The organism is [Clostridium] aminophilum (assembly GCF_900101295.1).
GTDB classification, from domain to species: domain Bacteria; phylum Bacillota; class Clostridia; order Lachnospirales; family Lachnospiraceae; genus Clostridium_R; species Clostridium_R aminophilum_A.
In genome coordinates this window covers 1-57,671 of sequence record NZ_FOIL01000014.1, presented here as the reverse complement: position 1 = coordinate 57,671, position 57,671 = coordinate 1, and the positions used below count along the sequence as shown (strand labels likewise).

The window sequence follows — 57,671 nt, the reverse complement described above, 5'->3', positions numbered from 1 at the left end:
TCCGGAGATCTGTAGAGAGATCCTGCAGAATGCCGCCCGCATTCAATGATCTCCCGCATTCCTGACAGAAGAAGGTCCGAAAAAGTCCTGCCGGGATTCTCTTATAACGTAAGGGAATCCCGGCAGGACTTTATTTTTTCTTTCTTTCTTCTTTTATGAAAAAACCGCTTTCTTTACCGCATCCACCGGCATGTCGGTTCCGGTCCAGATCCGGAAGGAGGCAGCGCCCTGATACAACAGCATATACATTCCATTGAAGGTCTCGCATCCCGCCGCCTTGGCTCTCCGCAGTAGCTCTGTCTCTCGAGGCTCATAGATGATATCCGACACGGCCAGTCCCTCGTGGAAAAAGGAATCATCCGGAATCAGACATCCCGGCGTTCCGCTCATTCCGATCAGCGTCGTGTTGAGAAGAATATCCGCATCGGCAAGACACGCGTGAAGCGTGCGCAGATCCCGCAGATCATGAAGTTCCACCTCGCAGGATGTCTTTTCGTTCAGCTGATCCACCATTCTCTGGGCATCCGCACTTTTCGCATTGACCCTTTTAAACACATCGATATGCTTTGCTCCGTCGATCGCCGCCTGAACGAGAATCGCGCCGCCTGCGCCGCCCGCCCCCAGCTGGACAATACGGCGTCCGGTCGGATCATGTCCGGAATCCCGTGCACTCTCAACCCAGCCGGTGCCGTCAGTGGTCGTTCCGGTAAGCACGCCGTCCACATTTTTTACGGTGTTGACGGCTCCCGCAATCTCTCCCGCCATTTCCAGCCGGTCGCACAGCTCTGCCATGCGGCATTTGTGCGGCATGGTGATATTCCACCCGCGGATGCCGAGATACCGCATTCCCTGCACCGCTTCTGCCAGATGTTCGGAGCGGACCTGAAAGGCCACATAACGGGCATCGATTCCGTTCATCCGGAATGACAGGTTGTGCATGGCCGGGCTGATGCTGTGTGCCACCGGATCTCCGATCAGGCAGTAGGTATCCGTGTGTCCCGAAATCGGGAGTTTCTGCAGTTCTTCCATTTTATTTCTCCTCTTTTTCCGGTTTTTGGCTCATCTGCCGGCCGCATGTTCTGTTCCATCCGATCCGGCGCATCGATGATGTCTTCGTTTCACGTCCTGCCTGTGTCTTCCCCATACGGCAGTCTGGCTGCTCTCCGGTTTTTCTCACTCCGCCGGCGGATCACTTGATCTGGCGAACGATCAGCTCGTCATGAACCAGCCGGAGCGCCGTATTGAGTGCCGATACCGGAAGCTGCCCCGGAGCGGAAACCTCACCCAGTGCCCCGAACGTCATGGAACTTCCGAACACCTCGCCGGAAATTCTTGAGATCATGCCGTAAGGTCCCATGCTCATCGTGATGAGAGGCCGATCCGCATAATTCTCACACATGTCCGCAGTGGCACTCAGAAGTACCGCAACATCCTTCCGGCTTTTCGGCATCACGGCAATCTTCAGGATATCCGCACCGAGATCCTGCATTTTCCGCAGTTCACGGACCATGACCTCTGCCGCCGGTGTCTCCGTAAAACTGTGTCTGGATCCGATCACCGGAATCCCGCACGCGTGAATGTTCCGAAGGTTTTCTTTCACCGTCTCCTCGTCCGAGAACATCTCCACATCCACGCAGGAGGCGCCGCCCCGCTCCGCCATCGCCTGATTCAGTTTCGTATAGAGTTCTGCCGGAATCTCTTTTTCGCCTCCCTCACGGGCGGTCCGGAATGTAAAGAGAAACGGGATCTCCTTCAGGATTTCACGAAGCAGTCTTCCTGTCTCCGCTGTCTTCTCCACATCCGTGACCTCATCATAGAAATCGGCCCGCCATTCCACCATATCGACCGTGCCCGGAGCAACACTGCGGATCTCCCTCGCTTTATCCAGAATTCCCTCCCGCGTCTTTGCGACAATCGGAACAATAACCTTCGGCATCCCTTTTCCGACTTCGACTTCACCGATTCTGACTGTATTCATTCCGAAATCTCCTTTCCCGGCATTGCTTTTCTTTCGTTTTTGATTTAAAGTATAAAAGCATGAAAGTATTGTAGCACAATCTTTTAAAATGTCAAATTTTTTACGGGAGGTTTCTATGACACTCGATGAAATTAGAGAACGCATTGACCAGATTGACCCGCAGATCCGCGAATTGCTGATGAAACGGATGGACTGCGCCTACCACGTCGCAGAGGCGAAATACGCGGACCACAGCACGGAGGTATATCGCGCTGACCGTGAAAAAACAATTATCGAACAGCTCTCCGCTTCTGTTCCGGAGGACCGCAGAGCTCAGTACATTGCCATTATCCGCAAAATCATGGAAGGAAGCCGCATGTACCAGTACGGTCTTCTCTATGATTGGAACGGGGAGGAGACCGTCTTTCTGCCGCTGCTGCACAGCCTTACGATTCCGGATTCCTGCCGCCGCGTCACACTGACCGTCACCCGCGAAAACCGGCCGAACGCCATGTCCGAGGTTCTCTCCATGATCGGCGATTACGGATACAATATGGAGAAAATGGAGCTGACCGAGGAAAATGAGGAAGCCGGAACTGTCACATTTTCGCTCACGGTCCTCGGCAGCCTGAAGGACACCCGGATGAAAAAACTGATGTTTCAGCTCTCCGAGGAGTGCCGGGCCTTCCGTATCCTTAAAGTTTCCGAATAATTGTGTTGTTTCAAATTGTTCTCTTAATAAGGAAAACACAAAACATTTGTTGTAACCCGCTAAACTCCATCTTTTTCCGTCAAAACCATTGAATCACCATTACTCAGATAATGCAAATTGATAAAATAGTTTATATTATTTTATCAACCTGATGAAATATGATCATGACCATGTTATAATACTATAACTGATTAATTACACACTGATGTAATGGGTCTTTTGGGTGGAGTAAGATATGGAAAACCGACAGCAATGGATACGTGAGAATATCTCAGAAGCGCTGAAAAATCGCGAATTTGAAGCGTGGTATCAGCCGATTGTACGGACTGTCAGCGGAGCGGTAAGCAATTATGAGGCATTGGCCCGCTGGCGAAGTCCCCAGCTTGGTCTTGTGCATCCGACGGAGTTTATCCCGATCCTTGAAGAACTGAATATGAACGCGCAGCTGGACGAAATGATGCTGTGCAACGTCCTCACGGACATTCAGAAGCTCATGATCGAGGGCCGCGATGTGCCGCCGATCTCCGTCAATCTGTCACAGACAGATTTTAAGGATGAATCCGTCGTCGACCGGCTGATTGTTTTGGTAAATCTCTCTCAGGTTCCGCACGACAAAATCATCTTTGAGATCACCGAGAGCGCCTGCGTGGATTCGCCGGCGGTCCTCAAGGATGCAATCCGCAAGTTCCATAATGCGGGTTTCTCGGTATGGATGGACGACTTCGGGAGCGGGTACTCCTCTTTGAACGCCTTGTCACAGTATGACTTTGATCTGATCAAATCCGACATGTGCTTTCTGAAATCCTTTCATTCCGGTGGGAAATCCGCAACTGTTCTGGGTCACGTACTCTCTATGGCCCAGGATCTTCATATTATGACGCTTGTGGAAGGGGTGGAAAACCTCGAGCACGTCAATTTTCTGAAGAAGCTGTCCTGCGACCGCATGCAGGGATTTCTGTTTCAGAAGCCGGCGCCCATCGCATATTACAAGCATCAGGCAAAGGTCAACCCGGACTTCCCGTTTTTTTCGGGTGAAAAAAAACAGGAGGCCCAGTATTACGATTCCATACGTTTCAAGGAGCCCGGTCCGGCCACCATGCCGGAGGAGCTGGCCCGCTATATGAAAATTCCGGCGCAGGCCACGCTTGAACTGACGGACACGGACTTCCGTCTCCTCTTTTCAAACGATGAGTTTCTGGAATTCATGGCTGGTCACGGCGTCAGGAAAGACTGTTTTTCCAACTCCTCTTTCCGCAAACTCTGGGCGGCGGAAGCCGGTCCGGTCGTTCGCTCCATTGTGGAGACAAGCCGGAGAAATCACTCCTGGGAAATGTTCGTGGACGAGCTGAACGGCGTCAAAGTCATGGGCTGGCTCTACGCCATCGACGAGGATCCCTCACGGGGTGCCATCTCATTCAAGGTGGTGTTTCCGCAGCAGTTTCACTCATAATACGCTTCCCTGCGGCGGGCCGGATCTGTGTGCCGCCGCAGGATAAATATACCGTCCGCAGGCAGGCTTCGGCACACCTTCATTCCCGTGGAAAACCGCGGACGGTGCACACCGCAAAACAGGCAGTCCCCCACGGGACTGCCTGTTTTGCATCTTTTATCTGCTTTGTCTTTGGACTGCACGATGCCGCATTTAACTTTTTTTTCCGGATGCGCGCTGCCGCGTTTAACCTTTTTCCCGGATGCGCGCTGCCGCGTTTTGCCCTTTTTCACCGGATGCGCGCTGCCGCGTTTTCCGTCCTGTTTCGCTCTCTTTACTCCGTCTCTGCTTTTTTTCTCCGATGCATCAGCTCCGATACCGTCTCTTTCGGATCCGCTCCCTCTTTGATGATGGAGTTGACCGCACGGGCGATGGGCATCTCCACCTGATACCGCTCAGCCAGTTTCATGGCAGCCGGAAGCATGTTGACGCCCTCAACGACCTGACCGACTTTCGCGATCGCAGTCTCCGGCGCATATCCCTCTTTTCCGATAAAATGTCCGCAGCGGTAATTTCGGCTGAGAGTACTGGTCGCCGTCGCCACAAGATCCCCGAGACCCGCCAGTCCCGCAAACGTTGCCTCATGGCATCCCATGGCTTTTCCGAGACGGATCATCTCGGCCAGTCCCCGGGTGATGAGCGCCGCGCGGGCGTTGAAACCGAAGCCAAGACCGTCGGAGATACCGGTGGCAAGGGCGATGACATTTTTCAGTGCGCCGCAAAGCTCCACGCCTTTGACATCATCGCTGGTGTAAGCCCGCATACTGTCGCACATAACCGCATCCTGAACGATCTCCGCCGCTTCCGGATCATCACTGGCCGAGAGAATTGTCGTCGGATGGCGCATGACCACTTCCGCAGCCAGCGTCGGACCGGACAGCGCGACGATCGGAACGTTCCCGAGTTCCTCCCGCAGAATATCCGTCATGGTATACAGCGTATCGGCCTCCACGCCCTTTACCGCACTGACGATAATCTGATCCGGCCGGATAAAAGGACGAATCTGCGCTGCCACGCTTCTCACATAAACGGACGAGACCACAAACAGAACGATCTGCCGGTCTGCTGTCGCCTCTTTCAGATCCGCTGTGATCTGCAGTTTCGGCGCACCGGCCGGACGCTCCCGCTTGAGATTCTCCGCTTTCAGGGCGCTGGACGACCACAGTATCACATCATTTCCGTTTTCCGAGAGAAGGTCCGCAAGGGCAAGTCCCCATGCACCGGCTCCCAAAACTCCGATTTTTCGCATTCTGTTTCTCCATTTCACTGCAGCAATCTGCCCGGGCGCCCGGTCTCCCGTCTGCTGCCGCTGCGGGAGTTTTTGCGCTCAAGCCTGTTTATTATACCACGAAAAAGCAGGAGTCAGGAAAATGTTTGTGTTTTCTTTCGAATTCTATTATGCGCCTTCTTCCGCACCGACCACATCACGCGTCATTTTTCCAAAGACCGTGCCGGACATCGTCAGTTTCACAAGGGTCTTATTCTTCCGGCGGTTCAAAATCTGAAGCGCAATCCCCAGATAATACTCCCGATGCCGGAAGGTAAAATTCGTCTTCCCGCCGTTTTCCTCCGCCTTCCGGATCAGCTCGCGGAAGGTGTTGGTGTATTGGTTGATCCGTGCGAGAACCGAATCGATGGAGTGTTCCCCGATGTCGCGGAGCGCGATCAGATACTCATCGTTCATGGTTACATAGCGGAATTTTATGCCGTCATCTTCCATGATGGCATACGCCTCTTCGTTGTGAACCATCCGGAGTCCCGCGCCGGTCAGGTATTCGGCGTCTTCCCGGCTCTCCGGCCCGATTCCAAGTTCCCGAAGGTGTTCCATGATCTCCTCGTAGGGCATCGGCCGGCCGAAATAATACCCCTGAACCTCCTCGCAGCCGATGCGGTTCAGGAATTCAAACTGTTCCTCCGTCTCCACGCCTTCCGCTAGGGTGTGGATTCCGATGTATTTTGCCATCTGGACAATGGATTCGATGATTCTCCGGGATCTCTCATTAAACTTCGAAAGGAAGACCATATCGATCTTCAGCTGATCAAAATCATAATCTTTCAGCACATTCAGCGACGAATAACCGCTTCCGAAATCATCCATCCGCACCTGAAAACCGGCGCCGTGAAACTTTTGGATCGCCTCCCGGATGATCTCGTCGTTCGATGCGAGCAACGTCTCCGTGATCTCCACATGGAGCATCTCGTGCGGCACGCCGTATTGATCCGTTGTCTCCAGAATAAACCGGAACATATCACACATCTGAAAGTCCAGCCGTGACAGGTTGAAAGACACCGGAACCGGTGTTCCTCCTTCTCTCACAGTCGCCTGATACCGACAGCAGATCTGACGGATCACTTCACAGTCCAGCCGGTGAATCAGGTGGGAGCGCTCCAGCGCCGGAATAAACCGATAGGGCGGAAGGAATCCGAGTTCTGCGCTGTGCCATCGGGCCAGTGCCTCAAATCCGCACAGTTCACGGCTCAGGGTCCGGATCTGCGGCTGATAAAACACCTCAATCTCACCGTTTGCAATCGCATCATCGATATGATCGACAATGTATTTCCGGTCCTGAAGTGTCCGTTCAATTTCCGCATCGTAATACTGATAGGTGCGGGTGACGTCTCCGTGGATCAGATCACACGCGGTTTTTGCCTGATCCAGAATCATTGAGATATCGATCTCCTCGTCCGGAAGAATTCTCCGGACCCCGGCCTTAATCACAATCTTGACGACACGGTCCAACTGCGCCGCCATCGGGGCGGCGGACATCATTTTGTCCTCCAGTCCGTTTTCCGACGTGACGATCGCATAATGATCGTCGGAAAGTCTCGCGATCAGCGCATCTCCGTACACCTTCCGCAGAACCTCTCCAACTCTCCTTAAAAGCTCATCTCCGTCCTGAAATCCGTTCTTGGCATTATAAAGTTTCATCTCATTGATGTCGTAAAACAGACAGACCGGTATCTCACCGCTGCCACGGAGAATTGCAATCCTTTCACCGGCTTTCAGTTCAAAATACGCCTGATTGACCAAACCGGTCAGCTGGTCGATGTAGACGTTGTCCAATTCGTCTGCCCGGATGACAAAGGCTTCCTCTCCCGCCCAGACGGCTTCCCTGACATTGAGAACAATCGGACGGCCGGCAGCAATCTCGGTGGCGATCTGCGGGCCTTTTCCGCAGACCGAACGGAAATACCCCTCTTTTCCCGGGGATTTTTTTCCAAAAAAATACTCCCAGAAATTCACACCGCTGTCATATCCCTTGACCGGCGGAAGAATCTGCGTAAACGCAATATTGGCATACAGAACCTGGGACCGGTCCCGGGTCACAATACAGGTCGCCTGTGGATCCAGATTGTAAAAATCTTCCAGCGATGAGTTGAAAACCTTTTTTACGTTTTCCGTGGAAGTGATCGCCCGGGTGATATTGTTGTATCGAACTACGCCGAGAACCGTTCCCTCCGGCGTGCGGACATGGGCCCCCACCGCATGAAGAACCTGATACTCTTCCGAAAAAGAAAACTTTTCACGGTAGACCACATCGTATTCTCCGCCTTCCGTTGCAAAGCGAAGCGACGCCTGGGCAATGACATATGCGTCCTGCGGATGAACATTCGCATACATATCATTTTCCAGCCGGTCCATGAGTTCTTCTCTCGACATCCGCGTCAGCTCACAGAGCCCCCGCGTGACGAAAAGAACATGAATTTTACCATTACAGTACTGATATACGGCAAACGGAATAACCGCCTCCTCATATACCTTCCGGTCGGAGGGGCGGAACTGATACAACTCTTCCATAGTTTTTTCTCCGGGCCAAAGCAGGAGCCGGCTTGAACGGAACTCGCCGGAACTCATGTCTGGGCCACCAATGAAATCTGATCGTTTTCTGTTTCTCCCAAGCAATTCACTGCATACTATACATATTCATCGGTTCTGCGCCCCCCGATATAAGAAGATTCCCTTTTTTTCTTTCCGGCCCAATCACAATTTCAATCAAAAAGACCGAATACCATTTAAAGAATCCGGCGGCGGATCCTGCACAACGTCAAAGGGCACCCCGCGCGCCGGCGGGATGCCCTTCTGTCATTGTCCTATAAACTCCGAGAGAATCGGATAAGCGGATCCGGATGATCCGCATCATAACATTTTAAACGATATCTTATTTGATGTAGCTGCTTACGTTATCCTTGCTTACAAGAGTAACCTCTACCGGGATGGACTTCTCAACTGCCTCGCCGTTCATCAGCTTTGCAGCTGTATCAACAGCGGTAGCTCCCATGAGGTCCGGCTGCTGAGCGATGGTAGCCTTCATCTTGCCGTCCTGGATGGACTTCAGAGCGTCGTCGGTAGCATCGAAACCTACAACAGCGATATCCTTGTCGCCGATTGCCTCGATTGCGCCGAGTGCCATCTCATCGTTTGCAGCGAATACGCCCTTGATCTCAGCATCTGCCTGGAGCATGTTCTCCATAACAGTCATACCCTCAGAACGGTTGAAGTTACCGGTCTGGCTGGATACAACCTTCAGATTGGTGTCAGCAATGTTGTGGAAACCGGTTCCGCGGTCGATTGCTGCGGAAGCGCCCGGAGTACCCTGAAGCTCTGCAACCTTGGCATCTTTTCCTACAAGCTCTGTAAGAAACTTTGTAGCAGACTCTGCACCTGCAACGTTATCGGAAGCGATGGAGCAGTCTACGTCAACACCGTTGACAACACGGTCAACCGCGATAACCTTGATACCTGCTGCGATTGCATCCTTTACAGCCGGAGCAACGGCATCGGAATCAACCGGGTTTACGATCAGAACGCTTACCTTCTTGGAGATAAGGTCCTCGATATCGCTTGCCTGCTTTGCGGAATCATCGCCTGCGTCTACGGAAACCAGCTCAACGCCGAGTTCCTTAGCCTTTGCCTCTGCACCCTCTTCGAGAGTTACGAAGAACGGGTTGTTCAGAGTGGAAACGGAAAGTCCGATGGAACCGGATACTGCTGCTCCGGACTCCTTGGAAGCTTCAGAAGCTGCCTCGGACGCAGCAGCGGTTGTCTCTGCTGCTGCCTGTGTTGTGGACTTCTGGCCGTCTACGGTTGCTGCGCCGCAAGCTGCCATGGACATGGTCATCATTGCTGCCATTCCTACTGCGAAAAGTTTGTTGAGTTTCATGTTCTGTTCTCCTCCTAATTTATAATTAATTTATAGAACAATCCAATTATCCGCGCTTTCTGTCCGAAAGAACCGCGATGAGAATAACGATACCCTTTACAACCGCCTGCCAGTATGAGGAGACGCCGAGGATATTCAGACCGTTATTCAGAACGGCAATGATCAGGACACCGATGAAAGTGCCGGCGATCTTGCCGCGTCCGCCGCTCATGCTGGTTCCGCCGAGCGCGGTTGCCGCGATGGCATCCATCTCGTAACTCTGCCCGAGGGTCGGCTGCGCGGAACCAAGTCTGGACAGAAGGATCAGGCCGGAAAGTGCGGCCATGCATCCGGAAATCGCATATACCATAATCTTGGTGCGGTCAATGTTGACGCCGGCCAGTTTCGCGGACTGCGGGTTGGAACCGGTGGCGTAGATTCTGCGTCCGAAGGTGGTCTTCTGGAGCAGGAAATAGAAAATGCCGAACACGAGAATAAACAGAATAACCGGGAACGGAATGCCGAAGAGGTTGCCCTTACCGATAAACTTCAGCGCAAAGCTGTCGCCCAGGTTTGAGATCGGCTTGCCGTCCATGAAGATCATGGTCAGACCGCGGAATACCGTCATGGTAATCAGCGTTGCGATGAACGGCTGAAGTTTTCCCTTGGTAATCATGATACCGCTGATTACGCCGAAGGCCGTGCCCAGTGCCAGTGCCAGAATTACCGCGAGGCCGACTGCCATGCCGCCCTTGATAAAGAACGCCGCCAGCGCGGTGGTCAGTGCCAGAATCGAACCGACGCCCAGATCAATGCCGCCGGTCAGGATAACGCCGGTCATACCGAAGGCGATAAATCCGTTGATGGACGACTGACGCAGCAGCGACAGGAAGTTGTCTACCGTGCGGAACTGCGGGCTGATGATACTGATACCGACAATGAGAAGGATCAGCGCGATCAGCGCGCCCATATCCTGAAGCTTTATAAGTGATTTCTTGTTATCCATTAAAGGGTTCCTCCTGTTGCAAGCGTCATGACATTCATCTGATTCGCGTCAGCCTTGCCGATGAAGCCGCTGACTTTTCCTTCATGAACGACCATAATATTATCCGACATTCCGAGAATCTCCGGAAGTTCCGAAGATACCATGATAATGGCAACTCCCTTTGCCGCAAGCTCATTGATAATGCTGTAGATCTCTTTTTTCGCGCCGATGTCCACACCTCTGGTCGGCTCGTCGAGAATCAGCACCTTCGGTTCGGTAAAGATCCATTTTGCAAAGACAACCTTCTGCTGGTTGCCGCCCGACAGGTTGCTCGCTTCATGCTCACTTCCCGTGCACTTGATGTGCAGCTCCCGGATTCCCTCTGCAACCAGGTCCGCTTCTGCCTTTTTATTCATCACGCCGTTCTTCGAAAGGCGCTTCAGATTGGCGATCGTGATGTTCTCACGGATGCTCTTGTCCAGCATCAGGCCCTCGATCTTACGATCCTCCGTGATCATGCCGATGCCGTAATTCATGGCATCCCACGGACTGCGGATATCCGCTTTCTTTCCTTCGATGAAGACCTCACCGGTCACATTCGGCATGTTTCCGAAAATAGCCGTCATGATCTCCGTGCGCCCCGCGCCCATCAGACCGGATACCCCCAGAACCTCGCCGGCGCGAACCTTAAAGCTGACATCCCGGAAAGTCTTTCCGCAGGAAAGATTCTTTACCTCGATCACGGTGTCGCCGATGGTCACATCCCTCTCCGGGAAACGCTCCCCGATCTCACGTCCGATCATCATCTTGACGATGTCATTCATATCGGTATCTTTGATCATCTTCGTGCCGATATACTGACCGTCCCGCAGAACGGTGATGCGGTCGCAGAGTTCAAAGATCTCTTCCATTCGATGGGAAATGTAGACGATCGAAACGCCCTTTTCCCGAAGGTTTCTGGCGACCTCGAACAGCACTGCCGTCTCTTTCTGGCTGAGTGCTGCCGTGGGCTCATCCATGATGATGACCCTGGCATCGACCATGAGTGCCTTGGCAATCTCGATCATCTGCTGCTGTCCGACGGAAAGATCACTCATGACGGTCTGCGGATTGATATCCACGCCGAGTCCGTCCAGGATCTCCTTTGTCTTTGCCCGCATGGCCTTCTGGTCACAGAAGCCGAAAGCGTTGTGAATCTCTTTCCCGAGGAACATATTTTCCTCAACCGTCATGTCGAATACGACATTCAGCTCCTGATGGATAAAGACGATTCCGGCCGCCTCCGCTTCCTGCGGATTCTTATATACGACTTCATTTCCGTCCACTTTGACGATTCCCGCGTCTCTGGTGTAGACACCGGTCAGAATCTTCATCAGAGTGGACTTTCCCGCTCCGTTTTCCCCCATAAGGGCATGAATCTCACCGTCTGCGAGAACGAAGCCGGCATCCTTCAGTACGGCATTGCCGCCGAAGGATTTGTTAATGCCGTGCATTTCAATCTGCATCGTAATTCTTCCTTTCCTGTATCCAGTCCTGCTCTCTTTAAGCGAAAATGCAGCCGGACTGCAAAATAATATTCGAATACGGTGTTGTCTCGCCGCTGCGGATCACGGCTCTGCAGTCCAGAGTCTGCCTCTTCAGCTCGGCATGCGGTACAAATTCGATGGCATCAAAACCCTTCTCATACCGCTCAAACAGGTTCCGGATCGCTTCCAGCTGCTCCGGATTCTGATCCCTGATCTCCTCGGCGAGAACGATCTTCTCAACCTTCATGTCTTTCAGAACTTCTTCCAGAACATCGATAAACTTCGGCTCACCGAACTTCAGTGCGAGATCAATCCGCTCCACTTCCTCCGGAATCGGAAGACCGCAGTCTCCGATGCAGATGGTGTCGGTGTGTCCCATATAAGAAAGAACCCGGGAAATGTCCGCGTTCAGAATTCCGTTTCTCTTCATTTGTTCAGAACCTCCTCAACTTCCTCCGCTGTCGGCATGCCGCCCTGGGCGCCGAACTTTCCGATGGAAAGGCTTGCCGCCGCATTGGCATAAATCAGCGCTTTCTCCATATCATCACCGGCCGCGCGCCGAACCGCAAACGCACCGTTCAAGGTGTCGCCTGCGCCGGTGGTATCCACGACTTCTACTTTCCGTGCCGGAACCGTCAGAATTGTGCCGTCCGCAAGGCAGGTGGAAACGCCTCTGGATCCCTGCGTGATGATCAGCTTTTCCGGATACTTTCTCAGAAGTTCCTCGGTGGATGCTCCCTCACCGAAAATCAGAACCGCCTCATGCTCGTTCGGAGTCAGATAGGTTACCTTCTCCACGATCTCCGCCGGAACATTCGCTGCCGGAGCCGGATTCAGAACCACCGGAACCCCGTGCTCGCTCATAAGGTTCACAATGTAGGCCACGGTCTCCAACGGGATCTCATGCTGAAGAACCACCATATCCTGTGCAAGAAGAGCATCTTTTACACCGTCGATATAATTCTTGTCCACTTTTCCGTTTGCGCCGGCCACCACAATGATGGTGTTGTCGCTCTCACCGACGGTGATGACCGCCGTTCCCGTGGATTCGCCCTTCACGGTACCGATGTGATCACATTTGACCCCCTGTGCCTTCAGGTTGTCAATCATCTTCACGCCCATCGCGTCATCGCCCACAAGGCCGAACATCTCGACCTCCGCGCCGAGTTTTGCCATGGCAACCGCCTGATTTGCGCCCTTGCCGCCCGGAATGTAGTGAAGGCTGTCACCGCGAAGCGTTTCTCCCTTCTTCGGGATCCGCTCTGCCGTCACCGTCATGTCCACGTTGATGCTTCCTACAACTGCAATTTTCATCATAGGTTATTCCTGCTTTCTCTTTCTATACGGGAAATGATTCCGCCCGCAGGCTTATTTCATCTCCGACAAACATCCGGTTGTCTCTCTTCGAACAAGTTTGACCGGAAGTATGTTATCTTTTTCAAAGGGTTCCCCCGCGCTGTTTTTCACGATAATCTCCACCGCCATGCGTCCCATTGTCCGGATCGGCTGCTCGATCGTCGTCAGTTCCGGCGTGAGAAGTTCCGCCAGCGGAATGTCATCAAAGCCGATCAGCTGAACATCCTCCGGAACGCGAATGCCGCGGCGGAACAAATTTTTATAGACCGCCAATGCAACCATATCGTTCGGTGCGATAATCCCGTCCACATCCGGATAATCCCGGAGAAGATTTTCCGTCGCCCCGTCGCCGTCCTTAAAGCTGTAGCCGGCATCCACCACCTGAATCCGGATGTCATTTTCCTTCGCAGCAGTTTCATATCCGCGGTACCGGTCACGGCCGGACGTCAGTTCCAGCGGACCGCGCATACAGACGATGCTTCTGCAACCGCACTCCACCAGATGCTTCAGCGCAAGACGGCCGCCCTCATAGTGATCCGCCTGAATATAGGCCACCTCATTGCCCATGACAACGCGGCGGTCCACCACCACAACTGGAACATCCACAATGATGTTCGCGTAATCTTCGGTGGTGCTGTTTGTCATCAAAATGATGCCGTCGGCCTTCATCCGGACAAGCATCTGAATATTGATCTGCTCTTTCTGCGTGTCATCATTTGAACTGCAGAGCAGAATCCGATATCCGTGTTTATAAGATTCTTCCTCGATGGATCTCGCAATCTCGCTGAAGAAAGGATTTTCGATATTCGGAACGATGACGCCGATGATATTGGAAGATTTCCGGTACAGCATCCGGGCCAGCTCATTCGGCCGAAATCCGGTTTCCTCAATTGCCTGCTGCACTCTCTTCACTTTTTCATCGTTTACGTTTGCTGTTCCGTTCATAACTCTCGAAACGGTCGACGGCGAAACGCCGGCCAGCCGAGCTACATCCCGAATACTCGCCATGTGATTCCCCGCTTTCCCTTTGTGAAACGCTTCTCTTTCATCTGTCCGAAGACCGATCCCTGCCTCTCTGATTCGTCCGGCTCGGTTTTCGGAAGTTCACCTCCCGCCCGGGTTCGTCACATTTTGATCCACTGAAATCTCCGGACAAATCCGCGGAAGAATCATTCCGCCTTGTCAATGAAACGCGTTTCAACAATCGTATTATACCTTCTATAACCGTGAAGTCAATGGAAAAGAATGACAAAGCTGTAATTTTGTCGATTCGTTATCATTTTGTTTTCCTTCTTTTGTGCATTTTTATGGCAGATTTCTTTGAATTCTTAACAATCTTTTTCTTGCGCACAAGTTTGTGTACAAAATCCCGTACACGTTTGTTAATTTATTGACATTTCATATTTTTTCTCATACAAAGATCATCCGATGCAGCCTTCGCTGACGACTGCAATCGGAGAAATTCTCTCCGGCTGCCGGTTTTTCTTGCATTCCCCCAAAACCTGTTGTAAACTAATCACGCTTTTGGAGCACTGGTTCGAAACCCTCCCAGTATAAAAAACTATGCAATGAAACGAGTGGAATCCCGCATCATGGATTTCGCCCGTAACCGTGACAGCGTGTCTGCGCCGTGTTCCACCGGCTCTGGCCCGTCACTGGCGAATAAATCGGCAGAAACGGCTTTTTTCCCGTCCTGCTTATCTTTGCTTATGTTTTCCGGAAGGGAACATAAGCTTTTTTATTTCACAGGAAATTTCTCCGAAATTCCCTGTGAAACAAAAACGCTCCGCGAGGATGCGCACGCCGCTGTAAGGAAGCTGTCACCTAACGGTGACCAGCGGCGGCGCGCAAAGTCCGCGGGGCTCCCCTCAGGACTGAGGGGATGGGGAAGCCGAAGTCCGCTTGCGGACTTTGTTATTCCGCAGAAAGATTATGCTGATTCGGCTGAACAACATCTGAGTATTACATGGGTAAAACACGATGAAAAGAAACGTGATTATTGACTGCGATCCGGGAATTGACGACGCGCTGGCCATCATGCTGGCACTGGAAAGTCCGGAACTGGAAGTCGCCGGCATCACCATCGTTGCCGGAAACTGTCCCTGTGAGATGGGATATCAGAATGTCAGGAAAATACTTCATTTCATGAACCGGATGGACATTCCGGTCTTCCGCGGCGCGGAAAAACCGCTTCGCCGGGAGTATGTGAATGCACTGGACACCCACGGAAGCGACGGACTCGGGGAAAGTTTTCTCCCGGATGTAAACGGTTTTCCGGAAGAAACCGAAACGGCGGTCGAATTTCTGGCCCGCAGGCTCTCGGAAGGGGACTGCTCCGTCATCGCCCTCGGCCCCATGACCAATCTCGCCGAACTGATCCGGGTGGCGCCGGATGCATTTGCAAACGCCCTCGATATCATCTCTATGGGCGGCAATTTCAAAAGCCACGGAAACTGCTCCCCGGTGGCCGAGTACAACTACTGGGAAGATCCGGATGCCGCGGGAATCGTCTTTGCACAGATGGCCAAAATCGGGAAAACCATCCGCATGGTCGGTCTGGACGTCACGCGAAAGATCGTCCTGACGCCGGATCTGCTGAATTATATGGAACGGCTCGACCCGAAAACCGGGAATTTCGTCCGCCGGATCACAAAATTCTATTTTGATTTTCACTGGGAATGGGAACACATCATCGGCTGTGTGATCAATGACCCGCTGGCGGTGGCCATCTTCCTCAATCCGGAAATGGCTGAGGGAATTGCGGCATTTACGGAAGTGGTCACCGACGGCATCGCCATCGGTCAGACCGTGGTCGACGAAAAAGAGTTCTACCGGAAACCGGCCAACGCCTTCATCTACACCCAAGTGGATGTACCGGCATTCTGGACCATGTTCTTCACAAGGCTCCTTCATAAGAATGCGGAGGAACTTCCGCTGCTGAAGACATTCACAGGCGTATGACAAGAACACAGTCCGCGTGACACCGTCGGAAATCATCTATCACCGCAAACAAGGAAAACAACAGACAGGAGATTTTCAAACATGAACAAAGGTAAAATGGCGGCAGCCGAGATCTGCCTGATCGCCCTCGCAATCTGCATCAACTACGCGGGAGGACAGCTTGCGCTTCTTCTCCGCCTTCCAATCTATCTGGATTCCATGGGAACCATCCTCATCGCCTGCATTTACGGTCCGGTGACCGGACTTCTGACACCGCTCATCTCCGGAATGTTGATGGCGCTGACCGGAGACATCTACTCTCTGTATTTTGCGCCGGTGGGCATGATTCTCGGTCTGACTGCCGGCATTGTCCTCAGGAACAACAGCAGTTTCGGATGGAAGCTTGTGCTCTCCGCATTCCTCATCACCATTCCGGGAACCGTTGTCAGCTCCATCATCAACGCGGTTCTCTTCGGCGGCGTAACCTCTTCCGGCTCGACGGTTCTGGTACAGGCGCTGTCCCACACGCCCCTCGGTCTCACCGGTTCCATCTTTGCAGTTCAGATCCTGACGGATTTTCTGGACCGCGTGATCTCCCTCTACGCTGTCATGGCGGTGCTCCGCGTGCCGGTATTCAGGGCGAATTGGAATAACGGATAACACTCTTGTAACCGGTTCCGAATCCTATGACGCAATCATCAATTTTATTTTCCAAACATTTCATGCTGCATAAAACAAACACGCTCCGCGAGGATGCGCACGCCGCTGTAAGCAAATTCACTAAGCTCGAGAAAACCTCGCTAAGTGAATTTCCATGGCACGCACTAAGCTCGAAAAGACCTCGCTAAGAGCTTCGCCAAGGAAGCTGTCACCTAACGGTGACCAGCGGCGGCGCGCAAAGTCCGCGGGGCTCCCCTCAGGACTGAGGGGATGGGGGAGCCGAAGTCCGCTTGCGGACTTTGTTCAAATCGTTCAGAAAAATGATGTGTCTTGCCGAATCGGCGCGGTTACGTGATCGCCAGCTTCAATTCCTGTCCGATATAGATCCTGTTGGGATTGGAAATCCTATCCTTGTTGAGTGCAAAAATGTCCGTCCATTTTTTGGAATCCCCATATTTTTCTCTCGCTATTCTCGAGAGAGTATCCCCATTTTTTACTCTGTATGTACCGTAAGTCACTTCGGTCTCCTGCACCGTTCCCTCAGTGGCCTCGGGGACGGCGGCGGTTCCCGCCAAACATTGTTTCAGCCGGCTGATTTCTTCATCGGTAAGTCCGCTGGTTTTCAGGTATTCCGCCGCTCTTTCGCTCAAATCCGTGTCACGGAGACGATTTACACCCAAAACATGTTTCAGACTCTTTTCGAGATTATTGGCCAGAATGACATGATACCGTTCATCGTCAGCGGTAATGCCATAATAATTGTAGAACGTGGTCATATAATCGGCTGCCACTTCATCATAACTGGCTCCCATCAGACATTCCAAAACCGCTATGGTAAAACCGGCCCGGTCTTTCCCTTCTGTACAATGAACCAGATATACCCCGGGCTTTGACAGGAAGAACCGGATCCCTTCTGCCAGTTTCTCACCGAAATCCTCTGCCTCAACATCAACTCCCATGTTCAGGGTGATATAATTCTGTTTTGAATAGTATGTTGCATCGACATTTGGAAAGGACGCGACGGTTTCCGGATCATCTGCCAGGTTCATGATTGTTGTAACTTTGGCCTGCCGGATCGCCGCATCCGCATAAGTGTTTCTGTTGAAAATGGGATTGATGGGAGACGCAGACCTGTACAGTACCCCTTTTCCGATTCCCGTAGTTGTCACTTCTCTGAAATTGGCAAACTGGTCATCCGACAGATTCGGATAATCTTCCCGGTTCGCGGTGTATCTTAACTGATGCAGGAGATATTCGTCGTAGTATCCGCCTTTTGTATCCAGGGAAATAGACACCCTGATCTGATCTGTCACACCGTCAGCAGCCTGCCATGATACCGAATTGTCAGCAGCTGTATTCTTGACGGCAATGCCGTAAGTTGTTGCAAAATCCTTCATGTTAATCGCAAGAAGGGCATATTCCTGTTTCGTAAAAATTCCCGCCGCACCTGTATCAACATCGGAAAAATCGCTGCAAAGAGGGAGTTTCAGATTGTGCTCCCCAAAGCTGACATTAAGGATGTCGCCGAACTCGTAGCCGGATGAAAGGAGATCCGCGGACTTGATATCAAGCACTACATTTCCGTATTTTTGAATGTTTGCTACGCTGGCCGTTGTATTAATGCTGCCGGTCGCAGCACTGACCTTCTTCGGTGACAGGATCACCATGGAAATAATGATAAAAATTACTGTCAGCAGAGCCTTCCATCTTTTTGTACATTTTATAGCACGAACCTGTTCCATATGCACCTCCCGAACAAAAGAATATTATTCTCCTTGTCCTACACTGCGATTATCGACTGTCAAATCAATACCGATAAGTTTATGCTGCGCTGGAACACTTGTATCCCTTAAGCCGGCAAGTCTTCAAAAGAGCCGCTAAGGCCTCCAAAAACCGGTTTCTCTCAACGGATCTACCAGATAAAATTCGACTTCAGCTGCTCCCCGTTATCAATCAGAATGTCCTGACCGGTCATACTGCGGTTGACGTTGGTGAGATAATAACACAACTCCGCAATTTCCTCCGGCAGGGCCCACCGGTGAAGCAGCGTTTCGTTCAGAACCGCCTCCATCAGCTTCGGATCGTCGATGATATGCTGATTCAGTTCGGTATAAACGCCGCCGGCGGAAATGCTGTTCGCGGTTGCCCCGTACTGAGCCAGGCGTAGTGCCGTATTCTTCATATAAGTTACCACGCCGCCCTTGGAGGCCGCGTAGAGCGGAAATTCCGCACCGTTGGACGCACTGGAGGAAGCCATAAACACCACCGAACGGATGGCCTGCTGAAATGCGTACCGCTCCGTCACGGCGATCGTTCCCTGAAGATTGATCTCAATCTCCCGGCCGCCGTCCTGCACGCCGGCGTTATTGACCAGAACCTCCACATCCGGAATCTCCGGAAGCGGACCGGTGATGTCCGCGGTCAAATGCCGGTAATTCGGATGCGAAAAACCGGCTTCCCGCACATCCAGACCGATGACTTCATGCCCCGTCTCACAATATTTTTTTGCTGCCGCCAGCCCGATGCCCCGGCTGGTTCCTGTAATCACGATTTTCATAAACTTCTCCTGTGCACCCGGCATACGCCGGAATGCTCCCGCCTCGAATCAGAGCCAAATGGCGCCGGAAAGCAGATTTTCCGTCTTGACGTTCCGGTTTTAGTTTCCGGCTTCTTCTCCGGGATGCCCGGAGCGGATGTCCACTATCACATACTCGGACCGGGTTCCCGTTTTAAACAGCAGCGCCCAGTCGGCAATTCCGGATGAGACGATAAAATCCGTGTTGTTCCGGCGCTCATATCCGTACGCCCGGTCATAGGTGTTCAATAGTTTTCCCACATAGCCGAACGGAAAAAACTGCCCGCCGTGGGTATGCCCGGAGAGAACGAGATCCGCTGCCGAATCCGCCTCCGCCGCGTAATCATGGGGCTGGTGATCCAGAACAAGGATGTACTTTGATGGATCCAGACCATTCAGCAGATTCCCGATCTCTTTTCTGGACCGGTCCGACTTGTCTTTTCTCCCTGCCACATAAAACCGTCCGTCGATCAGCTCGCACGTATCCTCCATCACATGGATTCCGTTCTCCGCCATGACACTGCGAAGATCCTCTGCCGAGAAGTCGCGGTCTGCCATGTTTCCCGCGTCGTGATTGCCGAATACATACCACACGCCGTACGGGAAATTCGTCTGTCCCAGCGCTTCACACGCCCGGACAAAATCCTCCCGCTTCGACCAGTCATCCACAAAATCTCCGCCGATCAGAAGAATATCCGGCTTTTCCGCCTCGATTTTTTCAAGTTCCCTTGCAAATCCGTCACCGTCAAAGGTTGCGCCGATGTGTGAATCGGCGAAAAATGCCGCCCTCAGGCTTCCGATCTCTTTTCCGGTGGTGAGCCGGTATTCCTTTTTCATCACATGCATACAGGAATAGTATCCCCAGGCCAGCGTCAGAACCGTCGCCAAAACCGCAAGCCATCCCTGCCAGAAAATACGGGACCCGCGGCCGGTGATCTTTTTCAGAATTCTCATGATCAGGCCGAAGATCAGAAAAAAGGCCAGCGTGTGGAGAAATATAATGATGGCATTGATGACCGACGTCATGCGCGCAGCCAGACAAAAGCCCAGCAGCACCACGCAAAATCCCATGATCCTCCGCAGCCATGTCCGATCGCCGCAAAGCTGGCGGAGCAGACCGAACCTTCCAACCGCACAGCTGAGATAGACCGTTCCGCCGGTCAGCCCCAGAAACACTGCCCCCAATATCAATACCCAAACATGCATAATACTCTCCTGCTGCCAAATCTCACTTCTTGATACATGAATCATTACGGAACATCAAATTCCGAATTCCGTTGATGTTATCCGCTGTAAATTGTACCCTCACCCTTTCCGGGATCCGCTCCACCCAATCAGAATTCCAGTCTCATTCCCGCATACATTTCCTCCGCCCGTTCTCCGAGCATTTCGTGCAGAATTTCGTATGCCCGGTCGCCGGTACAGTGTCCGGTAATGATGCGCTGTACCTTCACATCCAGCAAAGTCTCTCCGAACCGGCGCACGTCCTCATCCGAAGAGCGGAACAGGTGGAACCCTCCGATATAGGCGAGGATCGGCGTCTCCGGATCATACTCCCGGACCTCCCGGATAATATTTGCCGCACCGCCGTGGGAACAGCTGTTGAAGATGACCATTCCGTCGCTCACATAGAACAGAAGTGACTGCTCATGGGAAAAATCATCCGCTTTCATGCGCTCTCCCATCCGGCGGAACATTTTTGCCTTCTCTCCGATCTTCTCCAGACCGGGAGTGGAATGCGACAGGAGAACCACGCCGTCCATTCCCAGACCGCTCACATGTTCTTTCACATAGACCAGCCGGTCACGGTATCGCCCAAGTATGCCTTTTTTCGGGCCGATATACATCATTCCGTCATCCGCATGGAGCGAATAATAGTGTTCTCCGGATTCCTGACGGAGATACAGTTTTGCCGTGGAATTCATCTCAAAGAATGTCTCCAGACCATCGGCGTGATCGTAATGCGAATGAGACAGCACAGCTGCATTCACCTTCCGAAGATCCACTCCGAGTTTCTCGGCATTTTCCGCAAACAGCGCGCTTCGGCCGGCATCCAGAAGTATGGTGTTCTCACCGTACTCCAGATACACGGACAAACCATGCTCACAGCCGCAGTTCCCCTTCTGATGATTGTCCGCCAACACCGTAACCTTCAGTTTTCTCTCCATACCGTCTTCTCCGTTTTCTTTTCCGCCCGGTCCCCCGCATCGGTACCGATGCCGATGTACCGCATTCTCCGTTTTTTCACAAATCCCTGTGCGATGCGGCATATCGTCCGATGCGTCAGTATTTCTTACTCAGGACAAAAAATGTCCCCGCATAGATCAGGAGTTCCGCGCAGACGCAGTACGAGAGAATCCGGGAAATCTCCGTACTTCCCATGATCCGCATGACAATCGTCAGAATTCCCGCGCCGATCAGGCCGATGTACCCGGTCCAGGACCATGCCTTCATGCTCAGAAAAGAGTACCGCTCATCCGATGCGGCGATGTCCACTTTCTTCTGAAATGCTTCGTCCTTTCGGTAGCGGAACACCTGAAAAAGCCTTACCGCCCCTACCGCGATCAGACCATATCCGAATCCGCTCATTCCGTTATCCGGAATGAGGCTTCGGTCCGTCAGAATCAGCAGAAATAATCCGAGAAGAATACAAATGATGCTCCATGCCATCCTTCTGTTATTATAATACCCGTTTTTCATGACTTTTCCTCCTCATCAAACATAAAAATTTCTTCGATTGACGTCTGAAACAATACCGCCAGCGCGTGAGCCAGCATCAGCGACGGATTGTATCTCCCGCTCTCCAATGATATGATCGTCTGTCTGGAAACGCCGAGAGCCTCTCCCAGTGCCTGCTGTGTGAGCCCCTTCTCTTTTCGCAATTCCTCAATCCGGTTTCTCACGATTTCCCTCCACAGTTGTTTTTTTGTAAAGTATGCTTTACATTTTGATCATAATACCTCTCACTTCATAATGTCAAGCATGCTTTACATTGTTGAACGGATTGATCCCTGTTTTCCGCCTCAGTCGTCACATGCCTTCGGCAATCCGCTCCCTTCCGGCCATGCCCGGCAAAGGTATTGTGGATGTTTTCCACGCGCCGGATATGAATCAGACCTCACAATTCTCCCGATCTATGTTAGAATATAATCACGCATTTAGGGGTTAAACAAATACTGAAAAAGGAGCATTTCACCATGTCTGAACAAAAGCGGGGTTTTACTCTTGCAGAGCTTTTGATTGTTATCGCTGTCATCGCAGTCCTTGTCGCGGTCAGTATTCCGATTTTTTCTTCTCAATTGGAAAAATCCCGCCGTGCGGTTGACTTAAGCAACATGAAAGTTATCTCCGATGGCTTATCTGTCGCATATCTGAGCAATGACCTGACTTTTCCGAAAAACTACATTTCCGTTACGGTCTTCTCGGATGAAAAAACCGAAGGAGATGCAGCAAAGTCAACGGTAGTCTTTATCGACGGTCAGGGTGTCAGCACTGCCATGGAAGAAAAACTGAATTCACAGTTTGGGCTCAAACTTGACCAGATGAAAATCCACAGCACAAAGGCAATCTGGAAAAACGGATATACGGTTGTGATTGACAAGCAGGGAAACCTCTCCTACAGTTACGTCAAATCCAATCAGGGGTATTCTGATGTATGGAGTTTCTGGGACACCCGTTATCACGGCTTCAGTCCCATCAATGACCAGAACCGGGATTATTGATCATCTTCGTACAATGAGCGAAACACATTTCGCAAAGCCCTTTCCCTTCAACGGCATGCACATCCTCGCGGAGCGTTTTCTGTCATAGGAAAAGTCGGAGAAATCTCCCAGGACGGAAAAACGGGCGGCCGCACCGACTTATGTCAGCGCAGCCGCCCCATTATTTATCCGTCTAAATTGCTGTAAAAGCTGTCGATATTCTCCTCCGGCAGTTTCACCGGATCCCATCCGTAATCCTGATATTGTGTAATGCCCAGTCCGTTGGCCGCAACATAGTTGGCGATGATCTGTGCGCGAGTTTTTTCCGCCTCCTTCTCATCCCGGCTGATATACGCATCATAGTGAGATCCAAAAATCTTCTTCGCGCTCGTGGTAAAACCGGAACCGTCTTCCACCCGGTCAAATCCGGTCACCTCATAACCGCTGTCCGTCGATTTGATATGAATGCATCCCGGAAACGAACCTCCGGATTCGGTCTTCAGTGTGTCACTGTCCAGAGAGTAATTGTAAAACTGGAAATCACCGTAAACCCGGATATCTTCTTTATTTCTCTCATCCTCATAAATTATGACCGGACAGGGGATTCCGACATCGGCAGCATCGAAATACTGTCCCAGTTCTTTCGCCATATAATCATACAAAACCGTGTAATACAGTTCCGGTCCCGGATACTCATAGGCCGGAAGTGCCGCTTTTTCATTGTTTTTTTCTTTTGAGGCTGCCTCATCCAAGACCGCATGGCCGGAATCGTTCTCTTTTGAAATTGCTTCCGACGCCTTCGTCTCCTCTGTATCTATACTTTCTTCCTTTGCTGCCGAATTGCTCTCTTCCATCCGATTCTCCGCCGTACTCACGGACGAAGCGCCATCCGAAGCCTTCTTTGCGGAACCGCATCCGTTCATCAAAACGACTGCGCCGGCCGCCATCAGCACGGCCGCTATGTATCTGTATCCTCTCATCTCATTTCCCCATGTTTCTTCCTGCGCCTGTATATCATTTCAGTTACATTTTTTTATTATACCCAAAACGAAACTAAATTTATGTCATTTTCCTGACTTATTTTATTACAAATCGTGTTACAATTACAGAAAACAACGTCCGCAGGAGGTTTTTTACTTCCGGAAATATCCCGACGTTTTCCTGCAACCAAAACCGCACAAAAACCATGTCAAAACCGGAAATATTGAGTCATTAAAGTCGTACTTTATAAGGAGGTATCACCTTGAAAATTACAACTTTCAACCCGCTCATCGTTACCAGAGACGCGCCATCGGCAATCGCTTTATTTGAGGAATTGGGCTTTCAGCGCCGTCACACCAAAGAAGGCATCAGCATGAACAATGTCACAGATGTTCGCATGAAGGATGCCAACGGTTTCCATGTGGACATCGCCGAGGGAACCGGTGAATGGACAATGATCCGGATCAATGTCGATAATCTGGAAGAGGCCATCTCTTTTCTCGAAGCCCGCGGCTTCCACAAAGCAAGACATGAGGCTGCCAACAAGACGGTGGACACCGGCTCCTCCCGATTCAATATCATGGTTTCGCCTTCCGGAACCATCTTCGCAGTTTCACAGCATACGAAAGAGAATGACTGATCTATAAGAATATAATCGTAGCGCCGCGCACCGGATGAAACCCAACCGGTGTGCGGCGCTATTGTGTTTATCTGTTTTTTTCTGCTGTCAGAATAATACTTCCAATATCTTTTGAAAAACTCACTTGATCTCCAGATATTTGTTCTGTGCGGCAATCTGCTTCGGCTCCTCCTTCGGCATGGTCAGATGCAATACACCGTCCCTAAATTCCGCATTGATATCTTCTTTCCGAACCTGGCTGCCGACATAAAAGCTCCGGGACATTGCCCCGACATAACGCTCTCTTCGGATATATTTCTTATCCTCGTCTTTTTCTTCCTTGTCCAGAGACTTATCCGTGGATATCGTCAGATAACCGTTTTCCAGAGACGCGTGAACATCCTCTTTCTTAAATCCCGGAAGATCAATCGCGATCTCGTAGTTTCCGTCTTTTTCCTGAACGTCGGTCTTCATAAGATTGCGGGCGTGCTTCCCATACAAAGTCTGATCCACATCCGGCATCTTCGGCATACGGAAATCGAACCAGTCATCAAATAAGCTGTCTTCAAAAATACTAGGCATTAACATACATCATTCCTCCATTCTGTACGGTCAAAAACATTTCCTGACTTCCTGTATTTTCGGACAAAGGAGAGATCGGATTGGTACATCCATTCTCTTCGTTTCCGGATGTCTGTTCTCTCTTTCCTTTGTTCAATTATGGTATAGCACTTTTGTTAGCACTCGTCAATAGTGAGTGCTGATATTTTTCTCTTTCGTCAACATGAACTCTGTTAAACGTATTTCTCAGGTCCGAATAGCCACATAGCTTCACTCCGGTTCGTTTACCTACAATTCCTAATCCGACGAATCCTAATAAAAATCTTTCTCCAATATTTACAACTTATTGAATGATTCACATACCCAACATGGCTCTGTTCCTGTTTTAATCCATTCAGGTTTTTCCAAAAAAACATTGCTATCTTTTTGCTTCTGTCTGTATCCATATACACGTTTATACTTCTCGTATTGTTTAATTGAATCTCTCTTGATTATATATCGCCAATCTGTTTTAACACTGCGCACTATCATCATTCGAGGCGAATACTTTTTCCATAACTCCAGAATACTTTTGGCACTCGATGGTGGCTCAACTATCTCAATAATTTTCAAATTCGAACATGAATCCATATAAACAATCTGTATAATGTCTTGATTCTCTCCTCTTTTTTCTACGCGATAAATCATTTCGTTAATATCCGAATTCAGAAAATCCCGATATCGCGCAGAACAATAAACATGAAATTTCCCCTGTCTAACACAGAATTCACATTCCCCACAATTAATATACCCTTCTCTATGATGAACAGGTCCAATCCCATCTGCATTTACCAGACATGAATTCACAGCCAAAGCACCATTCGTAAATTTTTCAATTGGAAATGCAAAACAAAATCGTCTTTTATCTATTGACTCCGCTCTCCCTCTTCTTTTTAAAGATGTCGTCAATTCAACGAATTCTCCCACAGAATACTTCTCTTTCTCGATCGTGCTCATTCTTTCGTATCCCAAACCAACAATCCGCACAATAACCCGATCGTCAATATTCGTTGGTTTACGTAATTGACCATAAAGGTGAACCGATCCGTACAGATCAAAATTCTCAAATATTCCTCTCGGCCGATTCCAATAGAACACCGTTTCTTCTTCATTTGACGTCAGTTTATCTCCGTATTGCTCTGTCCAGTCAAAAAGCCATACTAAAGAATGTCCATTCCTGGTATAAAACTGATTACGCTCATTAAACTCTTTTTCAGAAATAGGGCTATGCTGAAATTCAATGACCATATTGTTAATAAACACATCCGCCCGATGAATCTCATTTTCATTTCTCATGACATATTCCTGACATTCATCTGGATATCTTCTTTGCCATTCATGATGCCATTCACAAATTTTAATTTTTTAAAAATTCTTTTCGAATTTTATCCTCTTACCGCTCAGAGAAGTAATGATTTTTCATTACAATATAAAGAAAATCATTGATTCCTAATGAACTATACATATAATAGAATTATAAGCTATTTCAAAAGGTCTTAGATAAACGGAGGTTAATCATATGTCCAACGCTGTAAATATCAATTTCCGAATGGATGCTGAACTGAAGAAAAGCATGGAGAAGCTCTGCGATGAACTGGGCATGTCCATGACCACTGCATTTACCATTTTCGCAAAAAAAATGACCCGAGAACATCGCATCCCGTTTGAAGTCTCGGCAGATCCTTTCTATTCAGAAAGCAATATGAAATACCTGAACACCATCGTGAATGACATCAAAACCGGTAAGGCTCATTTCGCAGAGCACGAACTTCTGGAGGACGATGACTAATGGGGATACTGTGGGAAGACCGAGGATGGGAAGACTACCTTTTCTGGCAGTCTGAAGACAAGAAAATATTGAAGCGAATCAATTTGCTTATAAAAGACGCGCAGCGAACGCCTTTCACCGGGCTTGGAAAACCGGAACCATTGAAGGGAAATCTCAGCGGATATTGGAGCAGACGGATCAATGATGCAGATCGACTTGTCTATGAGTACAAAGATGAGCAATTGCGAATCATCTCCTGTCGTGGCCACTATGAATAATCAGGCTTTCCGAAACAACATTGGAAAATCCTGGATCGCTTTGATTCCCTGATCTGTTTTTTGGTTCAGTTGTGGTTCAGATGATACCAAAATACCGCATTTTTGACGTTTTATTCTGCATTGAATCACATTTCAAAGAAACAAAAAACCGCCCAACCAAGCTTCATGGCTCAGTTGAACGGTTTTATCATTAACACGGGAAGAGGGATTCGAACCCCCATCGGCGGTTTTGGAGACCGTAGCTCTACCATTGAACTATTCCCGTATTGTCGGCATTTCGTGCCGACTTGAGTATATTACCACATTGAATTGTATCTGTCAAATCTTTTTTCCGTATAATTCAGAAATTTATTTCAAACGCTCGTGCAGTCCTCATGTCATGATTCCTTTTGCAGCATCATCACCGAAGATCATTTGTCACCCTGCGCACGTCTTCCGATCATCTGCCCCATACGGACCGGAATCTCCCGTCCGCCGGCCGTCTGCTCAAAAACGCGGGGACTGATGCGGGCTTTGCCCTTCTCCAGAAGAAGAATAATCGTGGAACCGCCGTAAAGGAACCGTCCCTTCTGCTCTCCGCGGGTCACCGGACCGTATTCCTTATAATTCTGGATCTTCCCCACCAGCATTGCACCGACTTCCATCTGGATCATGGATCCGAAATTCGGCGACTCAATCAACGTGTATTCACGGCAGTTCTCGGTAAATACCGGAAACTCCCGAAGAGCAATCGGCTGAACCGTATGAAGAATGCCCGGAAGAAAGATGTTCCTCCCCTTCACGCCGCTGTCGGCATAACAATATCGATGATAATGCGTAACACAGAGCCGAAACACCAGACAGGTTCCTCCGCGAAACCGTTTTGCCAGCTCACGGTCACGCAGGAGATCCGGGATACGATACCGGCTTTGCTTCACCGGGATCACCGTGTCATCCTTAATCTCATACGCTGACAGAAGTCCGTCGCAGGGCGCAATCAGAATGTCCGGATCCATGTCGACCGGACGCTCTCCTTCCTTTAGTTCACGGGTAAAGAATTCGTTGAAATTCCGGAAATGCCGCTTCTGACAGACCGACAGATCGATATGATTCATACGGACAAACGGCGCAATCAGCGGTACCGAGAGAGGAGAATCCAGAAACATCCCGGCTACCTGTGAAAGTTTTCTCGCCGTCAGTATTTTCAGGATACGGCGTCCCCAAACGGTGTGATAAAGAAATTCCAGTGATGTCATTCATTACCTCCCGCGATAGGAAATAATCATGCGAAGAATCAGAAGAATCACAAACTCAACTCCGCCGATTCCGACCAGAACCAGAATTTCTTTCAGCTTCGGCTTCGGCACACGGAATTTTCCAAGAAAAAGAAGAGCCGTGATCAAAAGAACCGCAAAATATGCATACGTCACATCCTGCGGAAGCACATACTGGAACAGCAGCACCGTCGGGAAGATCAGCGCGGAGATGGTAACCGGCAGACCGATATAATACTTTCTCGATCCCACCGTCATCTTCTGACGCTCTTCTTCCGTGACGTTGAAGTATGCCAGCCTCACCATGGCAGCCAGCACATAGAACATCATAATAGCGAACAGGAATATGGTCGGCTGACCGCTCCGGATGTGCGGCACATCCGAGAGCTGTGCTCCGGCTCTGAGCATTCCGTCACCGATCGCAGCCGGAAGAAACCCGAATGCAACCAGATCCGCAAGGGAGTCGATCTGTACACCGAAATCCTTCGCCATCTGTGAGCGGTCTTTCTTCGTTCTTGCCACCATTCCGTCAAATGAGTCACAAAGGCCGCAAAACATCAGAAAAAACGCGCCCATAAACGGATGACCGTTTCCGTGAAGTGTGACAAGCACTCCGCAGAAAGCGGAAAGAAGTGACAAATATGTAAGCCACACAGTGTAATCCCAGAATCCTATCATGTTAAATCCCTACTCTTATCATTAAATTTTGTTATCAGTTTCTTTTTTCTGCTCTCTCCGATAGCGCCGGACCGCTCCGATCGCGACCGCAATGCCGCTGATCAGAACACAGACGTAAAACGCCAATCCTCTGCTGAGAATTTCGAGACGAACCGCCGCCTCCCGGTTCAGGATTCCCTGAAACCCATCCAGCAGAAGGAAATCCGCGACGCCCATTCCTCCCGGAATCGGCGCACAATAGCTTCCGATGGTCCCGAAACACTGGACGGACCAGACCTGAAGAATATGGGAGATTTTTCCGCCCTGTGCCAGATAGATAAAGGCGGTGACGGAGATCATGGAGATTCGCTGCGCCAGATTACAGAAGAATGCTTTGGTCAGAAACCGCTTCTGTCCCGCCATCATGCTGACGCTGCGGCGGTAGCGGTCCATCGTCTCATGCATTTTTTTAATGTGTTTGTCCGGCTGTTTCACCAGATGCCAGCGGTAACCGATGTGAATACATGCCATCCAGGCTTTTTCCAGCATACCGGGCATCCGAAGAAACAGATGGAAGCCGATCGCCAGTCCGACAATCACAGCGCAGCCGAACACGATCAGAATTTTTGACAAAATACTGAAACACTGCCACACTCCCGGAAAGCACAGCACACCGATGATTCCGGATGCAAGAAGTGCTTCGGTGTAAAAAACCAGATTCATCACCAGAGCCGCGGTGGTCATCGCTCCGGAAATCCCGTCCTTCATCATAAAGAACGCGCTCGCCGGCTGACCGCCGGATGCAGAAGGTGTAATGGCTGAAAAATAGACATCACCGGCAGCATAGAGAAACCCCCGGCGATATGGAATCCGGATTCCCAGCCCCTGAAGAATCGCCCGGATTGCTTCACCTTCAAACCAGATAAAGCCGATCATGGAGAGCGCCGCACAGACTGTCCAGCCGGGTTTCAGATGCTTCAGATCACGGATGACCGATCCCTCCGTCAAGGTTCTCGCCTGCGACGCCACCGCCCAGACACTGAGGACAGCCAGAACGAGCGCGGCGACACTCCACAGCGCCTTTCGCTTCAGCTGCCTGCCGATCACATTTTCCTTTTCTTCATCCGTTTCCGTCTTATCGGTGTGGGCATTCCCGTCAGGTGCCCCATCCCCGTTTACGGTACCGGTTTCGTCATCATATTTCGGAAGGATATCCGTTTCGGATCGTGGATCCCTACCATCTTCCCGCAACGAATCACCCCCTCTCTGTCTCGTTCTTTTAATCCATAAGCTCCGTAAGCTTTTGATAGACTTTCCTTCCAATCCTGTGAAAAATCCAGGAAAGATCCCACCGCCGTGCGATCAGAAAGCCGATTTCCATGACGGCGATGCCTCCGATGATATCCACGATCACGTGCTGACGCACGAAAACGACGGACAGACACACCAGAACCGTCATCACGGCCATCGCTGTCTTATACCAGTTCGGACGGTGCTCCGCCATCGCCGTCCGAAAGCAGAACCAGCTTTCCAGGCAATGAATGGACGGAAACAGATTTACCGCAAAGTCTTTCGCATACACAAAGCGGGTCAGTGCACACGCGATTCCCGTACCGTCCACTTCCGGCCTTATAATCGTCGACGGAATGACGGCAAAACAGATCAATGCCAGTATTTTTGCATAAATCTCACTGCTGAACGCCTTATAGCAAAATGTCGGATTCTCCGCCATGGCCGTCAGATATCCGATCGCCCACTGCAGGAACGCCCCGATGTAGATGAAGATAAACACCGGAACCAGCGGTATCCGGTGATCCAGCGGAATTGAAAAATCATGCAGCGGACCGATGAGCGCATGTTTCCCGATCAGCACATAGCCGGTCGTGTTGAGAACAAGCGCTGCGATCACCGGAAAAAATGCGTACGCATACTTCCGTAAGAATTTTCCAACCATATATCACCCTTGATTAGACTCTTTTCAAAAGATCAATAGCTTCACGCACATTTCTGACTCCGACCAGTCCGATGCCGTCGGGCAGATCCATTCTTGTCATATTGGAACGCGGCAGAATGCAGGTTGTAAAACCAAGCCGGATTGCTTCTTTCACTCTCTGCTCTGCCATGGAAACCGATCTCACCTCTCCGGCGAGGCCGACCTCACCGAAAACAACGGTTTTTTCACTGATCGGGATATCCTTATAGCTGGACACCAGCGCAAGCACGATCGCCAGGTCCAGCGCCGGCTCGTTCATTTTCATGCCCCCGGCAATATTGATATAAGCGTCATACGAAGACATTTCCAGATGACAGCGTTTTTCCAGCACCGCCATCAGAACATTCACCCGGTTGTAATCCGCGCCTGCTGCCACTCTTCTGGGCATTCCGAAGCTGGTCCTTGTGGTGAGGGCCTGAACCTCCAGCATGAGCGGTCTCGTACCTTCCATCAGGCAGGCCGCCGCGGAACCGGAAGCATCTTCCGGTCTTCCCTCCAGCATGAATTCCGACGGATTCTCAACCTCCCGAAGGCCGTCCTCCCGCATCTCGAATACCCCGATCTCATTCGTGGATCCGAACCGGTTTTTAACGCTTCGGAGAATCCGGTAGGACGCATAGCGGTCCCCCTCAAAATAGAGTACCGTGTCCACCATGTGTTCCAGCACTCTCGGACCGGCGACAACGCCTTCCTTCGTGACATGACCGACGATGAATACTGTGATTCCCTCGCCCTTGGCGATCTGCATCAGAACATTCGTGCACTCCCGGACCTGACTGACCGAACCGGGGGCAGATGTGACTTCATCCATGAACATGGTCTGAATGGAGTCAATGACCACAATATCCGGTCTGGTCTTCCGGAGAACCTCCGCAATTGTGCCGAGATTGGTCTCGCTCAGAAATGCCAGCGGTCCCCTCACCTCTCCGATCCGGTTCGCCCGGATCTTGATCTGCTTGAGAGATTCCTCTCCCGAGACATATAACACTTTTTTCTCATTTCCCGCAAGATTCCGGCAGACCTGCAGAAGAATCGTCGATTTACCGATTCCCGGGTCGCCTCCGACCAGCACCAGCGATCCCTTGACGATACCGGATCCGAGAACCCGGTCCAGTTCCCCGTAACCGGTCGATGTCCGGTCTTCCTCATCCAGATCAATCTCATCCAGCCGCATCGGCTCTGCATTGGAGCCTGCACCGATCGCAATGCTTCTTCCGGCATGTCCGGCAATCTTCACCGGCTCTGCCGGTGCTTCCACCATGGTATTCCATGCTTTACAGGCCGAGCACTGGCCCGTCCATTTCGCAGATTCGTGTCCGCATTCGCTGCAGAAGAATGCGGTCTTCTTTGATTTTGCCATGTATCCTCCACATTCTTGATGCTGAACCATCCTCGCGCACAGTATGTGCAGACACCATCTTTCTTATTTTACCCTACTTTTCGTTAATTGTGTTGAAAATCAGCAAACATTTTTTTGTCTTTTTCATGTCAAATTTCATTTTCATTTCTAAACGGATCAGAAAAAGTCCGAAGGCAGACTATAAAACAAAAACGCGGATACCGATCCGTGACCGATATCCGCTGAAATGATTGTCCTTTGAGTTATTCCGGTGTCCGGCTTTTGATTCGCCGATCGCCGAAACCCGTTCTGACCGAATCAGAATTATTTGGATTCTACACGGATGGAAACCGGCTTCGATGCTTCCAGTTCTACACTGATCACCAGTTTTCCGCTCAGGTTTGTCTGCATCTTTCCGGCATCCTCTCCGTTGACCAGCACGCTGTACTCGCTGTCTTCCTGCATCTGAAGCGTGATCTGTGCATCCTGGATGCCTTCTACGGTAAACTCAACAAATCCGTCACCCACTTTGAAGTGATTTACTGCAGTTCCCGGGACCGATTCATAGACGAAGGTCTCATTTCTTTCCAGTTTCGTGATGTCCGCATAGGTTTTAACCTTGTAGATATCCCCCTGATATTCAAAATCGGAGAGTTTCTGCTTTGCATCCAGTTCATAGTTTCCGAAGCTGATGGTTCCGTCGCTCTCAACCTGAAGTAAATCTTTCACTACCGACATCTCTCATGTCCTCCTGAAGTATTCCTGCCATCGCAGTCATCTGTTGGTATGGTTATCTTATCACACTCGCCTTTTTATTGCCAGTGGATTTCTTTTTTGCCTTGGAAAATGTCAGCTTCTGCGCGTCTTTCGGCGCAGTGACGCGGACATCGTCGCCGCGGCTGATTTTCCCTTCCAGAAGGGCCTCCGAAAGCCTGTCTTCCACTTCATTCTGGAATGTTCTGCGGAGAGGTCTCGCACCGTACTTCGGGTCATAACCCTTCCTGGAAAGCCAGGTCACAGCCGCCGGACTGAAGATCAGGTTCATATCCAGCTGGGCGGATGTGCGGTGATTGATGTTCCGGATCATGATGCGGGTGATCTCACTGATATCATCCTGCGTCAGCGGATGGAACACAATGATCTCATCGATTCGGTTCAGAAATTCCGGGCGGAACATCCGTTTTACCTCATCCATGACTTTTCCCTTCATGAAGGTGTAATCCGCCTTCTCGTCATTTTCCGAGGCAAATCCCACATGCTTCGGGGAAATGATGTTGGCCGCACCGGCATTGCTGGTCATGATGATCACGGTGTTCTTGAAATCCACCGTGCGTCCCTGCGCGTCGGTGATATGACCGTCATCCAGAATCTGCAGGAGCACGTTAAACACGTCCGGATGCGCTTTCTCAATCTCGTCGAACAGTACCACGGAATACGGATGTCTTCTTACTTTCTCCGCCAGCTGTCCGCCTTCCTCGTAACCGACATATCCCGGCGGCGATCCGATGATCTTGGACACACTCTGTTTTTCCATATATTCCGACATGTCAACGCGGATCATGGCGTTTTCCGTACCAAAGAGAGACTCGGAGAGCGTCTTGGAAAGCTCCGTCTTTCCGACACCGGTCGGGCCGAGGAAGAGGAAGGAACCGATCGGACGTTTGGGATCTTTCAGTCCGACTCTTCCTCTGCGGATCGCTTTCGCAACGGCGCTGACCGCCTCATTCTGACCGACAACTCTCGCATGGAGAACTTCCTCCAGCTTCATGAGGCGCTCCGCCTCACCTTCATTGAGTTTTCTCACCGGAATGCCGGTCCACTCCGACACGACATCCGCGACCTCATTGGCTCCCACCACGAGTTTGCGGGAATCCTTCTCGGCCTTCCACTTTTCGCGCAGCTCCTGAATTCTTGCGGTCTTCTCCGCCTGTTTCTTCTTGATCTCGCCGGCTCTCTCAAATTCCTCTTCCCGGACAGCCTGCTCCTTGTCCACGTCGAGCTCTCTGAGTTCCTCCTCCAGTTCATGAATCTCACCCGGCTCGGTGTATCCGGTCAGACGAACCTTGGATGCCGCCTCATCGATGACGTCAATCGCCTTATCCGGAAGGAAACGGTCATTGATGTAACGCTTGGAGAGACGCACGGCGGACTCCACCGCCTCATCGTTGATCCGTACCTGATGGTGGTCTTCATACCGGCTCTTTAAGCCTCTCAGAATCTCAATGCAGGCGTCCTCCTCCGGCTCATCCACCATAACCGGCTGGAACCGGCGCTCAAGGGCCGCATCCTTTTCGATTCGCTTTCGATACTCATCCACCGTGGTTGCACCAATCAGCTGGATTTCTCCGCGGGCCAGGGACGGCTTCATGATATTGGACGCATCGATGGCGCCCTCTGCGCCGCCGGCTCCGATGATCGTATGGATTTCGTCGATGAACAGGAGAATGTCCCCGGCATTCTTCACCTCTTCAATCACCTTTTTGATTCGCTCTTCGAACTCACCGCGGTATTTGCTTCCCGCGACCATGCTGGAGATATCCAGACGGATCAGGCGCTTGTCCGCCACCGATTCCGGCACATCGCCGTTCACGATAGCCTCCGCAAGTCCCTCGGCTACCGCCGTCTTTCCGACGCCCGGTTCTCCGATCAGACACGGATTGTTCTTCGTCCTGCGGCTGAGAATCTGGATTACCCTCTGCATTTCCTTGTCCCGGCCGATGACCGGATCCATTTTTCCTTCTCTGGCCGCTTCCGTCATATCTACACTGTACTTGTCCAGCGTCGGAGTGTCGGATCCGGCGTTCTTGTCTTTTGCCCGCGCGGACCCGCGGCCAGAAGCCGTACCGTCTTCCGAATCCTCCGAGCTGTCTCCGCCCATTGCTCCCATCAGGTCGATGTAAAGCTTCTGAAGGTTGACATTCAGCGTGTACAACAGCCGGGACGCGGTACAGCTTCCGCTCTTGACAATGGCGATCAGAATATGTTCGGTGCCCACCAGCGGCGCCTTGAAAAAGACCGCCTCCTCATAACTGCTCTGCAGAATCTTTTTTGCCCCCGGCGTATACTCCGCATCGCCGGCCACGGCGGTCGGCGTCTCCGGAGAGACCAGTTTCTCCATCACATCCAGAATTCTCTGCTCGGTGATTCCGTGACTGTTCAGCACCACCGCTGCGGTTCCGTTTCCTTCCCGCACCAGGCCGAGAAGAAGATGTTCGGTTCCGACATAACCGCCGCTGGTTTCCTGTGCTGCTTCCACCGCCAGACGGATTGCTTCTTTCGCCCTCTCGGTAAATCGATCAAACATATCGTTTCCTTTCTGTCTCATGATCATTCCAGATCCGGTAGTTTCTCCCGGACATACCTTGCGCGCTCCATTGCCAGTTCATCCTGGTCCAGCGGTTTCTGCGCGGACCGCTGAAGATTTGCCGGCTGCACTCCGATCATAATGCTGTAAATGCTGACCGGACTGGACAGCGTCAGGAGCTTATCCTCCGTCCCGCAGCGGACGTGGGACAGGAAGATCATCGCTTCCTTTACGCTCAGCTTCCGAGCGTATTTCAGAACGCCGTAAGCTTTGTATGCCTCATCTTCCATCATCAGGCGATGCTTCTGCAGCGTCCCCGTCCGGATCTTCCGCTCCTGATCGGCAACCTGTCCCGCCACATAGCCGACGCGGTCAAGAATCTCCTGCTCGGTTACGCCCAGCGTCTTCTGATTGTAGATTTCGTAGAGATCGCCGTAGTTTTCCTTGCCTCTTCCGTACACTCCGCGGACACCCACGCCGAAACGGGACATATCCGACATAAAGCCCTGAAACCGCTGACTCGCGTTCAGCGACGGAAGATGGAGAAGCACGGAAGCCTTCATCCCGGTTCCGACATTTGTCGGATAGGCCGTCATATATCCGTATTTTTCATTGAATGCGTAATAGATCTTCTCGTTGATGTAATCGTCCAGACGGTCCGCCTCTTCCCAGCATTCCTCCAGTCCGGCTCCCTCATGGAGAACGGAAAGGCGGATATGGTCGTCGGCATTCAATACAAGACCGACTCTCTCATCCTCGGAGAGAATGATGCCTCCGGGCGTCTTTTTGTCCACCAGTGTCTTATTCAGATGTCTGCGCTCCTGCAGCGCGATCCGGTCAATCTCCTTCAGGCTGCGGAAACTGTGATAGTCATAGTCTTTCCCGTCCCGATCCGGAAGATCGCGGAACAGATCTTTGAGACGGCGGACCATCTCATCCGCCTCCTCATCGGCAAGTTTCGACGGAAAACGGTATTCGTCCCAGTTCCGGACAAGCCGTACCCGGCTCGCCACCACATTGGACGGATCGTTTTTTACACAGTCAATCCATGTACTCATGACGGATCACCGCCTTTCTTTCCCGATTCCTCCGCCGGTCCGGCCGAGGCAGCCAGTTCTTCGCGGAGTTCATGAAGTTTATCCCGGTAAACAGCTGCCATCTCATAGTTTTCCGCGGCCACCGCGTCTTTCAGCGCCCGCTCCATCTGACGCATTTCCTCCCGGAGAGAATCCGGTTTTTCCTTTGCATTTCCGGTATCCGGCTCCTTCGCTCCTGCCTTTTGGACAATCGGCCGCATCTTCGGATGCTTTCCCTTATGCGACCCGTTATCCTGTAGCTGACGGATCTTTTCGCCGATCAGCAGGTCAAACACGTGATAACAGTCCGCACAGCCGAAACGGCTGTTGCTGACAAACTCCTCGTATGTTGTGCCGCATGTCGGGCAGACAACCTCCCGCAGTCTCTCGTTGCTGTCCGTCACGGAGGAAAGCCCGAGAAGTCCGGAAAGAAGCTTGCCGATGGTCATATCACCGTCTACCACAAAACCGCCCTGCCCGAGATTCATCTCACCGGCGCACTGCATACAGAGGTTATGCTCTGTCTTGACGCCGTTCATAATCTCTGTGTAACGGACATTCGCTTCGCGGATCTTGCATCGTTCACATAACATTCGTCTGGTCCTCCTGTTTCTTTTCCTGATATTTCCTGCACTGACACGGGAATTCGTCATAGATGGAATCCACCAGACGATGAATCTCCTCCCGGGTCACATTTTTACAGGATGCTGCCGCCAGCAGAACTCCCATATCGTGGCGGATCTGCGCCAGCGTTTTCATCTTGTCCTCATCCACGGCGATCACGGCACCTTTTCGCCGGTCCAGTTTTACAAAACCTTCCTGTCTCAGCACCGCATACGCCTTGTTGACCGTATGCATATTGATTCCGATATCACTGGCGAGCTGGCGCACGGACGGCAGCGTATCACCCGGCAGCAGCCTGTCACAGGCGATGCCGACGATGATCTGGTTTCGCAGCTGAATATACAGCGCTTCGTCACTATTGAAATCGACCTCGACGATCATGCTTCGCCCCCTTTTTGAATCTGTGGGAACCGGTCCATGGCTCCGTTAATTGTTCTATTGATTATATAACAATTAACTGTTTTTGTCTACCTTGGCAAATACTCGGTCCGATCCTTCCAACCATCCGGTTTCCCATTATATCTATCGTCGGAAAGAGGAATTTGAATACAGAAATCAGCTTTTTCATCAGAGGATTTGCCGGTCTTTTGTCCGGAAACCCCGACGCGCCGCCGCTGTTCACTGTAAGGTGCCTCTTTCCTGGCGGAGCACTTTCCCATGACAGCATGACAGGCCGCCCGAAGGCGGCCTGTCATGCTGTCAATACCATATTGAAGGATTTGCGGATCCGTCAAAGATCCTGCACGTCCACGTCATCCTCTGCTGCGGAACGCGGATGGTTCCGAACCGTTTTCCCTCTGGATCGGGACGGCCGCTCACTGTCATGGGTTGCCGAGTTCCGACTTCGGGAATCATTTTCCGCCCTGGACTCCTCAAAGTCGGTCTTCACCGCTTTTTTGGCGGTACGGTGAGATTCCTGCTCCGGTCTTCGATCCGGCCGGTTCCCGCGGTCCGCGCCGTCGGAACGGCGCTTCACCGCAAACGGAATCTCCGGTCCGTCTTCCGCCGCTCTTCTGCCGCGTCCCCTGCGGCCCGTGTCCTCCTCGTAGTAATCTCTCCGCATCGCCTCTTCTCTGGCCTCCTCGATCCGGTCATGCCGGTGAAGAAGGAGATTGACGATGGTAATAAAGAGGATCACACATCCGAAAGCGAGGGCTGCCATAATCAGGAAACGATGGTTGTATTTATCCTGAAGCGCATTGTATTTGTCGATGATCTCTTCAATCTGCGCATCATCATAAAGACCGCCCGGCTTCTCAAAATACCGCTGCATGGTCTTCTCTGACAGATCATAGCTGTAAAGGCCCTTTTCTCCTGCCGAGTTCATTCCGTAAACCAGACAGTAATCCGAGGAAGATTCCCCGGAATCCGGCGTCCATCCGACCACCTCATAATTTCCGTTCAGCTGAATCGTCGTCTGTGAAAACCCCTTCGGAATGGCTACCGTATCATCCGGCGTGAGCACCACGATGGACTTTTCGGTCAATTTGATGGTCACAAACGGCGAGAACGCGTCTGTCTGCTGATCATAAATGTAGAAGTTTCCGGTTCCGGCCGCATCCACCAGATAGAGAAGACACAGACTCTCCGTTTTCGCGCACATGATGCTGGCTGATTTATACTCAACGGATCCCTCTTCAAATCCCGCCGGAATCAGTTTGGAATCAAAGGACTGGGCAACGGTATACTCCGTGCTGTCCACAGTAGCTTTCTCACTGCTGAGCACCGCAGATGCGGTCTTTTCGCCGGAAGACGCCGTCGTCGCTGCCGCGCCCTTATTCACGGTGATTATGTATTTGCGGGTCGACGCACCGTCCGGAGAAGACACCTCACACTCGACGGTATTGACGCCGTCCTTGAGAATCGTGTCTCCGGTAATATGAACCTTCGCGGAGCTGTCCTCCGCCTCGGCATTCACCGTGAAATCGGTGACATCCTCTCCGACATTCACCGTATAAGAGGTGATATCCGGGGAAAATGCCGGCGACAGCGATCCGCTGGAAACCTTCAGAGTCTTCAGCGCGGTCTTGCCGGAAGTGCTTCCGCTGCCTTTTTTCACGCGAATACTGGATTTTCCGACCTTGCTGACATCGACATTCTTGGAGTTTGCGTCATACACCTCATAGTCATCCACCTTGATGGTGGTGTTGCCCTCCGACAGGGCCTTGAATTTCAGCTGGTAGGTCACGGATTTCGCATTGGTGGAATCGACGCTTCCGGAGAGTTTGACTGCTCCCGCGCCGCCGCTGGCGTTGCTTCCGCCCTGAAACTCAATCACGGAAGAATCGTATTTGAGCATCATTTTGGAAGATCCGAGCGTTCCGTCCGTAGAAGTGATTTTTACATTGACGTTAAAGGTGTCTCCGACTTTCGTGTCCGGATCAGAGAAAGAGATCACGGCACTGGATGCCCAGGCGGTGATCCGTCCAACCGGTGATCCGACGGAAAGTATGCCGGCGGCAAGTAGCGCCACCGCGGCAAACTTCACGTGATTCAATCTCATCTTCATGCGTTCTAACCTCTTCCCTTTCAGTGCAGTCCGTTCCCCAAAGGACCGTTTTCTGGTTTCTGCAGAACAAAGTCCGCAAGTGATGGTTCGTTTCTCCGTTCCACATTCCGGAGGACGCCCGGCGGACATTATGCGCCGAATGTCAGTTTCTCTTGCCGAGTCCCGGGCCTTCCACCTGCCATGCGTGATAGCCGGTAATCTCTTTTGTTTCGCCTTCTCCCGGTCCCTTTGTCACAGAGTTTGTCCCGGTCGGAGATCCGCTTGCGGCTGTCTCCCCGATGGGCCGGATGGTTGTTGAACTGCCGGTTCCCGGTCCCGAGGACGATCCTGCCGCAGCCGTGCCGGAACCGCCGGTGCTGACCGTGGAAGTTGTCTTCGAAGAACTGCTCTCCGAAGAAGAACTGGTCTTGGTTGTCCAGCTTGCCGAAGACATGCCCGGACCGGTTGCGGATCCCTCCGAGGACGAGGACTTCGACGAAGAGGAAACCGATGCGGCCGCATTCATATCCGGCTGAATCGCACTGTTATACTCCGGTCCGTCCGCCGAGCGGTTGATCTTGATTGTGTATGTCCGGACTGCGCCATTTTCCGCCGTAACCTGCACCGACACGGAACTTCTGCCGTCCGAGATCGGAATCTCCCCCGCTCCGGCGATGGCCGCGGAGGAATCGATGGCCGCCGCACAGACCTTCAGAGACGCAGCGGAAGAATTCACCGAAACCTCGTACTCCTGCGTATCTCTTGCGAAGGACGGCGTGATGCCGAATCCCTCAATGCCGAAGCCGCGAAGCTTGTTGTTCGGGCTTCCGTCGCCGGTTGGCTTCAGCCGCGGCTCCGAAGGCATATCGCTGTATACCGGAATTGTGAAGACTGCCGCAGACTCCTTGAGTGCGCTGATTTTCGCGAGACTCAGTCCCTCTGCCGCCGCGCCCAGAACATTGGTCATGTACTGGTGCTTATAGGTTCCGTCCGACGTTACATTATATTTCTTGAGGTACAGATTAACCTGTCCGCGTTTTACATAGTTTTCGCCGTACCATTTTGCCCCGCCGACAATGGATGCCCTCACACTGTTCCAGGGTCTCCCGTAGGAACCGGACTGGGAAGCCCACCAGAGTCCGCGCTCCACGGCGCTCATCGAGCCGGATGTGTACGCCTCAATATTGAAGAAGTTATAGTAACCGCCGTATCCCGTCACGGTACCGGAAATGCTGCGGCCCTGTCCCTGTGCTCCCTGCTCCTGAAGAATCATGGAAGCGATGATATAAGGATTGACGCCGGATTCCCTTGCCGCATCCATGATGATGCTGACATACGTCTCGCCGGATGTTCCGCCCGGCTGGGAACCGGACTCCGCGTCCGCTGCTCCGGGCGCTCCCGATGAGGTGACCGACGAAGTCTGAACCGTCGAGTCGGTAAATCCGCTCCCCGACTGCCCCGGTCCCGCTGCCGGCCCGGTGGCTGCACCCGAGGACGATCCCGGCACCGAGCTGCCGGAAGACGAGCCCGAAGAAGAAACGGTTCCCGCAAGGAAGGTTCCCTTCACCATCTGGGTCAGTCCCTCTTCCGACTGCAGGGACTCATTGTAACTCTGGTCCATAAACTGGAAAATGTAGCTGTCATTCAGAAAATTTCTCGGATCCATGTAGTACTCGATGATCTCTCTGGATGCCGCAACCCAGGTTGAACCGTCGAAACCGGTCCACGTTCCGTTATTCCAGTCGTATGCTCCGTCTTCCGTCGATTTCCAGGAGGAAATATTGTCTCTCGCAACAAGATTTCTTCCGACTTTGCTCTCTTCGTTGATAACCGTATTCCAGGAAAGCCCGGTCTTATACGCCCTGAATGTCCAGTTCGGATAGGACGCATGAAGTTCCTGCAGCATCGGCCGGTAACTTTCCGGAAATCCTCCCGAACTCAGTTCACTGTCAAATCCTGCGTCGGACACGGCAGCCGTGCTTCCGATCCGGATGTAGGACGAAGATACGTACCCGACGGTACTTCCGTATCGGATCTTATACCACTGGTTGCCGTCCGTCCCTCGTGTCTCTTCAAGAACGGCAACTCTTGCACCTTTGTTCAGCCTTGTCACAGCGGAATAAGACGTTCCCGGCCCCTTTCGGACGTTCAGGCTGGTGGCGTTCACGGTTCCGGAACGTTCTTCGGCGTAAGCGACAATGCCAAACGGATTCCGCGCGCACTGTGCCGCCGGCGTGAAAACCGCCGCCGCGCCCAGAAGCATCGCGCAGATTCCTTTTAAATTCGGTTTTTTCATCATATATCTCCGTTCTGCCCTGTCCGGCAGCAATTCTTTTCATGTTTTAATGCAAAAAACAAAGTCCGCAGGCGGACTTCGACCGCATAAAATATGCATTGTTTCATCGTTAACATTATAAAGTTTTGTATAGAATTGTGCAACGAGAGTTAGAAATGTTTAAAATCCGTGGCCTGTTTTCTGCGCATTTGTAAGAATTTTGTAAGATTATGCAACAACACGTACAAGTCCGCTTTTCTCCTTTGCCTGTCACAGAAGGACGCGCAATAATCCCCGGACATATCAAAAGCCTGCTGCTTTTTCACTTTCTGAGAAAGCAAAAAAACAGCAGGCTTACGGAATTTATCGGGTTATTAACATGTCAGCACCATTAGGTTGTCTGTCCGGCTTCTCTCTTCTTGAAGAATTCCTCGGCAACCTGCGGGAACAGAGCATAGGTCAGGACATCCTCATCCTGTCTCTTCCACTGCGCAATCTTTGCCTCGTAATCCGGCAGCTGCGGAGCGATCAGGTCTGCCGGACGGCAGGTGATCGGTTCTTCGTTGCCGATAGCCTTCTTCTGAACTTCCGGATTGAACGGTTTAACCGTCTTACCGAACTCACCCTTCAGGAACTTCTTGGACTCCTTCGGGATCATCTTATATCTCTCACCCATCATAACGTTGAATACGGCCTGAGCACCAACGATCTGGGAAGACGGAGTTACCAGCGGCGGCTCACCGAAATCAGCACGAACTCTCGGGATCTCCTTGAGAACCTCCTCATACTTGGACTCCTGATTCATTGCCTTCAGCTGGGAAACCAGGTTGGACAGCATTCCGCCCGGAACCTGATAACGGAGTGTATTGATGTTTACGCCGAGAACCTTTGTGTTGAGAAGTCCGCTCTGGATATCCTCTTCTCTCTGCGGCTGGAAGTACTCTGCGATCTCGGAAAGCTTCTCGATATCCAGACCGGTATCGTACTTTGTGCCCTTGAGTGTCTCAACCATAACCTCGGTTGCCGGCTGGGAAGTACCCATCGCAAACGGGGAAATCGCGGTATCAATGCGGTCACATCCGGCCTCGATAGCCTTCAGATATGTCATTGCTGCAACACCGGAGGTATAGTGGGAGTGAAGATCGATCGGGATCTTTACGCTCTCTTTGAGTGCGCTCACAAGCTCCTGTGCCTTGTACGGAGTCAGAAGACCTGCCATATCTTTGATGCAGAGGGAATCCGCGCCCATCGCTTCGATATTCTTGGCAATGTTCTTCCAATAGTCCAGTGTGTATGCGGAACCGAGAGTATAACTCAGCGCGATCTGTGCCTCAGCCTTCTCCTTCTTTGCCGCTCTCACCGCTGTCTCAAGGTTGCGGATATCATTCAGACAGTCAAAGATACGGATGATATCGATACCGTTTGCTACAGACTTCTGAACAAAATACTCTACGACATCGTCTGCGTAGTGATTATATCCGAGAATGTTCTGACCGCGGAAAAGCATCTGAAGCTTTGTCTTCTTGAATCCGTCTCTGAGCTTTCTCAGTCTGTTCCACGGATCCTCATTCAGGAATCGGAGACAGGAGTCAAATGTCGCTCCTCCCCAACACTCTACCGCGTAGTATCCGATCTCATCCATCTTCGGGATAATCGGCATCATCTGCTCTGTTGTCATTCTTGTTGCAATCAGAGACTGGTGCGCATCGCGGAGTACGGTCTCAACGACCTTTACCGGCTTCTTCGCACCGGTATACGGGGATGCGACTGAATTGGCCTGCTGTGCTCCGTTATCGGATGCGCCGAACAGGCGGCTGAAAAAACCTTCTGACATTCTGTTTCCTCCTGATAATTACCATTTTTAACCATACTTGTTCACTTTAAAGTCCATGAACATACACATTCTATTATGTTTCGGTTTAAAATGCAACAATGCACACGATTCTGAACATCCGTTACCGGCTCCCCCTCTGATCGTGAAAAACAGGCAGGCGCGGTTTCTTATTTTCTTTCCATGCGCTGTCACAGTTCCAGAAGCTGCATGGCATCCGCCACATGGGTTGCCGGTTCATTGTCCGCCAGTCCGCAGAGCGGCCATTCCGTATGGTAACCGAGACAGGGACAGATATAGAGAATTCCGTCTTTCTGCAGAACCTTCCGGTAATGCACGTGCCCGCAGACCGCCGCGGCCACCGGATATTTCCGGAACAGTTCATGCAGTTTTTCCGTGCCGAGATAGGCGTTAAAAAATCCCCATCCCTCCTGAGACTCGGGAACGCAGAACTCCCGGATCGGAAGCATATGCGTCACAGCAATCACCGGACCTTCCCGGCATGCAGAAAGCTGCGATTCGATTCTCGAAAGCTGATCACTGCATGCGGCGTCATTGTCGCCGGTCCACTGATTGAAGAACTTATCCTGCCAGGTCCGTCCTCCCTTTGTCATGGAATCCAGTTCTTCCCGGCTGTGATCCGGAGATGCAAAACTGTAATCATACCAGCCGATATCGCCGGTAAAACGGACTTTCATGTTCTTTTCGCGGTCTGCGGAACTGCTCACCTGTCCGGAAAGACAGAGGATATCACCGGAATACATCCGGTATATTTCTTCCGTTGATCGCTCCGGACAGTGCTTATTCCACATATCGTGATTTCCGGGAACATACCGGACCGCCACATCCGGAAGAATCTCCGCCAGACGCCGCATCTCACGGATTGTCCGGTCCGGATCTTCGGAAATATCCCCGGCAACGAGAAGAACATCCGCATTCAGTTCCTTTGCTCTTGCCGCAGTCAGTTCGATCACCGGATAGGCCTCATTGATATCCGTATGGAGATCTGAAATCATTGCGATTTTCACTGGACACTCCCCGGACCGTACGATCCTGAACTCTGCCCTGGTACAGAAGCCGTTCCCTGCGGACCGGACTGCTGCCGGCTGTCCGGTCCGGTCACGGAAACAGTTCCCGGCTGCTGGGCCTGCGCCGTATTTTCTGCCTGCGGGGCTGTCGCCTCGGTTCCCGGCGCTGCCGTCTCGGTGCAGGCACCGCCGGCATCCGCCTGATACCAGGTCTGACCGTTACTGATCACCGCATTCACCGTCAGCGCACCGGAATCTTCCAGATGATACAGGGTATTGCCGATGGTCTGCCAGCCGGTAAGCATCTTACCGTCAGCCCCCAGATAGTACCATTTTCCCTTGTCCGAAATCCATCCGGTCTTCATCTGACCGTTCTCACCGAGGTAATACCAGCTTCCATTTCCCCCGATCCATCCGGTCGCCGTTCTTCCGTCACTGTGGAAGTAATACCATGCGCCGTCAACCTCCTGCCATCCGGTCGCCATCCTTCCGTCGCCCTTAAGATAATAGGTCAAATCGCCCTGCGTGAGCCATCCGGTCTGCCGTTTTCCGTCTTTCTTCAGATAGTACCAGCTGCCGTCCGCTTCACGCCAGCCGGTTGCCATCGAACCGTCGGCATCAAAGTAATACGAATCTCCGCCGATCTCATTCCAGCCGGTTGCCATCTTTCCGTCGCCCTTAAGATAGTAGGTCTTTCCGCCGATGGTCTGCACTCCGGTCTGCATGACGCCGTTCGAGTTCAGGTAATACCAGTTATTGTCGATCTGTCTCCAGCCGGTTGCCATCGCGCCGCTGCTCTTCAGATAATACCAGTCTCCGTTGATTTCCTTCCAGCCGGTTGCCATCTTTCCGTCACTGTTCAGATAATAGTAGCTGCCGGAATCCTTCAGCCAGCCGGCCACCGGAACACCGTCGGCATCGGCATAATACCAGTTGGCGCCGTCATTGACCCAGGTTGCCTTCTGAATGACGTGATTCTTGTAATAGTAGCGCTGTCCGTCGATCGTCCTCCACGTGTTGCCGTCTACTTTATCGGAGTAATCCCGGAACATGTAGTCGATGTCGACATTTCCGGTGATTCCGTTCACGCTTCCCTTGGAGGACTGCTGCCAGATCGTCGCTTTCTTATAAGTATACTGATCCGCGTATCGCGCGACCCAGACGTCCCAGTTCACGGCGCTCATGTCGATCTTGTTGGCAATCCAGTGCTCGTTGCAGTAGAGTGCCGGATAATATCCCGCCTCTTTGATGCGCCCGCAGAACGCATTGACCAGACGGGCCACCTCTGCCTTGGACAGGGTTCCCGTTGTATTCTCATCTTCCGCGTCAAAGAAGATGGGCAGCGAGATCGGATAATCCTTAACCGTTTTCAGCACAAAGTCCGCCTCGGCGATGGCCTCTTCTTCCGTCTTCGCGTAAGAGTAAATGTATGCGCCGATCCGGATTCCGTGTTTTGCGGCTCCGATGGCGTTGGGGCGGAAGGTCACATCCTCCGCGCCGTTTCCCCTTGTTGCAAGGATCGCAAAGGAAATGCCGTCTTTCGCCACCGCATTCCAGTCCGTCACACTGTTCCATCGGGACAGATCCACGCCTTTTGCCATCGCGCCGAAATGCGCCGCATCGGTGGAAATGCCGGTCCGGATCGGATCGGTGACCGCAGCCGTGCCGTTCACGCTGACGGTTCCCTGACTTGCGGTATCGTAGACGGAGGATCGCCCGCGGGCGGTCGACGCACCGGAGCTGGTGCCGGACGGGCTGGTCACGGAGCTCACGGTCGATCCGGAAGCAAAACCGGAAGACGAACCCGCCCCCGGTCCCTGCACCGCGGTTACCGCCGTACTGTCCGACGGACCCGCGTAAGAAGCCATCGGCGCCGCGGCCGTCAGCATCAGCGACAGAACACCTGCTGCCGCCTGCCATGCCAGATTATGTTTTCTATTTTGATTCATGAATACCTCCCAAAAAAACCAGTCGCCAGGCCCTCGTGCAGACACGGGGTGTGGCTTGCTGCTCGCAAAGCGTTTCTCTGTCACCGGAATTTCTGTGAAATATCGTATGACAGCAAACAGAGCAGGCTGGATTTTATCCACCTGCTCTATTATCTCAGATTTCTTTCGAAATTGTCTGTCCTTTCTATTACATTTTCTTTAATCCGGCCGTGATCGCAGCGCGGCGGTGTCTCACCGGTGAACTTCCCGGGTGGCGTGCTCAAGCCACTTCTGCTCCTCCGGCAGAAGTCTCGCCGTCATCACCTCCCGCACTCTGCGATGATAGGCATTCAGCATGTCGATGTCCCCATCGGTGAGCCAGTTCAGATCCACCGCATCCAGATCAATCGGCACCAGAGTCAGCGGCTCAAAGGAATAAAACTGGCCGAACTCATTTTTCACATTGTTCACGCAGAGAATCAGATTCTCCGTGCGGATTCCGCATTTTCCCTCAATGTAAAGTCCCGGCTCGTCGGACGTGATCATTCCCGGCTCCAGCACGGCATTGACGGAATCCAGATTGTTCGATACGGCGCGGAAGCGGATATTGTTCGGGCGTTCATGCACCGGTCCGAGATAAGCGACGCCGTGCCCCGTTCCGTGATTGTAATCCAGCCCGTGCTTCCAGAGAACCTCACGGGCGGCATAATCCAGCGCGACTCCGCGGCATCCCTGATGAAAGACCGCATTTTCCAGACGAAGGTGCGCCGCAAGAACAAGCGTAAAATATTTCTTTTCTTCTGCCGTCACCGGACCCAGGGCGATGGTTCTCGTGATGTCGGTCGTCCCTTCCAGATACTGACCGCCGGAATCCACCAGAATCATGCCCTCCGGCTTCAGCTCACGGTTCGTCTCCGGTGCCGGATGATAGTGAACGACAGCGGCATTATCCGCATATGCGGCGATGGTGGTAAAACTGATGCCCAGACACCCCTCCTGCTTCATGCGGAGCGCGTCCAGATATGCCGCCGCCCCCATCTCGTCGATCGGCTGCTTTCCGACATTCTCCTTCAGCCACATGATGAACCGGATCATGGAGACGGCATCCTTCCGGTGCGCTTCTCTGGTATTTTCGATCTCCGTCCCGTTCTTCACCGCTTTCATGCCGGAAGACGGATTCATCAGACTGAGTTTCGTGCAGGAACCGTCCACGCTGCGCCAGAGTTTCATGCTGACGCGCTTCTTCTCCATCAGAATCACGCTGTCCCGGATCTCCGCGAGATCGCGAAAAACCGAGTCATACGGGCGCACGTCGATTCCGATTCCGGAAAGATAGGTCCGAACGGTATCATTGACCTTGTCGGCGTCGATATAGAGCGTCCCCCCTGTTTCCCGGATCATCAGATAGGACAGAAAAACCGGAGTATCTGCCAGATCGCCGCCGCGAAGATTCAGAATCCACGCAATATCATCGAGGGAGGATACCACATGGACATCGGCATGAACCCTGCACATGGCCATGCGGATGTCACGGAGTTTTTCCCCCGCACTCTTTCCGGCATATTTCTCATCCAGAATCCATACCGGATCCTTCGGAGGTTCCGGCCGGTCGGTCCAGAGGTCTTCAAACAGATCCTGCGCAAAATCAAACCGGATTCCGCGGTCTCTCAGAACATTTTCCAGATTTTCCGCCGCGGTCTCGGAGAGAAGTCTGCCGTCGAACCAGAGTTTTCCGTTCTCCGGAAGAGAAGCGGCGAGAAATTCCTCGATTTCCGGGACGCCTTCCTCTCCGCTCCGGAAAAGATCCACACCGGTTCCCCGAAGTTCGCGCGCCGCCTGAACAAAATACCGTCCGTCAGTCCACAGGCCTGCCTTCTCTCTTAATATCACGGCCGTCCCGGCACTTCCGGAAAAACCGGTAATATACTTTCTGCAGCTGTAATGCTCCGTCACCATCTCCGAATCATGCGGATCGGACGTCGGCACCAGGCACGCGTCAATATTCTGTTCCCTCATCTTCTCCCGAAGCAAGCGGATCCGCTCCGAAACCAATGTATTCATAACTGTTTTTCTCCTCTTTCAGTTCTTCGCTCTGTCGGTATACATCGTCGATGGCTGCGTTGATCGCCTCACTGTAGGTCGGTTGGGCGCGCATTGCCGTGTGGAGCTGATGTTCGGTCAGTCCGTTCGCGATCGCGGTTGCAAGCTCGCCGATCATATCCGCCGCTCTCGGACAGATAATCTGCGCGCCGACCAGCGTATGTGTATACGCCTCAAAGATCAGTTTGACAAATCCGTTGCTGCTGTCGGCCAGAATCGCCTTTCGGTTTTCCTTAAGCTCCCTGCGCCCGACGATGACTTTCATATTGTAGGTCGCCGCTTCCGCCTCGGTAAATCCCACCGTTGCCACCTCTGGATCGGTAAAGATACATACCGGAACAATCGGGAGGACTACATACATGCCGTTTGGAACGACGGTCATCTGCATCCGGTGGCCCTTTTTCGCAATATGCTCGACCACATAAACCGCCTGGGATGTCGCAACGTGCGCCAGCCTCTGACGGGAAATGCAGTCGCCGATCAGATAGACGCCCTTCTGGGTCGTCTGAAACGAGCGGTCAATAATGGGGTGTCCATCCTGATCAAATTTTACCGTACAGTCGTCGCCGAGAACGGTCTTAACGCGCGACTCCCGGCCGCAGGAAACCAGAACCCGGTCACATTCCACGCTCTTTTCCTCTCCGCCGTCCATATAGTGCACTTCCACCGGACCGTTGTTGACCGAGGGGTCCACCTCCACGAATCCTTTCACGGAGACGCCGCAGAGAACGCGGACGCCTTTTTCCTCCAGGTTCTCCTTCATTTTATCCGAAACTGCCTCATCCAAAGTATCCAACAGACGGCTGCTTCTCTCCAGCAGGGTGACTTCAGACCCCAGCGTCCGGAAAATAGTCGCGCACTCCACGCCGATCACACCGCCGCCGACAACCACAAGACGGTCGTAATGCCATTCCGTCGCGTTCAGGATGGCACGGCTGTTCATGGCCTGCGGAAGATAGATTCCCGGCACGCGAAGCACCCGCGGCATGGCTCCGGACGCAATGATGACATTATCGCCGATGACATATTTCACGCCCTCTGCCGTATCGATTTCGACCTGATTGTTCCGGTGAAGTTTTGCCGTTCCGTGAATATAGGTCACGCCGCTGCCGATGAGTCTCTTCTGTTCGAGCCGGCGAACCTCCTGCACTTTCCGGTCTTTATAATCCATCATCATCCGGAGGTCGAAGCCGACGCCCTCTTTTGTGACGCCGAACATTTCCGATCGCTTGACATCGCTGTAGACACTGACCGCCTGAAGGAGCGCCTTTGCCGGAACACAGCCGGTGTTGATAAAAGCGCCGCCGATCTTATCCTTCTCGATGATCGCCGTCCGCATGCCGAGCTGAACCGCTGCCTCTGCCGCAGTATACCCGCCCGGTCCGGCGCCGATAATTACCAGATCATAATGCTCTGCCATAAAATCCTCCCTGCCTCGGTTCGCACATGGTTTATGTCCGTCTTCGATGCATGACTCTCGCTGATGTCCCCAGCAGTTTCCCGCCAAACACTGAGTTCAGTATAGCACAAAAAAAAGAGACCGTCTTCCTCCGGAAAACGATCCCTCTCTGTTTCATCCGCCGAATGCGGTGCCGCCGGTATCCCATGCAGGCATGGGGTCCGGCTTGGCATCGTGCGGATTAAAGAAGTCGAATATTATGCTTCAGCGCCTCTGCTCTGGTGCCGTCCGGCCAGATGGAGGACTGAATCTCTCCGATATGCGCTTTTCTCAGGAAGAACATGCAGATACGGGACTGTCCGATACCGCCGCCGATGGTCAGCGGGAGGTTCTCCTCGAGAATTGCCTTCTGGAACGGAAGAGATGCTCTCTCCATGCATCCCGCCTTCTTGAGCTGGGAAGCCATGGATTTCTCATCGACACGGATACCCATGGACGAAAGTTCCAGCGCGATGTCCAGAACCGGATAGTATACGAGAATATCACCGTTCAGGCTCCAGTCATCATAGTCCGGAGCTCTGCCGTCGTGCGGCTCGCCGCTCTTCAGCTTGTCGCCGATCTGCTCGATGAATACCGCACCGTGAAGCTTCGCCGCCTTGTACTCTCTCTCCTTCGGAGAAAGCTCCGGATAACGGTCTTCCAGTTCCTGAGAATTGATGAAGGTGATATCATTCGGAAGATATCGGCCGATGTACTCATACTCGTAGGCCATATAGTCCTCGGTTACCTTCAGCGCTTTGTACACGCTTCTCACCGTCTCCTCCAGATACTCGATGGAGCGGTCGCGGCGGTTGATGACTTTCTCCCAGTCCCACTGATCAACATACAGAGAATGGATATTATCGGTCTCCTCATCTCTGCGGATCGCGTTCATATCGGTGTAAATACCCTCGCCCGGCGCAAAACCGTACTCTTTCAGCGCATATCTCTTCCATTTTGCCAGAGACTGAACAACCTCTGCCTTGTGATCATTCAGTTCTCCGATTCCGAAATCGACCGGACGCTCGATACCATTCAGATTATCATTCAGACCTGTCTCCGGGAAAACGAACAGAGGAGCCGAAACACGGATGATATTCAGCTGCTTTGCAAGCTCTCTCTGGAAAAAGTCTTTGATTGTCTTGATAGCTACCTGCGTCTCGCGCAGACTCAGCTGCGGCTCGTAGCCCTCCGGAATAATCAGGTTCTTCATTTGTCTAATCCTCTCTTTCATCGCCTGCGCACAGACAGGCATCCGCATATGTTATGTCGGTGTATATGTATGTTTCATACAATGGTGAATATTATAGCACCGCCATGGAATGATATGCAAGAAAAAAACTTCGCTCTCCCCGGCGTGCGCTCCCGCGGTATCGGCTCCGCATCCCGATTGCGCCCGGCCGCAGCATCCGCAGTTCCGGATCCGGCGTCATTCCGGTCTGATGTGCCCCTTCTTCAGATGTTTCCCGATAATCTCCTCTTTCTGATATTTCCAGAGTTCTTCGCTCCCCTCATGGGTCCTTTCATTTCTCGCAAGGATCGGTGCCAGACTCACTTCGTGTTCCACCCAGCTTCGCCCGTCGGATGCGTCATTCAGGATCATCGGCTGAAGATTATCCATCGTGTGCGCAAATTTCGCCTCCGGTGTCTCCCATGCCTCGAATTCATCCCAGATTCCGCGGAACAGTTTCGCCTGGTCATCCGGCAGAAGGCGGAAAATGCGGTCTGCCGCCGTCATTTCCCGCTTTTTCTGTGTCTTCTTCGCCGCCGGATCGTACGCGTATGTATCTCCTGCATCGATCTCGACGAGGTCATGGATTAAAAGCATCAGTATGGTATGAAGCACATCTATTTTTTCATTCGAGTACTCCGCGAGAATCGCCGTCATGATCGCCATATGCCAGGCATGCTCTGCGTCCCCCTCTTTTCTTGACCCGTCGGCAAGATATGTCTGCCGGATGATTTCTTTCTCTTTATCGATTTCGCGGATAAACTCCAGCTGCCGCTCCAGCCGGGATTTCTGATCACTCTGTTTGTCCATTCTTCTCTCCACTTCTGTCTGCACTGAATTGTACCACTGCTGCGGCATGGCTTACTGTACGCCGTAATCTTCTGCCCCCCGCTGCGGCCTTCCCGGATTGAATTCCAAGCCATACGTTATATCATATCACATTTTTCACACATAATTGACGCGCTCCGAACATTATGCTACAATTGACCGGTACACGGGGTGTGGCGTAGTTTGGTAGCGCGCTCGGCTGGGGGCCGAGAGGTCGCAAGTTCAAATCTTGTCGCCCCGATTTTTTTGTGCGGACAACTCGCGAAGCTTGTTTCTTCTCGTTCCCTTCTGCGGGTTTTATTTTTCTTTCTGCAGAAATGTGAACGATATGAACGGAGGTCTCTATGCTCGTCAGCTTTGATCTTGATATGACGTTGTTGGATCACAAGGATTTACGGATCCCCGACAGCGCGCTTCGCGCTCTGGATCTGCTCCGGCAGTCCGGAAAGAAGATTATTCTCGCCACCGGACGTGATATGGATACCCACTACAGCCGCCAATACATTGATCTGATCCGGCCCGATGCCGTGATACACATGAACGGCACCAAGATCACAGTCGGTTCCCGTCTTCTCTATGAACATCACTTTAACCGGAATCTGCTCCGCGCCATGATGACCTTCTGTGAGGAACGCGGCTACAGCATCGGCATGACCTACGGTGACGACGATTATTATCTGAATCCGGAAGCGGTCGAGGCCAATGATCTCCGCCGCTGGGGCGAATGCGGGCGTCATTTTCGTGACCCGAGCTCCCTTCTGACGCTTCCTGTCCGGACACTTGCCTTCGTCGGAAGCCCGGATCAGGTGAAAGAAATGCAGAAAACCTTTCCAAATGTCCGTTTTCCTCTTTTTTCTTCGCAAACCGGCGCTGATATTGTAGAAGAAGGCTGTTCCAAAGCAGACGGCCTCGTACGCCTCGCGCAGTATTTCGACGAAGATCCGTCTCTGAAAGACGCTGTCGCATTCGGCGACAGCATGAATGACATCGAAGTGATTCGCGCTGTCGGCACCGGAATCGCGATGGGAAATGCAGTTCCCGAACTGAAGGAAGTGGCAGATTATATCACCGATCCGATCGGTCAGGACGGAATCTACAACGCATGCCGGAAATTCGGCCTGTTTGAAGCCGATTTCATCTGAAATCCCATTGCCGCCCCTCGGGCCCCGGTATAGCGGAACGAACCTCCGCCCGGATCCCTGCGCGCCGGAACCGATTTTTCATGAGTCATCTTTTCGATTTACTGCGTGAACAGCGACTATGAAAGATCTCCGGACCACACACGTAATTTGCGTTACCTGAAAATTAAAGAACACCAAAAGAAGGCCGAAACAGCCCCCGAATGCCGGAGCAATCCGACATTCGGGGGCTGTTCTGTTTCTTCATTTTATTCTCTTGTCTCTCACGGTCACTCGGATGTTTATCCCGCTGCCGGGCCAACCGGAATCTCCACCGGATGCGCTGCCGGGCCGTAAGCCGCTTCCTCATGCGGTTGACTTCGATTCGGCTGAGGTGCCGAATTCTGCGTCTGCTCGGACGCCGGGCCCGGGCCTTCCGCACCGCCCTGTGCAGCCGGATCCGCCCCTTCCGGAAGCGTCTGAACTTCCGCAGCCGTCTCCGCCGGATTGTCTCTTCCGGCTGTGCCGTACTTTAAGAGCAACTCCATTCTCTTCTTCATGGATTCACTGTTCAGCTGGGCAATCAGATTCTTTGCCAGCTCACGGTCTTCCGAACCGTACTGCCCCTCTCCCGATCGAAGACTCAGAATGATCTTCAGCGCTTTATCCGCCTTCGCATGATCCGCGCGGTAATCCGCTGTCGTGTAATTGCGGTTGTCGATGAGGAAGGAAGATTCATGCCCCTGAAGATACTCCGAAGATCCGAGGCCGCGATCCGACGTCGGAGCCTCAAACTGAACGCCCTCTTTTCCTTCCACCAGGCTTGTCATCGCCTGCTTCCAGATAGACGCCGGATAGGTCGCGCCATACAGGTTCGACAGTGCCTTCGGCTTGTCATATCCAACCCATACCGATACGGCGTAATACGGAGTCACACCGCAGAACCATCCATCTTTACTGTTGTTTGTCGTTCCGGTCTTTCCCGCCGCCTGAACCGGACTGTTCCATCCCATGGCGGCAGCCGTACCTCTGGTGATAACGCCCTTCATCATGTCGACCATCATATCTGCGCTCTCGCGCTGGTATACCTGAACCGACGGACTTTCTTCAAAGATATCTTTTCCCTGTGTGTTGACCAGGCGCACAATACAGGTCGGTTCTTTATAAGAGCCGTGATTTGCCAGCGCCGAATACGCTCCGGCCATCTCCTCGGTCGTCACACCGTGGGTAAATCCGCCGAGAGCGGTCGCCTGATAATAATCATCCGGGACAATGTTGTCGAACCGCATCTGCGTCAGATACGCCATTCCGAGCTCCGGTGTCAGGTCGCTGTAAATGGACCAGGCCACACCGTTTCGGCTCTTTTCCAGTGCGGTTCGAAGCGGCATGGTGTTTCCGGTCAGCGTGCTGACATCGACGCCCTTTTCCTTCGCGGCATCAATGCTGATATCGGTTACCGTCGTGGAAGAAGTATATCCGTTTTCCAGTGCCGGCGTGTATACCACCAGCGGTTTTATTGTACTTCCCGGCTGCCGGTAGCTCTGGAAGGCGCGATTCAGCGTATACGTGGACGTCTCCTGGGTTCTTCCGCCGACGATTGCCACAACCTTTCCGGTGCTGTTATCCAGCGCGGTTGCCGCCCCCTGAAGGCTGAAGATTCCATTGTCCGCCGTCTGATCGTTAAAGGCGAGAACGCCGTCAACCGCTCCCTGAAGCTTCGTCTGAAGATCCGGATCCAGCGACGTATAGATGGAGTAACCTCCGGTATACAGCGCATTTCTCTCCTGCTCATACAATTCATTGAAGTGGTCCTGATACTTCTTGTACTCGTCCGTGGAGCGGAAACCGTACTTGAAGTCAAACCCGTCCTTCTTCATGAGAAAGCGGACCGCACAGTCGATGGCATACGTCGTCTCATAATTGTGAAGCGGAACGCGATGCCTTGAGACGGAAATCTCCTCCGATTTGGCTGCCCTGCACTCGGAATCCGTGATAAATCCCATGGAACACATATCATCCAGAATCTTGTCTCTTCTGGTCAGTGCGCGTTCCGGATGGTTGTACGGATTATAATAAGTCGGCGAGTTCGGAATCGCACAGAGATAAGCGGTCTCACTCAGCGTCAGATCCTTTGCGCTTTTTCCGAAATATCCCTTTGCCGCAGCCTCAAGTCCATAATAATAGTTGGCATAGTTGATGTCATTGATATAGAATTCCATGATCTGCTTTTTGGTGTATTTCTTTGTCAGATCCATGGCGATCAGCATCTCTTTAAATTTTCGTTCCAGCTTGACTTCACGGGTCAGGAAACGGTTTCGTGCCAGCTGCTGGGTAATGGTACTCGCGCCGTGCATCTCATCGCCGGAAGACTTCAGATAGTTCACCAGTACACGCATGATTCCCCGGACATCAATACCGGAGTTATCCCAAAAGCTGCGGTCCTCGATGGCGATAAACGCATTGACCGCATTTTTCGGAATCTCATCGTAAGCCAGATAGCTCGAGTCCTCATCCCCGGTCAGTTTTGCAATGGCATCTCCGTTCACATCGTAGATGTAACTTGCCTCCTGAAGCCGGAACGTTTCCAGCGTACTCTGATCGACAACACCTGCAACCTGCTTCTTATAACTGTTGTATATCGGAATCAGTTTCACACCCAGAAAAAGAGCTCCGATCACAGCCGTCGAGAGCGTCAGAACAATGAGTGTACGGACCATCGCATTCAGAATCGTAAATACAGAACGAACCGCAACCCATGCGGTATTTTCATGAAGATTTCTTTGATTCCTGTCGATCTTTCTGCTGCTCATGTGCATCCTCTCGTCTGAATTTCTTTTCTCTCTCGTGGAACGCCTTGAGAACAACGCCCGACTCATACTGGTATGCGTATATGCACTCCTTCATGAGCTGTTTTTCCTCGTCATCCCGACACTCCGAGAGAAGCATAATCTCCTCGTCCTTTTCGAGATACGCATCACCGCCGTTTTCCCGATCCCGGATTTTCTTGTAAATGCGGAATTTCCGGCTGAAATCCGGACATTTGTAATAAATACTTTTCATCGGTTCCGGCACAATTCTGAGCTTATACTTTTCTGACATTCGCGCAAGAATGTTGTGAACCTTTTCACACTTTTCCCTTGTCAGGTTCTCTGAACTTGGATAACACAGTAAATAGTCCATCGTAGTCCTCTTCCTGCTCCTTTTTTTGACAGTTATTTCTGTCTGATTCTACCATTGTTTTGAATTCAAAATCCCTAAAAAGCGCTTAAAAACACGATAAAGGAATCTTATTGATGATAACACAATTTTACACAATTTGCTACACTCGGCACATCCGGATCCATAACGTTTTTCTTACGTATACCGCCCCCGCGGACTTTGCGCGCCGCCGCTGGTCACCGTTAGGTGACAGCGTCCTTGGCGAAGCTCTTAGCGACACATATTTCACTTAGCGGCTTTGCCGCTTAGTGAAATAGCGTGCTGCGGCTGGTTTTCTCGAGCTTAGTGAATTTGCTTACAGCGGCGTGCGCATCCTCGCGGAGCGTGTTTGTTTCATAGGGAATTCGGAGAAATTTCCTCTCCAATTAATCAAGTGTTTTTTTGTGTAAATTCATAGATTTTTATTCATCCTCAGATTGAGTGATTGCTTGGTTATGGACTAATCCTTGCCTAAATTGACAGATATATAGGTTTTTTGGGTACTCCAAATAAAGCGTCGTTTGATTACGATTTAAATGGCCTCGATGTATACCCATCCCTATATGGCAGCTCACCTCTCATGTCCAACAGGATCAGCCTCTTTGGGCGTCCTCACTTCCTTCGTTCTGCCTATCCATAACCAGGGTGCCAGCTCAGCTATGACTCAGGATCCT

Annotated in this window: 51 protein-coding genes, 2 tRNA genes and 1 riboswitch (1 of these 54 running past the window's edge); of the genes, 12 read left to right on the top strand and 41 right to left on the bottom strand. The window is 52.0% G+C overall.

The window, feature by feature from the left end:
• On the top strand, positions 1 to 49 hold the 3' portion of the coding sequence (locus tag BMW41_RS05550) for a shikimate kinase (protein WP_074649223.1). 527 nt of this gene lie to the left of the window's left edge; the window shows 49 of its 576 coding nt (coding positions 528–576); its start codon lies beyond the left edge, outside the window; its stop codon occupies positions 47 to 49.
• Positions 50 to 153: 104 nt separating this feature from the next.
• Here BMW41_RS05550 and aroE read toward each other — a convergent pair whose 3' ends face one another.
• Together aroE and aroD are read right to left on the bottom strand one after the other, a co-directional pair.
• Complete coding sequence (gene aroE, locus BMW41_RS05545; protein WP_074649222.1) at positions 154 to 1,029, bottom strand: shikimate dehydrogenase; 876 nt, start codon at positions 1,027 to 1,029, stop codon at positions 154 to 156.
• Positions 1,030 to 1,189: 160 nt separating this feature from the next.
• On the bottom strand, positions 1,190 to 1,978 hold the full coding sequence (gene aroD, locus BMW41_RS05540; protein WP_074649221.1) for a type I 3-dehydroquinate dehydratase: 789 nt from the start codon (positions 1,976 to 1,978) through the stop codon (positions 1,190 to 1,192).
• Positions 1,979 to 2,093: 115 nt separating this feature from the next.
• Here aroD and BMW41_RS05535 point away from each other — a divergent pair, with 115 nt between their 5' ends.
• Together BMW41_RS05535 and BMW41_RS05530 are read left to right on the top strand one after the other, a co-directional pair.
• Positions 2,094 to 2,669, top strand: coding sequence for a bifunctional chorismate mutase/prephenate dehydratase (locus tag BMW41_RS05535; RefSeq protein ID WP_074649220.1), 576 nt, complete (start codon positions 2,094 to 2,096; stop codon positions 2,667 to 2,669).
• A 235-nt stretch (positions 2,670 to 2,904) separates the two neighbouring features.
• Positions 2,905 to 4,119 (top strand): EAL domain-containing protein, encoded by a 1,215-nt coding sequence (locus BMW41_RS05530; RefSeq protein WP_074649219.1) that lies wholly within the window; start codon positions 2,905 to 2,907, stop codon positions 4,117 to 4,119.
• 313 nt (positions 4,120 to 4,432) lie between these two features.
• Here the strand turns inward: BMW41_RS05530 and BMW41_RS05520 are convergent, their stop codons facing one another.
• From BMW41_RS05520 to BMW41_RS05485, 8 genes are all read right to left on the bottom strand, one after another.
• Positions 4,433 to 5,407 carry an NAD(P)H-dependent glycerol-3-phosphate dehydrogenase gene (locus BMW41_RS05520; protein WP_074649217.1) on the bottom strand — a complete coding sequence of 325 codons (975 nt, stop codon included), beginning with the start codon at positions 5,405 to 5,407 and terminating at the stop codon, positions 4,433 to 4,435.
• Between the two features lie 147 nt (positions 5,408 to 5,554).
• On the bottom strand, positions 5,555 to 7,957 hold the full coding sequence (locus tag BMW41_RS05515; protein WP_074649216.1) for a putative bifunctional diguanylate cyclase/phosphodiesterase: 2,403 nt from the start codon (positions 7,955 to 7,957) through the stop codon (positions 5,555 to 5,557).
• Positions 7,958 to 8,318: 361 nt separating this feature from the next.
• A complete protein-coding gene (locus BMW41_RS05510; protein WP_074649215.1) occupies positions 8,319 to 9,320 on the bottom strand; it encodes a D-ribose ABC transporter substrate-binding protein in 1,002 nt (333 codons plus the stop codon).
• 46 nt (positions 9,321 to 9,366) lie between these two features.
• Positions 9,367 to 10,305, bottom strand: coding sequence for an ABC transporter permease (locus BMW41_RS05505; protein ID WP_074649214.1), 939 nt, complete (start codon positions 10,303 to 10,305; stop codon positions 9,367 to 9,369).
• Positions 10,305 to 11,789, bottom strand: coding sequence for a sugar ABC transporter ATP-binding protein (locus BMW41_RS05500; RefSeq protein ID WP_074649213.1), 1,485 nt, complete (start codon positions 11,787 to 11,789; stop codon positions 10,305 to 10,307). The genes BMW41_RS05505 and BMW41_RS05500 overlap by 1 nt, the downstream gene beginning before the upstream one ends.
• A 37-nt stretch (positions 11,790 to 11,826) precedes the next feature.
• Entirely contained in the window at positions 11,827 to 12,240 is a 414-nt protein-coding gene (gene rbsD, locus BMW41_RS05495) for a D-ribose pyranase (RefSeq protein ID WP_074649212.1), read from the bottom strand.
• Positions 12,237 to 13,124 (bottom strand): ribokinase, encoded by an 888-nt coding sequence (gene rbsK / locus BMW41_RS05490; RefSeq protein WP_074649230.1) that lies wholly within the window; start codon positions 13,122 to 13,124, stop codon positions 12,237 to 12,239. The genes rbsD and rbsK overlap by 4 nt, the downstream gene beginning before the upstream one ends.
• Positions 13,125 to 13,178: 54 nt before the next feature.
• Positions 13,179 to 14,174, bottom strand: coding sequence for a LacI family DNA-binding transcriptional regulator (locus BMW41_RS05485; RefSeq protein WP_074649211.1), 996 nt, complete (start codon positions 14,172 to 14,174; stop codon positions 13,179 to 13,181).
• A gap of 518 nt (positions 14,175 to 14,692) precedes the next feature.
• Positions 14,693 to 14,737, top strand: a riboswitch (PreQ1 riboswitch).
• Between BMW41_RS05485 and BMW41_RS05480 the strand changes: the two genes are divergently transcribed.
• The 3 genes from BMW41_RS05480 to BMW41_RS05470 all read left to right on the top strand — a co-directional run bounded on the left by BMW41_RS05480 (position 14,735) and on the right by BMW41_RS05470 (position 16,766).
• The gene (locus BMW41_RS05480; protein WP_074649210.1) at positions 14,735 to 15,169 is read left to right on the top strand and encodes a hypothetical protein; all 435 of its coding nucleotides are present in this window, start codon (positions 14,735 to 14,737) and stop codon (positions 15,167 to 15,169) included. It overlaps the preceding riboswitch by 3 nt.
• On the top strand, positions 15,147 to 16,127 hold the full coding sequence (locus BMW41_RS05475) for a nucleoside hydrolase (RefSeq protein WP_074649209.1): 981 nt from the start codon (positions 15,147 to 15,149) through the stop codon (positions 16,125 to 16,127). Before BMW41_RS05480 ends, BMW41_RS05475 begins: the two co-directional genes overlap by 23 nt.
• Positions 16,128 to 16,208: 81 nt before the next feature.
• Positions 16,209 to 16,766, top strand: coding sequence for an ECF transporter S component (locus BMW41_RS05470; protein ID WP_074649208.1), 558 nt, complete (start codon positions 16,209 to 16,211; stop codon positions 16,764 to 16,766).
• 347 nt (positions 16,767 to 17,113) lie between these two features.
• Here BMW41_RS05470 and BMW41_RS05465 read toward each other — a convergent pair whose 3' ends face one another.
• The 6 genes from BMW41_RS05465 to BMW41_RS05440 form a co-directional block, all read right to left on the bottom strand.
• Positions 17,114 to 18,508, bottom strand: coding sequence for a tyrosine-protein phosphatase (locus BMW41_RS05465; RefSeq protein ID WP_074649207.1), 1,395 nt, complete (start codon positions 18,506 to 18,508; stop codon positions 17,114 to 17,116).
• A gap of 170 nt (positions 18,509 to 18,678) precedes the next feature.
• Positions 18,679 to 19,323, bottom strand: coding sequence for an SDR family NAD(P)-dependent oxidoreductase (locus BMW41_RS05460; protein WP_074649229.1), 645 nt, complete (start codon positions 19,321 to 19,323; stop codon positions 18,679 to 18,681).
• A gap of 99 nt (positions 19,324 to 19,422) precedes the next feature.
• Entirely contained in the window at positions 19,423 to 20,547 is a 1,125-nt protein-coding gene (locus tag BMW41_RS05455) for a metallophosphoesterase (RefSeq protein ID WP_074649206.1), read from the bottom strand.
• 128 nt (positions 20,548 to 20,675) lie between these two features.
• Positions 20,676 to 21,509, bottom strand: a complete 834-nt coding sequence (locus BMW41_RS05450) for an MBL fold metallo-hydrolase (RefSeq protein ID WP_177171169.1) — start codon at positions 21,507 to 21,509, stop codon at positions 20,676 to 20,678.
• 115 nt (positions 21,510 to 21,624) lie between these two features.
• Positions 21,625 to 22,041: a hypothetical protein gene (locus BMW41_RS05445; RefSeq protein ID WP_074649205.1), complete on the bottom strand. Its 417-nt coding sequence runs from the start codon at positions 22,039 to 22,041 to the stop codon at positions 21,625 to 21,627.
• Complete coding sequence (locus BMW41_RS05440) at positions 22,038 to 22,244, bottom strand: helix-turn-helix transcriptional regulator (RefSeq protein WP_074649204.1); 207 nt, start codon at positions 22,242 to 22,244, stop codon at positions 22,038 to 22,040. Before BMW41_RS05440 ends, BMW41_RS05445 begins: the two co-directional genes overlap by 4 nt.
• Positions 22,245 to 22,538: 294 nt before the next feature.
• Here BMW41_RS05440 and BMW41_RS05435 point away from each other — a divergent pair, with 294 nt between their 5' ends.
• A complete protein-coding gene (locus BMW41_RS05435) occupies positions 22,539 to 23,063 on the top strand; it encodes a type II secretion system protein (RefSeq protein ID WP_074649203.1) in 525 nt (174 codons plus the stop codon).
• Between the two features lie 164 nt (positions 23,064 to 23,227).
• Here BMW41_RS05435 and BMW41_RS05430 read toward each other — a convergent pair whose 3' ends face one another.
• Positions 23,228 to 24,022 carry a hypothetical protein gene (locus BMW41_RS05430; RefSeq protein WP_074649202.1) on the bottom strand — a complete coding sequence of 265 codons (795 nt, stop codon included), beginning with the start codon at positions 24,020 to 24,022 and terminating at the stop codon, positions 23,228 to 23,230.
• A gap of 263 nt (positions 24,023 to 24,285) precedes the next feature.
• On the opposite strand from BMW41_RS05430, the gene BMW41_RS05425 reads away from it, so the two are divergent.
• The gene (locus tag BMW41_RS05425; protein ID WP_074649201.1) at positions 24,286 to 24,663 is read left to right on the top strand and encodes a hypothetical protein; all 378 of its coding nucleotides are present in this window, start codon (positions 24,286 to 24,288) and stop codon (positions 24,661 to 24,663) included.
• A gap of 120 nt (positions 24,664 to 24,783) precedes the next feature.
• On the opposite strand, the gene BMW41_RS05420 is transcribed toward BMW41_RS05425, so the two are convergent.
• Together BMW41_RS05420 and BMW41_RS05415 are read right to left on the bottom strand one after the other, a co-directional pair.
• Complete coding sequence (locus BMW41_RS05420; RefSeq protein ID WP_031474078.1) at positions 24,784 to 25,230, bottom strand: Hsp20/alpha crystallin family protein; 447 nt, start codon at positions 25,228 to 25,230, stop codon at positions 24,784 to 24,786.
• 309 nt (positions 25,231 to 25,539) lie between these two features.
• Positions 25,540 to 26,538: a competence protein CoiA family protein gene (locus BMW41_RS05415; protein ID WP_074649200.1), complete on the bottom strand. Its 999-nt coding sequence runs from the start codon at positions 26,536 to 26,538 to the stop codon at positions 25,540 to 25,542.
• 223 nt (positions 26,539 to 26,761) lie between these two features.
• Between BMW41_RS05415 and BMW41_RS05410 the strand changes: the two genes are divergently transcribed.
• Together BMW41_RS05410 and BMW41_RS05405 are read left to right on the top strand one after the other, a co-directional pair.
• Positions 26,762 to 27,031 carry a type II toxin-antitoxin system RelB/DinJ family antitoxin gene (locus BMW41_RS05410; RefSeq protein ID WP_031474082.1) on the top strand — a complete coding sequence of 90 codons (270 nt, stop codon included), beginning with the start codon at positions 26,762 to 26,764 and terminating at the stop codon, positions 27,029 to 27,031.
• Positions 27,031 to 27,288: a Txe/YoeB family addiction module toxin gene (locus tag BMW41_RS05405; protein ID WP_031474084.1), complete on the top strand. Its 258-nt coding sequence runs from the start codon at positions 27,031 to 27,033 to the stop codon at positions 27,286 to 27,288. The genes BMW41_RS05410 and BMW41_RS05405 overlap by 1 nt, the downstream gene beginning before the upstream one ends.
• 194 nt (positions 27,289 to 27,482) lie before the next feature.
• Here the strand turns inward: BMW41_RS05405 and BMW41_RS05400 are convergent.
• The 20 genes from BMW41_RS05400 to BMW41_RS05300 form a co-directional block, all read right to left on the bottom strand.
• Positions 27,483 to 27,553: transfer RNA gene (locus tag BMW41_RS05400), tRNA-Trp, on the bottom strand.
• Positions 27,554 to 27,698: 145 nt separating this feature from the next.
• The gene (locus BMW41_RS05395) at positions 27,699 to 28,523 is read right to left on the bottom strand and encodes a phosphatidylserine decarboxylase (RefSeq protein ID WP_074649199.1); all 825 of its coding nucleotides are present in this window, start codon (positions 28,521 to 28,523) and stop codon (positions 27,699 to 27,701) included.
• A gap of 3 nt (positions 28,524 to 28,526) precedes the next feature.
• The gene (locus BMW41_RS05390; protein WP_031474088.1) at positions 28,527 to 29,219 is read right to left on the bottom strand and encodes a CDP-alcohol phosphatidyltransferase family protein; all 693 of its coding nucleotides are present in this window, start codon (positions 29,217 to 29,219) and stop codon (positions 28,527 to 28,529) included.
• A gap of 21 nt (positions 29,220 to 29,240) precedes the next feature.
• The gene (locus tag BMW41_RS05385; RefSeq protein ID WP_074649198.1) at positions 29,241 to 30,449 is read right to left on the bottom strand and encodes a lysylphosphatidylglycerol synthase transmembrane domain-containing protein; all 1,209 of its coding nucleotides are present in this window, start codon (positions 30,447 to 30,449) and stop codon (positions 29,241 to 29,243) included.
• A 28-nt stretch (positions 30,450 to 30,477) separates the two neighbouring features.
• Entirely contained in the window at positions 30,478 to 31,152 is a 675-nt protein-coding gene (locus tag BMW41_RS05380; RefSeq protein ID WP_074649197.1) for a phosphatase PAP2 family protein, read from the bottom strand.
• A 13-nt stretch (positions 31,153 to 31,165) separates the two neighbouring features.
• A complete protein-coding gene (gene radA, locus BMW41_RS05375; protein ID WP_074649196.1) occupies positions 31,166 to 32,551 on the bottom strand; it encodes a DNA repair protein RadA in 1,386 nt (461 codons plus the stop codon).
• A 303-nt stretch (positions 32,552 to 32,854) separates the two neighbouring features.
• On the bottom strand, positions 32,855 to 33,268 hold the full coding sequence (locus BMW41_RS05370) for an endosialidase (RefSeq protein WP_074649195.1): 414 nt from the start codon (positions 33,266 to 33,268) through the stop codon (positions 32,855 to 32,857).
• A 52-nt stretch (positions 33,269 to 33,320) separates the two neighbouring features.
• Positions 33,321 to 35,834, bottom strand: a complete 2,514-nt coding sequence (locus tag BMW41_RS05365; RefSeq protein WP_083378800.1) for an ATP-dependent Clp protease ATP-binding subunit — start codon at positions 35,832 to 35,834, stop codon at positions 33,321 to 33,323.
• 23 nt (positions 35,835 to 35,857) lie between these two features.
• Positions 35,858 to 36,892, bottom strand: a complete 1,035-nt coding sequence (locus BMW41_RS05360; protein WP_074649194.1) for an ATP--guanido phosphotransferase — start codon at positions 36,890 to 36,892, stop codon at positions 35,858 to 35,860.
• A complete protein-coding gene (locus tag BMW41_RS05355; protein ID WP_074649193.1) occupies positions 36,889 to 37,503 on the bottom strand; it encodes a UvrB/UvrC motif-containing protein in 615 nt (204 codons plus the stop codon). The genes BMW41_RS05360 and BMW41_RS05355 overlap by 4 nt, the downstream gene beginning before the upstream one ends.
• Positions 37,493 to 37,915: a GntR family transcriptional regulator gene (locus tag BMW41_RS05350; RefSeq protein ID WP_031474104.1), complete on the bottom strand. Its 423-nt coding sequence runs from the start codon at positions 37,913 to 37,915 to the stop codon at positions 37,493 to 37,495. Before BMW41_RS05350 ends, BMW41_RS05355 begins: the two co-directional genes overlap by 11 nt.
• A 349-nt stretch (positions 37,916 to 38,264) precedes the next feature.
• Positions 38,265 to 40,043, bottom strand: a complete 1,779-nt coding sequence (locus BMW41_RS05340; protein WP_074649191.1) for a cadherin-like beta sandwich domain-containing protein — start codon at positions 40,041 to 40,043, stop codon at positions 38,265 to 38,267.
• A 142-nt stretch (positions 40,044 to 40,185) separates the two neighbouring features.
• The gene (locus BMW41_RS05335; RefSeq protein ID WP_083378799.1) at positions 40,186 to 42,318 is read right to left on the bottom strand and encodes an SH3 domain-containing protein; all 2,133 of its coding nucleotides are present in this window, start codon (positions 42,316 to 42,318) and stop codon (positions 40,186 to 40,188) included.
• A 370-nt stretch (positions 42,319 to 42,688) separates the two neighbouring features.
• Entirely contained in the window at positions 42,689 to 44,131 is a 1,443-nt protein-coding gene (locus BMW41_RS05330; protein WP_083378794.1) for an oxaloacetate decarboxylase subunit alpha, read from the bottom strand.
• A gap of 188 nt (positions 44,132 to 44,319) precedes the next feature.
• Positions 44,320 to 45,156, bottom strand: coding sequence for a metallophosphoesterase (locus BMW41_RS05325; RefSeq protein ID WP_074649189.1), 837 nt, complete (start codon positions 45,154 to 45,156; stop codon positions 44,320 to 44,322).
• On the bottom strand, positions 45,153 to 47,105 hold the full coding sequence (locus BMW41_RS05320) for a GH25 family lysozyme (protein WP_074649188.1): 1,953 nt from the start codon (positions 47,103 to 47,105) through the stop codon (positions 45,153 to 45,155). The genes BMW41_RS05325 and BMW41_RS05320 overlap by 4 nt, the downstream gene beginning before the upstream one ends.
• Before the next feature lie 231 nt (positions 47,106 to 47,336).
• A complete protein-coding gene (locus tag BMW41_RS05315) occupies positions 47,337 to 49,145 on the bottom strand; it encodes an aminopeptidase P family protein (protein WP_074649187.1) in 1,809 nt (602 codons plus the stop codon).
• Positions 49,081 to 50,604: a dihydrolipoyl dehydrogenase family protein gene (locus BMW41_RS05310; protein WP_074649186.1), complete on the bottom strand. Its 1,524-nt coding sequence runs from the start codon at positions 50,602 to 50,604 to the stop codon at positions 49,081 to 49,083. Before BMW41_RS05310 ends, BMW41_RS05315 begins: the two co-directional genes overlap by 65 nt.
• A gap of 220 nt (positions 50,605 to 50,824) precedes the next feature.
• Entirely contained in the window at positions 50,825 to 51,835 is a 1,011-nt protein-coding gene (asnA, locus tag BMW41_RS05305) for an aspartate--ammonia ligase (protein WP_074649185.1), read from the bottom strand.
• Between the two features lie 216 nt (positions 51,836 to 52,051).
• The gene (locus BMW41_RS05300; protein WP_074649226.1) at positions 52,052 to 52,663 is read right to left on the bottom strand and encodes an HD domain-containing protein; all 612 of its coding nucleotides are present in this window, start codon (positions 52,661 to 52,663) and stop codon (positions 52,052 to 52,054) included.
• A gap of 185 nt (positions 52,664 to 52,848) precedes the next feature.
• Between BMW41_RS05300 and BMW41_RS05295 the strand changes: the two genes are divergently transcribed.
• Together BMW41_RS05295 and BMW41_RS05290 are read left to right on the top strand one after the other, a co-directional pair.
• Positions 52,849 to 52,922, top strand: a tRNA-Pro gene (locus BMW41_RS05295).
• A gap of 103 nt (positions 52,923 to 53,025) precedes the next feature.
• The gene (locus tag BMW41_RS05290; protein WP_074649184.1) at positions 53,026 to 53,823 is read left to right on the top strand and encodes a Cof-type HAD-IIB family hydrolase; all 798 of its coding nucleotides are present in this window, start codon (positions 53,026 to 53,028) and stop codon (positions 53,821 to 53,823) included.
• Between the two features lie 278 nt (positions 53,824 to 54,101).
• On the opposite strand, the gene BMW41_RS05285 is transcribed toward BMW41_RS05290, so the two are convergent.
• Entirely contained in the window at positions 54,102 to 56,609 is a 2,508-nt protein-coding gene (locus tag BMW41_RS05285; RefSeq protein WP_074649183.1) for a transglycosylase domain-containing protein, read from the bottom strand.
• A complete protein-coding gene (locus BMW41_RS05280; RefSeq protein WP_074649182.1) occupies positions 56,566 to 56,979 on the bottom strand; it encodes a hypothetical protein in 414 nt (137 codons plus the stop codon). The genes BMW41_RS05285 and BMW41_RS05280 overlap by 44 nt, the downstream gene beginning before the upstream one ends.
• Between the last annotated feature and the right edge of the window lie 692 nt (positions 56,980 to 57,671).

Coding starts and splice junctions, on each gene's coding strand:
- BMW41_RS05515 (WP_074649216.1), bottom strand. CDS start 7,957: ATGGAAGAGTTGTATCAGTTCCGCCCCTCCGACCGGAAGGTATATGAG.
- BMW41_RS05365 (WP_083378800.1), bottom strand. CDS start 35,834: ATGTTTGATCGATTTACCGAGAGGGCGAAAGAAGCAATCCGTCTGGCG.
- BMW41_RS05505 (WP_074649214.1), bottom strand. CDS start 10,305: ATGGATAACAAGAAATCACTTATAAAGCTTCAGGATATGGGCGCGCTG.
- BMW41_RS05285 (WP_074649183.1), bottom strand. CDS start 56,609: ATGAGCAGCAGAAAGATCGACAGGAATCAAAGAAATCTTCATGAAAAT.
- BMW41_RS05335 (WP_083378799.1), bottom strand. CDS start 42,318: ATGAAAAAACCGAATTTAAAAGGAATCTGCGCGATGCTTCTGGGCGCG.
- BMW41_RS05530 (WP_074649219.1), top strand. CDS start 2,905: ATGGAAAACCGACAGCAATGGATACGTGAGAATATCTCAGAAGCGCTG.
- aroD (WP_074649221.1), bottom strand. CDS start 1,978: ATGAATACAGTCAGAATCGGTGAAGTCGAAGTCGGAAAAGGGATGCCG.
- BMW41_RS05355 (WP_074649193.1), bottom strand. CDS start 37,503: ATGTTATGTGAACGATGCAAGATCCGCGAAGCGAATGTCCGTTACACA.
- BMW41_RS05280 (WP_074649182.1), bottom strand. CDS start 56,979: ATGGACTATTTACTGTGTTATCCAAGTTCAGAGAACCTGACAAGGGAA.
- BMW41_RS05370 (WP_074649195.1), bottom strand. CDS start 33,268: ATGTCGGTAGTGAAAGATTTACTTCAGGTTGAGAGCGACGGAACCATC.
- BMW41_RS05445 (WP_074649205.1), bottom strand. CDS start 22,041: ATGAAAAACGGGTATTATAATAACAGAAGGATGGCATGGAGCATCATT.
- BMW41_RS05535 (WP_074649220.1), top strand. CDS start 2,094: ATGACACTCGATGAAATTAGAGAACGCATTGACCAGATTGACCCGCAG.
- BMW41_RS05500 (WP_074649213.1), bottom strand. CDS start 11,789: ATGCAGATTGAAATGCACGGCATTAACAAATCCTTCGGCGGCAATGCC.
- BMW41_RS05410 (WP_031474082.1), top strand. CDS start 26,762: ATGTCCAACGCTGTAAATATCAATTTCCGAATGGATGCTGAACTGAAG.
- BMW41_RS05290 (WP_074649184.1), top strand. CDS start 53,026: ATGCTCGTCAGCTTTGATCTTGATATGACGTTGTTGGATCACAAGGAT.
- BMW41_RS05340 (WP_074649191.1), bottom strand. CDS start 40,043: ATGAAGATGAGATTGAATCACGTGAAGTTTGCCGCGGTGGCGCTACTT.
- BMW41_RS05485 (WP_074649211.1), bottom strand. CDS start 14,174: ATGGCGAGTATTCGGGATGTAGCTCGGCTGGCCGGCGTTTCGCCGTCG.
- BMW41_RS05465 (WP_074649207.1), bottom strand. CDS start 18,508: ATGGAACAGGTTCGTGCTATAAAATGTACAAAAAGATGGAAGGCTCTG.
- BMW41_RS05310 (WP_074649186.1), bottom strand. CDS start 50,604: ATGGCAGAGCATTATGATCTGGTAATTATCGGCGCCGGACCGGGCGGG.
- aroE (WP_074649222.1), bottom strand. CDS start 1,029: ATGGAAGAACTGCAGAAACTCCCGATTTCGGGACACACGGATACCTAC.
- BMW41_RS05415 (WP_074649200.1), bottom strand. CDS start 26,538: ATGAGAAATGAAAATGAGATTCATCGGGCGGATGTGTTTATTAACAAT.
- BMW41_RS05350 (WP_031474104.1), bottom strand. CDS start 37,915: ATGATCGTCGAGGTCGATTTCAATAGTGACGAAGCGCTGTATATTCAG.
- BMW41_RS05520 (WP_074649217.1), bottom strand. CDS start 5,407: ATGCGAAAAATCGGAGTTTTGGGAGCCGGTGCATGGGGACTTGCCCTT.
- BMW41_RS05460 (WP_074649229.1), bottom strand. CDS start 19,323: ATGAAAATCGTGATTACAGGAACCAGCCGGGGCATCGGGCTGGCGGCA.
- BMW41_RS05395 (WP_074649199.1), bottom strand. CDS start 28,523: ATGACATCACTGGAATTTCTTTATCACACCGTTTGGGGACGCCGTATC.
- BMW41_RS05390 (WP_031474088.1), bottom strand. CDS start 29,219: ATGATAGGATTCTGGGATTACACTGTGTGGCTTACATATTTGTCACTT.
- BMW41_RS05405 (WP_031474084.1), top strand. CDS start 27,031: ATGGGGATACTGTGGGAAGACCGAGGATGGGAAGACTACCTTTTCTGG.
- rbsD (WP_074649212.1), bottom strand. CDS start 12,240: ATGAAGAGAAACGGAATTCTGAACGCGGACATTTCCCGGGTTCTTTCT.
- BMW41_RS05455 (WP_074649206.1), bottom strand. CDS start 20,547: ATGCATGTTTGGGTATTGATATTGGGGGCAGTGTTTCTGGGGCTGACC.
- BMW41_RS05300 (WP_074649226.1), bottom strand. CDS start 52,663: ATGGACAAACAGAGTGATCAGAAATCCCGGCTGGAGCGGCAGCTGGAG.
- radA (WP_074649196.1), bottom strand. CDS start 32,551: ATGGCAAAATCAAAGAAGACCGCATTCTTCTGCAGCGAATGCGGACAC.
- BMW41_RS05480 (WP_074649210.1), top strand. CDS start 14,735: ATGAAACGAGTGGAATCCCGCATCATGGATTTCGCCCGTAACCGTGAC.
- rbsK (WP_074649230.1), bottom strand. CDS start 13,124: ATGAAAATTGCAGTTGTAGGAAGCATCAACGTGGACATGACGGTGACG.
- BMW41_RS05450 (WP_177171169.1), bottom strand. CDS start 21,509: ATGGAGAGAAAACTGAAGGTTACGGTGTTGGCGGACAATCATCAGAAG.
- BMW41_RS05475 (WP_074649209.1), top strand. CDS start 15,147: ATGAAAAGAAACGTGATTATTGACTGCGATCCGGGAATTGACGACGCG.
- BMW41_RS05360 (WP_074649194.1), bottom strand. CDS start 36,892: ATGAGTACATGGATTGACTGTGTAAAAAACGATCCGTCCAATGTGGTG.
- asnA (WP_074649185.1), bottom strand. CDS start 51,835: ATGAAGAACCTGATTATTCCGGAGGGCTACGAGCCGCAGCTGAGTCTG.
- BMW41_RS05330 (WP_083378794.1), bottom strand. CDS start 44,131: ATGTCAGAAGGTTTTTTCAGCCGCCTGTTCGGCGCATCCGATAACGGA.
- BMW41_RS05430 (WP_074649202.1), bottom strand. CDS start 24,022: ATGAGAGGATACAGATACATAGCGGCCGTGCTGATGGCGGCCGGCGCA.
- BMW41_RS05380 (WP_074649197.1), bottom strand. CDS start 31,152: ATGGTTGGAAAATTCTTACGGAAGTATGCGTACGCATTTTTTCCGGTG.
- BMW41_RS05315 (WP_074649187.1), bottom strand. CDS start 49,145: ATGAATACATTGGTTTCGGAGCGGATCCGCTTGCTTCGGGAGAAGATG.
- BMW41_RS05435 (WP_074649203.1), top strand. CDS start 22,539: ATGTCTGAACAAAAGCGGGGTTTTACTCTTGCAGAGCTTTTGATTGTT.
- BMW41_RS05420 (WP_031474078.1), bottom strand. CDS start 25,230: ATGTTAATGCCTAGTATTTTTGAAGACAGCTTATTTGATGACTGGTTC.
- BMW41_RS05320 (WP_074649188.1), bottom strand. CDS start 47,105: ATGAATCAAAATAGAAAACATAATCTGGCATGGCAGGCGGCAGCAGGT.
- BMW41_RS05470 (WP_074649208.1), top strand. CDS start 16,209: ATGAACAAAGGTAAAATGGCGGCAGCCGAGATCTGCCTGATCGCCCTC.
- BMW41_RS05510 (WP_074649215.1), bottom strand. CDS start 9,320: ATGAAACTCAACAAACTTTTCGCAGTAGGAATGGCAGCAATGATGACC.